Annotated in this window: 50 protein-coding genes and 1 pseudogene; 20 read left to right on the top strand and 31 right to left on the bottom strand. The window is 70.1% G+C overall.

The annotated features are described in order from the left end of the window. Positions 1-395: 395 nt before the first annotated feature. The 7 genes from SPR02S_RS47415 to SPR02S_RS47380 all read right to left on the bottom strand — a co-directional run bounded on the left by SPR02S_RS47415 (position 396) and on the right by SPR02S_RS47380 (position 10652). Positions 396-1973, bottom strand: coding sequence for an amidohydrolase (locus SPR02S_RS47415; RefSeq protein WP_019064091.1), 1578 nt, complete (start codon positions 1971-1973; stop codon positions 396-398). A gap of 404 nt (positions 1974-2377) precedes the next feature. Next, on the bottom strand, positions 2378-3142 hold the full coding sequence (locus tag SPR02S_RS59680; RefSeq protein ID WP_019064090.1) for an antibiotic biosynthesis monooxygenase: 765 nt from the start codon (positions 3140-3142) through the stop codon (positions 2378-2380). A 2-nt stretch (positions 3143-3144) separates the two neighbouring features. After that, entirely contained in the window at positions 3145-4392 is a 1248-nt protein-coding gene (locus SPR02S_RS47405) for an amidohydrolase family protein (RefSeq protein WP_019064089.1), read from the bottom strand. Positions 4393-4417: 25 nt separating this feature from the next. After that, a complete protein-coding gene (locus SPR02S_RS58030) occupies positions 4418-5875 on the bottom strand; it encodes an FAD-dependent monooxygenase (RefSeq protein ID WP_019064088.1) in 1458 nt (485 codons plus the stop codon). Positions 5876-6879: 1004 nt separating this feature from the next. Then, positions 6880-7536: a TetR/AcrR family transcriptional regulator gene (locus tag SPR02S_RS58025; RefSeq protein ID WP_019064086.1), complete on the bottom strand. Its 657-nt coding sequence runs from the start codon at positions 7534-7536 to the stop codon at positions 6880-6882. Positions 7537-7959: 423 nt separating this feature from the next. Continuing rightward, positions 7960-9369, bottom strand: a complete 1410-nt coding sequence (locus tag SPR02S_RS47385; RefSeq protein ID WP_019064085.1) for an amidohydrolase family protein — start codon at positions 9367-9369, stop codon at positions 7960-7962. After that, complete coding sequence (locus tag SPR02S_RS47380) at positions 9366-10652, bottom strand: CoA transferase (protein WP_019064084.1); 1287 nt, start codon at positions 10650-10652, stop codon at positions 9366-9368. The genes SPR02S_RS47385 and SPR02S_RS47380 overlap by 4 nt, the downstream gene beginning before the upstream one ends. A 19-nt stretch (positions 10653-10671) precedes the next feature. Here SPR02S_RS47380 and SPR02S_RS47375 point away from each other — a divergent pair, with 19 nt between their 5' ends. Continuing rightward, the gene (locus tag SPR02S_RS47375) at positions 10672-11742 is read left to right on the top strand and encodes an enoyl-CoA hydratase/isomerase family protein (RefSeq protein ID WP_019064083.1); all 1071 of its coding nucleotides are present in this window, start codon (positions 10672-10674) and stop codon (positions 11740-11742) included. A gap of 467 nt (positions 11743-12209) precedes the next feature. On the opposite strand, the gene SPR02S_RS47370 is transcribed toward SPR02S_RS47375, so the two are convergent. The 5 genes from SPR02S_RS47370 to SPR02S_RS47350 form a co-directional block, all read right to left on the bottom strand. Beyond that, the gene (locus tag SPR02S_RS47370) at positions 12210-13145 is read right to left on the bottom strand and encodes a VOC family protein (protein ID WP_019064082.1); all 936 of its coding nucleotides are present in this window, start codon (positions 13143-13145) and stop codon (positions 12210-12212) included. Between the two features lie 111 nt (positions 13146-13256). After that, positions 13257-14687 (bottom strand): carboxyl transferase domain-containing protein, encoded by a 1431-nt coding sequence (locus SPR02S_RS58020; protein ID WP_019064081.1) that lies wholly within the window; start codon positions 14685-14687, stop codon positions 13257-13259. After that, positions 14677-15531, bottom strand: coding sequence for a 3-hydroxyacyl-CoA dehydrogenase family protein (locus SPR02S_RS47360; protein WP_019064080.1), 855 nt, complete (start codon positions 15529-15531; stop codon positions 14677-14679). Before SPR02S_RS47360 ends, SPR02S_RS58020 begins: the two co-directional genes overlap by 11 nt. A 225-nt stretch (positions 15532-15756) precedes the next feature. Continuing rightward, complete coding sequence (locus tag SPR02S_RS47355; RefSeq protein ID WP_019064079.1) at positions 15757-16899, bottom strand: amidohydrolase family protein; 1143 nt, start codon at positions 16897-16899, stop codon at positions 15757-15759. Between the two features lie 195 nt (positions 16900-17094). After that, positions 17095-18267: a thiolase family protein gene (locus SPR02S_RS47350; RefSeq protein ID WP_019064078.1), complete on the bottom strand. Its 1173-nt coding sequence runs from the start codon at positions 18265-18267 to the stop codon at positions 17095-17097. 177 nt (positions 18268-18444) lie between these two features. On the opposite strand from SPR02S_RS47350, the gene SPR02S_RS47345 reads away from it, so the two are divergent. Next, positions 18445-19215, top strand: a complete 771-nt coding sequence (locus SPR02S_RS47345) for an SDR family NAD(P)-dependent oxidoreductase (protein ID WP_019064077.1) — start codon at positions 18445-18447, stop codon at positions 19213-19215. An 80-nt stretch (positions 19216-19295) separates the two neighbouring features. On the opposite strand, the gene SPR02S_RS47340 is transcribed toward SPR02S_RS47345, so the two are convergent. From SPR02S_RS47340 to SPR02S_RS47320, 5 genes are all read right to left on the bottom strand, one after another. Beyond that, positions 19296-20114 carry a crotonase/enoyl-CoA hydratase family protein gene (locus tag SPR02S_RS47340; protein ID WP_019064076.1) on the bottom strand — a complete coding sequence of 273 codons (819 nt, stop codon included), beginning with the start codon at positions 20112-20114 and terminating at the stop codon, positions 19296-19298. Between the two features lie 128 nt (positions 20115-20242). Then, on the bottom strand, positions 20243-20665 hold the full coding sequence (locus SPR02S_RS47335) for a MaoC/PaaZ C-terminal domain-containing protein (protein ID WP_019064075.1): 423 nt from the start codon (positions 20663-20665) through the stop codon (positions 20243-20245). A 14-nt stretch (positions 20666-20679) separates the two neighbouring features. After that, positions 20680-21204, bottom strand: a complete 525-nt coding sequence (locus SPR02S_RS47330) for an FAS1-like dehydratase domain-containing protein (protein WP_019064074.1) — start codon at positions 21202-21204, stop codon at positions 20680-20682. A gap of 60 nt (positions 21205-21264) precedes the next feature. Further along, the gene (locus SPR02S_RS47325; RefSeq protein ID WP_086021721.1) at positions 21265-22761 is read right to left on the bottom strand and encodes a VWA domain-containing protein; all 1497 of its coding nucleotides are present in this window, start codon (positions 22759-22761) and stop codon (positions 21265-21267) included. Continuing rightward, positions 22758-23660 (bottom strand): AAA family ATPase, encoded by a 903-nt coding sequence (locus tag SPR02S_RS47320; RefSeq protein ID WP_019064072.1) that lies wholly within the window; start codon positions 23658-23660, stop codon positions 22758-22760. The genes SPR02S_RS47325 and SPR02S_RS47320 overlap by 4 nt, the downstream gene beginning before the upstream one ends. Positions 23661-24019: 359 nt before the next feature. Here SPR02S_RS47320 and SPR02S_RS47315 point away from each other — a divergent pair, with 359 nt between their 5' ends. After that, on the top strand, positions 24020-25165 hold the full coding sequence (locus SPR02S_RS47315; protein WP_019064071.1) for an acyl-CoA dehydrogenase family protein: 1146 nt from the start codon (positions 24020-24022) through the stop codon (positions 25163-25165). Further along, positions 25162-26394: an acyl-CoA dehydrogenase family protein gene (locus SPR02S_RS47310; RefSeq protein ID WP_019064070.1), complete on the top strand. Its 1233-nt coding sequence runs from the start codon at positions 25162-25164 to the stop codon at positions 26392-26394. The genes SPR02S_RS47315 and SPR02S_RS47310 overlap by 4 nt, the downstream gene beginning before the upstream one ends. A gap of 133 nt (positions 26395-26527) precedes the next feature. On the opposite strand, the gene SPR02S_RS47305 is transcribed toward SPR02S_RS47310, so the two are convergent. The 4 genes from SPR02S_RS47305 to SPR02S_RS47290 form a co-directional block, all read right to left on the bottom strand. Next, on the bottom strand, positions 26528-27310 hold the full coding sequence (locus tag SPR02S_RS47305) for a TetR/AcrR family transcriptional regulator (protein WP_158697994.1): 783 nt from the start codon (positions 27308-27310) through the stop codon (positions 26528-26530). Positions 27311-27440: 130 nt separating this feature from the next. Continuing rightward, entirely contained in the window at positions 27441-28937 is a 1497-nt protein-coding gene (locus SPR02S_RS47300) for a class I adenylate-forming enzyme family protein (protein WP_019064068.1), read from the bottom strand. 12 nt (positions 28938-28949) lie between these two features. Beyond that, complete coding sequence (locus SPR02S_RS47295; protein ID WP_019064067.1) at positions 28950-29249, bottom strand: hypothetical protein; 300 nt, start codon at positions 29247-29249, stop codon at positions 28950-28952. 231 nt (positions 29250-29480) lie between these two features. Further along, positions 29481-30701, bottom strand: a complete 1221-nt coding sequence (locus SPR02S_RS47290) for a CaiB/BaiF CoA transferase family protein (protein ID WP_019064066.1) — start codon at positions 30699-30701, stop codon at positions 29481-29483. A gap of 281 nt (positions 30702-30982) precedes the next feature. On the opposite strand from SPR02S_RS47290, the gene SPR02S_RS47285 reads away from it, so the two are divergent. The 6 genes from SPR02S_RS47285 to SPR02S_RS47260 are packed head-to-tail and all read left to right on the top strand — an operon-like array spanning position 30983 to position 36482. Further along, positions 30983-31402 carry a Zn-ribbon domain-containing OB-fold protein gene (locus SPR02S_RS47285; RefSeq protein WP_043258999.1) on the top strand — a complete coding sequence of 140 codons (420 nt, stop codon included), beginning with the start codon at positions 30983-30985 and terminating at the stop codon, positions 31400-31402. Between the two features lie 3 nt (positions 31403-31405). Beyond that, on the top strand, positions 31406-32554 hold the full coding sequence (locus SPR02S_RS47280) for a thiolase family protein (protein ID WP_019064064.1): 1149 nt from the start codon (positions 31406-31408) through the stop codon (positions 32552-32554). Between the two features lie 29 nt (positions 32555-32583). Beyond that, positions 32584-33624: a DUF2889 domain-containing protein gene (locus SPR02S_RS47275; protein WP_019064063.1), complete on the top strand. Its 1041-nt coding sequence runs from the start codon at positions 32584-32586 to the stop codon at positions 33622-33624. A 16-nt stretch (positions 33625-33640) separates the two neighbouring features. After that, positions 33641-34750 (top strand): acyl-CoA dehydrogenase family protein, encoded by a 1110-nt coding sequence (locus tag SPR02S_RS47270; RefSeq protein WP_019064062.1) that lies wholly within the window; start codon positions 33641-33643, stop codon positions 34748-34750. A 44-nt stretch (positions 34751-34794) separates the two neighbouring features. Further along, positions 34795-35973 carry an acyl-CoA dehydrogenase family protein gene (locus SPR02S_RS58015; protein ID WP_019064061.1) on the top strand — a complete coding sequence of 393 codons (1179 nt, stop codon included), beginning with the start codon at positions 34795-34797 and terminating at the stop codon, positions 35971-35973. 2 nt (positions 35974-35975) lie between these two features. Next, on the top strand, positions 35976-36482 hold the full coding sequence (locus SPR02S_RS47260) for a DoxX family protein (protein ID WP_043258992.1): 507 nt from the start codon (positions 35976-35978) through the stop codon (positions 36480-36482). A gap of 79 nt (positions 36483-36561) precedes the next feature. Here the strand turns inward: SPR02S_RS47260 and SPR02S_RS47255 are convergent, their stop codons facing one another. Continuing rightward, entirely contained in the window at positions 36562-38022 is a 1461-nt protein-coding gene (locus SPR02S_RS47255; RefSeq protein WP_019064059.1) for an NAD-dependent succinate-semialdehyde dehydrogenase, read from the bottom strand. Positions 38023-38184: 162 nt separating this feature from the next. On the opposite strand from SPR02S_RS47255, the gene SPR02S_RS58010 reads away from it, so the two are divergent. Further along, a complete protein-coding gene (locus SPR02S_RS58010) occupies positions 38185-38583 on the top strand; it encodes an ArsR/SmtB family transcription factor (protein ID WP_019064058.1) in 399 nt (132 codons plus the stop codon). Positions 38584-38618: 35 nt separating this feature from the next. On the opposite strand, the gene SPR02S_RS47245 is transcribed toward SPR02S_RS58010, so the two are convergent. Next, entirely contained in the window at positions 38619-39701 is a 1083-nt protein-coding gene (locus SPR02S_RS47245; RefSeq protein WP_019064057.1) for an MBL fold metallo-hydrolase, read from the bottom strand. 206 nt (positions 39702-39907) lie between these two features. Then, positions 39908-41374, bottom strand: a complete 1467-nt coding sequence (locus SPR02S_RS47240; RefSeq protein WP_019064056.1) for an MFS transporter — start codon at positions 41372-41374, stop codon at positions 39908-39910. A 423-nt stretch (positions 41375-41797) separates the two neighbouring features. On the opposite strand from SPR02S_RS47240, the gene SPR02S_RS58005 reads away from it, so the two are divergent. Beyond that, on the top strand, positions 41798-42739 hold the full coding sequence (locus tag SPR02S_RS58005; RefSeq protein WP_019064055.1) for an acyl-CoA thioesterase: 942 nt from the start codon (positions 41798-41800) through the stop codon (positions 42737-42739). A 37-nt stretch (positions 42740-42776) separates the two neighbouring features. Here SPR02S_RS58005 and SPR02S_RS47230 read toward each other — a convergent pair whose 3' ends face one another. The 5 genes from SPR02S_RS47230 to SPR02S_RS47210 form a co-directional block, all read right to left on the bottom strand. Beyond that, positions 42777-43568, bottom strand: a complete 792-nt coding sequence (locus tag SPR02S_RS47230) for an enoyl-CoA hydratase/isomerase family protein (RefSeq protein WP_019064054.1) — start codon at positions 43566-43568, stop codon at positions 42777-42779. A gap of 92 nt (positions 43569-43660) precedes the next feature. Further along, on the bottom strand, positions 43661-43990 hold the full coding sequence (locus SPR02S_RS58000; RefSeq protein WP_019064053.1) for a DUF4286 family protein: 330 nt from the start codon (positions 43988-43990) through the stop codon (positions 43661-43663). A 152-nt stretch (positions 43991-44142) separates the two neighbouring features. Continuing rightward, complete coding sequence (locus tag SPR02S_RS47220) at positions 44143-45192, bottom strand: phosphotransferase family protein (protein WP_019064052.1); 1050 nt, start codon at positions 45190-45192, stop codon at positions 44143-44145. Beyond that, entirely contained in the window at positions 45189-46388 is a 1200-nt protein-coding gene (locus SPR02S_RS47215) for an acyl-CoA dehydrogenase family protein (protein ID WP_019064051.1), read from the bottom strand. The genes SPR02S_RS47220 and SPR02S_RS47215 overlap by 4 nt, the downstream gene beginning before the upstream one ends. Before the next feature lie 71 nt (positions 46389-46459). Continuing rightward, positions 46460-47200 carry an SDR family NAD(P)-dependent oxidoreductase gene (locus SPR02S_RS47210; protein ID WP_019064050.1) on the bottom strand — a complete coding sequence of 247 codons (741 nt, stop codon included), beginning with the start codon at positions 47198-47200 and terminating at the stop codon, positions 46460-46462. Between the two features lie 125 nt (positions 47201-47325). Here SPR02S_RS47210 and SPR02S_RS47205 point away from each other — a divergent pair, with 125 nt between their 5' ends. After that, positions 47326-48000: a TetR/AcrR family transcriptional regulator gene (locus SPR02S_RS47205; protein ID WP_019064049.1), complete on the top strand. Its 675-nt coding sequence runs from the start codon at positions 47326-47328 to the stop codon at positions 47998-48000. Between the two features lie 48 nt (positions 48001-48048). On the opposite strand, the gene SPR02S_RS47200 is transcribed toward SPR02S_RS47205, so the two are convergent. After that, a complete protein-coding gene (locus tag SPR02S_RS47200) occupies positions 48049-49512 on the bottom strand; it encodes an APC family permease (RefSeq protein WP_026151528.1) in 1464 nt (487 codons plus the stop codon). A 352-nt stretch (positions 49513-49864) separates the two neighbouring features. Here SPR02S_RS47200 and SPR02S_RS47195 point away from each other — a divergent pair, with 352 nt between their 5' ends. The 6 genes and pseudogenes from SPR02S_RS47195 to SPR02S_RS65390 all read left to right on the top strand — a co-directional run bounded on the left by SPR02S_RS47195 (position 49865) and on the right by SPR02S_RS65390 (position 54652). Beyond that, positions 49865-51106: a serine hydrolase domain-containing protein gene (locus SPR02S_RS47195; protein WP_019064047.1), complete on the top strand. Its 1242-nt coding sequence runs from the start codon at positions 49865-49867 to the stop codon at positions 51104-51106. Between the two features lie 345 nt (positions 51107-51451). After that, positions 51452-52948 carry a flavin-containing monooxygenase gene (locus SPR02S_RS47190; RefSeq protein ID WP_019064046.1) on the top strand — a complete coding sequence of 499 codons (1497 nt, stop codon included), beginning with the start codon at positions 51452-51454 and terminating at the stop codon, positions 52946-52948. Between the two features lie 113 nt (positions 52949-53061). Then, complete coding sequence (locus SPR02S_RS47185) at positions 53062-53649, top strand: adenylate kinase (protein ID WP_019064045.1); 588 nt, start codon at positions 53062-53064, stop codon at positions 53647-53649. Between the two features lie 119 nt (positions 53650-53768). Continuing rightward, positions 53769-53924 (top strand): hypothetical protein, encoded by a 156-nt coding sequence (locus SPR02S_RS65400; protein WP_019064044.1) that lies wholly within the window; start codon positions 53769-53771, stop codon positions 53922-53924. A gap of 136 nt (positions 53925-54060) precedes the next feature. Continuing rightward, positions 54061-54309 (top strand): annotated as a pseudogene (locus tag SPR02S_RS65395) (phytanoyl-CoA dioxygenase family protein); the annotation flags it as partial. 172 nt (positions 54310-54481) lie between these two features. Further along, on the top strand, positions 54482-54652 hold the full coding sequence (locus SPR02S_RS65390) for a hypothetical protein (RefSeq protein ID WP_019064042.1): 171 nt from the start codon (positions 54482-54484) through the stop codon (positions 54650-54652). Between the two features lie 128 nt (positions 54653-54780). Here the strand turns inward: SPR02S_RS65390 and SPR02S_RS47165 are convergent, their stop codons facing one another. Continuing rightward, the gene (locus SPR02S_RS47165) at positions 54781-56412 is read right to left on the bottom strand and encodes a long-chain-fatty-acid--CoA ligase (RefSeq protein WP_019064041.1); all 1632 of its coding nucleotides are present in this window, start codon (positions 56410-56412) and stop codon (positions 54781-54783) included. Positions 56413-56637: 225 nt separating this feature from the next. On the opposite strand from SPR02S_RS47165, the gene SPR02S_RS47160 reads away from it, so the two are divergent. Further along, positions 56638-57246 (top strand): TetR/AcrR family transcriptional regulator, encoded by a 609-nt coding sequence (locus tag SPR02S_RS47160; RefSeq protein WP_026151526.1) that lies wholly within the window; start codon positions 56638-56640, stop codon positions 57244-57246. The last annotated feature ends 153 nt before the right edge of the window (positions 57247-57399 follow it).

Genomic DNA, 57399 nt, shown 5'->3' with positions numbered 1-57399 from the left:
TGAGGATGGACGGGGCACGGCGTCTTTGGGCTCGGTGCGGGTGAACGCGTGCGCCCCCGGGCGAGACGGTGTCCCTGATCGTCGTCCGAGCCCTGCGAACGATCAACCTTTGGCGTCGCTTCTCCAGCCGGCAACTCCCCGCCCAGGCTGCTTGGAATCTCGCACTCGCAGCCAGGGGCCCTCCCGGCGGGCTCCGAAGAACAGCCTGCCGTCGCCGCGTGACCACCCCGACCGCCACCCCGACGGGCTGCGCTCCGATCAGGAGAATCCGCGGTCGACCCAGTCCCGGGAAGTCCAGATCCGGACCGATCTCAGCCTCTTGAACCGCGTCACGACCGATCCGCACGCACCCGTTCTCTCCGTAGGCCAGGACAATCCCGGGGGCGGCCCCGTGCTCAGCCGGGGGTTGAACCGTCGTGGACGAGGCGGCCGTTGAACCAGGTCTGCCGGACCCGAGTGGTGTGGATGTCCTCGACGGGCATGTCGAAGAGGTCGCGGTCCAGAACGATGAAGTCGGCGGACATGCCCACTGAGAGCTGCCCGGTCTCCTGGGCCAGGCCCATGGCTTGGGCCGCGTTGACGGTATGGGCCCGGATGGCCGTGTCGAGGTCCAGGGCCTGGTCCGCTGCCAGCGAGCCGGGGAAGACGGGGTCGGGGCTGCGGCGGGTGACCACGGTCTGGATACTCAGCCACGGATTGGGAACCGGCATGGCCACGGGCCAGTCGGATCCGGCCGCTACGAGCGTGCCGACGTCGTGCAGGTCCCGCAAGGGCCAGATGCGGTCCATGTAGTGGTCCTGGACCTGCTGGGCGATGATGTCGTTCATCGGGTTGGGGAACCACAGCACCGGTGAGGCGTCCGCCACGATTCCCAGTTCGGCGAAGCGGCTCACATCGTCGGGGTGGACGAACTCCGGATGCGCGATGTGGAATACAGGATCTTCGCCGTGCCGCTCACGCATGACGGCCACGGCATCGAGAACCTGGCGCACCGTGGCGTCCGCAGTGGCGTGCAACTTGGCGTGCAGTCCGCGGGAGAGAGCGTCCTCCAGCAGTTGGAGAAGCTCCTCATCGGTGAACAACCCCTCGCCGTGGAACGGGCAGACGTGTCCGCCGGGGGCGCCGACAGGGGCGAAGGGATCGGACTTGTACGGATCCAGGAACTTCGAAGTCCGGGTCATCGGCACACCGTCAAGGACACCCTTAACGAAGTCCGGCCGCACATGCGCCGAGCGGCGACCCGGAGACGTGTCGAACAGGTCCGTGCCCACCGGACCCGACTCGATGAACTCCCTGGCCGGCATCGATCCCACGATCCACGCGTTCAGCTCACCCGCCCGGTCGAGTTCGGTGAACACGTCCAGCCAGGCCCCCATCGTCGCCGCGTCCTGTGTCGCGGTGACCCCCACCGAGTTGAAGATCGACACAGCCGTACGGGCCGAGTGCAGATCCCGCTCGTGCCCGCCCCCGAAGCTCCGCCGCGCCGCCAGTTCGGCATCCGTGGAGGGCTGGCCCAGCAGGAGCCCGACCGGGCGCCCTGCGGCGTCGCGCACGTAACTCCCGCCGGCCGGATCTTGCGATACCGCGTCGATGCCGAGGATTTCCAGGGCACGCGAGTTGACCCACCGGTTGTGCAGCGAGTCGTCGCGCAGCATCACCGGCCTGCCCAGACTCGCTTTGTCCAGTGCGGCCAGCATCTCCGGGTTGCCCATCGCGTGGAACACCGGACTGATGACGATCCCGCCGACCACCCACTCGTCCGGACCCAGACTCCGGGCCCGGTCCCGTACCGCCCCGAGGATCTCCTCCACACCGAACATCGGCGACAGGCCAAGTTCCCACGCAGCCGCCTGGCCACCGAACCCGACGTGGGAATGCACGTCGATCAGGCCCGGCATGACCATGCCGTCCCCGGCGTGGACGACCTGGGTCCGTGGACCGGTCACCTCCGTGACATCGGCTTCGTCACCCACCGTCACGATCCTTCCGTCGCGGACCGCGAAAGCCTCCGCTCGGGGCTGGGCGGCGTCGAGGGTGTAAACGGCAGAACCACGGACAACGAGATCGGCGGGCCGAACTTCTCGAAGAGACATGTATCGCTGACTTTCCCGGCCTCACCCCCAAGGGCGGAGCCGCACACCTAGGAACTGGCTTGTTGAGTACGGCGTTCAGATCAGGAACAGCAAGGGACCGGTCACAGCCGCGGCGCCGTCCGCGACTACGTATCTCCACCGCGCGGACATGCGCCTCGAAGCCGCCCGGGGAACGCGGCGGACAGATGACGACCTGCCCGCCGCTGCCTTCCGGAAGCCGATTTCCCTCGTGGCACCCTGAGCGGCTCGACGCAGACCGACCTGCTGCCTCGGCGGGTGTGTGTTCAGGCCTCCGGGATGAGCAGTTCGATCTGCGGTGGCCACTCGACCAGCGAGGAGGCGGACTTCTTGAACAGGTCCATGTGCGCGGAGCGGTGGTGGGCGGCCATGGCGTCGGGGCCGGCCCAGGACTCGTAGACGACGATCGCGTGCGGGTTTTCCTTGGCGCGGTGCAGTTGGTAGGCCAGGCAGCCGTCCTCCTGCCGGGTGGCGTCGGCGACGGTGTGCATCAGGTCGAGCACCTCCTCCTCGTGGCCGGGAAGCACGGTCATCCGGCCGATGGCGGACACGATGTCGTGGCGGTCGGGTTCGGCGGTGACGCCGGCGCCGAGCCAGGGGGAGTCGAACTCGACGGCGGAGGCGGCGAGGCCGTGCGGTTCGCTGGTGTAGAAGCGGAGGCGGAGATTGTCGGGGTCGGGGACGACGAGCAGCCAGCCGACCAGGGCCACGATCAGCGGCGAGTGGTGGACGCCGAGGGAGTCCAGGCGGGTGACCCAGGAATCCATGGCGGACTTGTCGGCGACGGCGAGGGTGAGGAAGTCGTAGCCGCTCACGGACTTGGCAGTAGCGGGGTCCAGCCGGAGCTCGACCCGTCCAGCGATGCCGGGGACGTCGAGGATCACCGCGAACAGAGTGCCGTCGGGCCTGCGGTGGTCGAGCCGGGTGAGACGGCGGGCGCCGAGCACGGTGGTGTACCACTCGGTGCTGCGCTCCAGATCGGTGACCGGCAACTTGATGTGGTGGATTCCGTCATGGCGGGGGGTGTTCATGATCAGACCAACTCCTCTACGGGGATCTGGGCGGAACGGTCGACGCGGATGCCGCGGCGCCAGATGGCGGTGATGTCACGCAGCGCGGTGATGTCGGCGAGTGGGCTGCCGTTGACGAGCACGAGGTCGGCGCGCAGGCCGGGGGCGACACGGCCGCGGTCGTCGAGACCGAAGGTGTCGGCGGGGGCGGCGGTCGCGGCGGTCAGCGCCTCGGCCGGGGTGAGGCCGGCGTGGACGAGCAGGTCGAGTTCGCCGTGGTAGCTGATGCCGTGGGTGGTCGGGTGGTCTCCGCCGGTTCCGTCCGTGCCGGCCAGCAGTGGCACCCCGATGCGGAACATCCGTACGGCGGCATCGGCGGCGTCGGAAGTGCGGACCCCCAGCGGTCCCATCCGCTTGCCGGGCTCGATGGCGTGGATGCGGTCGAGGCCGGCCAACCACTCGGGGTCGGCGTAGGGCCGAAGCCTGGGGTCCTGCGCCAGTTCGAACTCGGGGGACGCGTTGCTCATTCCGGCCAGGGGCGGCAGTGTCGCGACCACGATGGCGCCCGCGGCGGCCACCGCCTCGATCAGGTCCTGGTCGGAGGGTCCGTCCGACGGCGGGTGGGCCAGGATGTCGACGCCGCAGGCGATGGCCTGCCGCACGGCGCTACGGGTCCATGTGTGGGCCGCGGTGCGCAGCCCGTGCTCGTGTGCCGCGGCCACCAGCGCGACCACTGTCTCGTCGGACATGGTGGGCATGGGCCTGCCGGCCACGGTGCCGTCCTCGATGAAGATCTTGAGGTGGTCGGCGCCGTCGGCGACCCGGTCGGCCACGAACGCGTCGGCGTGCTCCGGGCCGGCGACGGTGGGGAAGGGCTTGAGCATGCCGATCTCGACCAGTTGATTGGGGTGGCCGTGGGGTGCGGTGGCCCCGACGGTGGCGATGCGCAGGTCCGCGAGGTCGTCACGGCTGCGGGCGAGGGCCCGGAGCCGGCGGGAGGTCTCGGGTTCGCCGCCCATGCAGAGTTCTGTGGTGACGCCGAAGACCAGTGACTGCCGCAGTTGGCCGGCGTGTGTGGTGTGGGTGTGCGAGTCGATCAGCCCCGGCAGCAGGGTCTGTCCGGCGCCGTCGACGACGGTCGCGCCGGGCGGCACGGCCAGCGCGGGGGCGACGGCGGTGATCGTCCCGTCGTCGATCAGGACGTCCTGTGCCGGGAGCAGTCGGGTGCCGTCGAACACGGCGGCCTGGCGGATGAATGTGGCTGTGGACATGTCTGGTTTCCGATCGCCAGAGGTGTCATCGAGTGGGCAGGTAGTCCCGCAGGCGGTGGAGCACGTCGCCGGCGGTGGTGGGCACGGAGTGTCCAGCGAGGTAGCCGTCGGGGCGTACCAGCAGCGATGTGGGGAGGCGGCGGACGTGGCGTACCGCGAGGGCGGCGTGGTCGTGCGGGTCGCCGTCGCCGGGAACGGCGAGTGTCCAGCGCAGTCCGGCCGGCGGGACGGTGCCCGGCGGGACCCGTTGCCCGACGCGGGGCGCGCCGAGGTCCGGCTCCTGGGTGTAGCCGAGGTCCAGCTGGGAGAGCTTGGTGGTGATCCAGTCGGTGAAGCGCGGGGTGGACGCCGCTGCGGCGAGCACGTTGTCGCGCAGCAGCGCGCCCGCGGGGTCGCGCAGGGTCGCCAGCTTGGCGAACTGGCTGGTGAAGCTGACGAGGTCGGCGGCGACGGGGTGCCGTTCGTGGTGGTACGTGTCGAGCAGTGCGGCCGGCGCGAGTCCGGTGAGCACGGCTTGCAGCTTCCAGGCCAGGTTTCCGGCGTCCTGGATGCCGGTGTTCATGCCCTGGCCGCCGGCCGGGCTGTGGGTGTGGGCGGCGTCGCCGGCCAGGAAGACCGGGCCTTCGCGGAACCGCTCGGCCACGCGTTCCTGGACACGGTAGGTGGACGCGGACACCACTTCCATCACGCGGACGTCGTCGGTCCGCGGTCCGCGGTCGACGAGCAGCTGCTCGATGTCGGCCGCGGTGGGCTTGGCTGTGCCCGGCGCCGGGGCGACGATCCGGTGCTGGCCACCGGCGAGCGGGGACACCAGGAGCATTCCGTCGGGGGACAGGAAGAACGTGGTGTCCTCCTTGGCGATGGCGTCGCCCCCGCCCGGGTTGAGACGTACGTCGGCGATGGCGACCAGTTGCTGGGGCGCGTCGCCGGGGAAGCCGATGCCGGTGGCGGTCCGCACGCCGCTGTGGACGCCGTCGCAGCCGACGAGGTAGCGGGCCGACACGGCGCGCAGCGTGCCGTCGGGGCCGGCGATCGTGGCCGTGACGCCGGGGAAGTCGGGGGAGTGGCCGAGGAACCTGTGGCCCCTGTGGACGGTGCCGCCCAGCTCGTGCAGACGCAGCAGGAGGTGCTCCTCGGTGGTCTGCTGGGAGACGAGCAGGACGTAGGGGTAGGGCGTGTCGAGGTTGTCGTAGGAGGCGCTCAACAGGGTCCGTTCGCGGTCGTGCAGTCGAAAGCCGCGTCCGCGGTCGCCGACCTGGATCAGCCGATCAGCGGCCCCGATCCGTTCGAGGTACTCCAACGCTCGCGGCTGCACGGCGGCGGCTTTGCTACCGGGCTGCACCCCGGTGTTGCGGTCGATCAGGACGTGGTCGACGCCGAGCTGGGCCAGGCTGGCCGCCAGGGTCAGCCCGGCCGGGCCCGCGCCGACGATCAACACGTCTGTCTGGGTGGGAAAGGCCGGGACGGTGGGTGACGTCGTCATGGCGTCCTCCTCGTCGTTCGGGGGACCAGTAACGGAAACGGTCGTTTTCGTTTACGTGACAGACGCTAGCACTGGCAGGCGGCCAAGCGCAAACGATCGTTTCTGTTTGGGGGTGCGTCATCTGTCCCGTGCCGCCTGTCCGGGTGTGGGCGTCAGGGGTCGGCCGTCAGCGGGGTCGCCGACGGTGAGGCGTGCGGACCTTCCGCCGCTCGGACGGGGTCTGTTGGTCTCTCACGAGGCGCCGGCCTTGTGACGTCGTGTTCACGATCGGGCGGTGAGTCTGGCCGTCACCCTGGCCGTTCGCCGGTCGGAGAGCTTCATGCCGTGTTCGGGCGGAGCTCGTGCTGTTGGTCGCCCGCGAACGCCTGTCGACGTAGCCCTGCTTCGGGCTCGCCGGAGGCTTCCTGACTGGCAAGTACCGTTTTCAAGGACGACTCCGGCAAAGAGCCCACTGGCCGAGGGCTGTTATGACGTGCTCTCCGGCGCGTACCTCGACGTCAACGACGATCGCGCCGTGCTCGCCGCCCAGCGGACATCCGGTTGCTCACCGACACGGGTTCTGCGCGTGGTCGATCCGCCCGCGGACTGGCATGCCAAGCCACGCGCCTCATGGTGAGTCGCCGCGGACGCCGCCGATTCTTGACGTTCGGCCTTCGGGCGAGACATTGACAGTGTGGGCCGCGGTGCCGAGGTCAAGGGCCTGGCCGACGGCGAGAGGTACGGGCGTGACCGGGGCCGGGCTGCGGATGCCGACGGCGGCTTCGAGACCCAGCCACGGATCGGGCATGGGCATGGCGGTGGGCAATTCGGAACCGGCGGGGCTCCAGCCTCTGTGCGTGAGGCCCTGATCCAGGGGAGTGCGGGCGGCGGCGAACAGATCCGGCGTCCCCTCGGCGTTGATCAGGAAACCCGGGTGGAGGCGTTAGAGGTAGGACATATGGCAGTGCCCGAGGTCTTCGGGCTCTTGGGTGGGACGGCGAGCGAGACCTGTCGCCGACGGTTCGTCAACTGGCTTCCGCCGATGTCGTATCGCTCCGGCCCGAGAGGACCGCCCGGATCCGCTGTGCCGCTTCGGTGTCGGCCGCCGGCGGTTGCGGCTCGTCCGCGGGCTCCGCCGGGATCAGCGTGTCGACGAGGCCGTCGGCCAGGGGCTCCACGGGTTCTTGTGCCTGTGCGGTACTCGACAGGGTGTGCTGCAGCGCGATGAAGCCGTGCAGTCCCGCCCACAGTGTCTGCGCGGCCTGCTCGTCGGGCATCGGCAGCGGGTAGCCGGCCTCCCGGCATCGGGCGAACGCCTCGCGCAGGGAGAGCGAGACATGCCGAGACGGGTGCAGGTGGAGGCGAGCCGTCGGGACGGGCGGCTGACGCACCTCGTACATCAGCCGGTAGTGACCGGGATATTCACGGGCGAAGAGGCAGTAGGCGTGCCCCTGGGCGCGTAGCCGCTCCCGGGCGTTGGCTCCGCCGTCGGCCGCTTCCGCGTCGGCTGCGCGCATGCGAGTCGGGAGGTCCTCGTACTTGTCGGCCAGTGCCGCCCAGACGAGTTCCGCCTTGTCGGAGAAATGCAGATAGATGCTGGGGGCCGCCACGCCCACCTCGCGCGCCACGGCTCGCATGGTGAGCTTGTCCACGCCGCCCCACTCGTCGAGAAGCCGCCCCACCGCGCGCAAGATCTCCCTGCGCAGTTGTTCGCCCTGACCACGAGGGCTTCATGCCCGCCCACTGGCTGCCGACTGCGTGCTCATACGGTCCTCTCCCTTGCGTGTGAGCTTAATGAACGGCTGCGCTCGCGGCTCCAGGGGTCGCGGTCCGACAAGTCGTGCCGGTTCCCTGACGTCTGCCCTCAGCGGACTACGGCGTCTGGCTGCCTGCCCTGTATCCCGACGCGTCAACCAAAGCTCCCTGTGCTGTGACCTGTATCACTCGGGGTGATTCGTCGGCGTCCTGAGTGCGCAGTGCAGTCATAACTGAACTTAGTTAGGTGATTAGGGCAGCATGCCCGGGGTTGTGGCGGCCGGTTTCCCCGCCTGCCCGGGGGCGACCGGGCGACTGCGGTCTTCGCGGGCGGGCGCCGCGCCGGCGCGTCACGCCACCCGATGCCCGCCGACGAGGGTCAGCCGGACGATCCGGGTGTCCAGGCGGTCGAGTGCCGCGCCCAACGGGGTGTGCAGCAGCACCAGATCCGCCCGGGCTCCCACGTGGACGCGGCGCGGGGCATCGCCGGGCCGTTGCCCGGGGGAGAGATAGCCGTCCAGCGCCTGCGCGGCGGTGAGCCGTTCCCCGGGGCCGACGACCGTGCCCGAGCGGGTGCGTCGCCGTACCGCCGCCCGCATCACCGCCCACGGATCGACCGGCCCGTACGGGGCGTCGCTGGACAGCCCCAGCGGAACACCGGCCGCGCGCAGCGAGGCGCAGCGGTACAGCTCGTCGTGCTCGGATGCGGGAGTGCCGCGCAGGAAGTCGTCGCCGCGGTCCGCGAGGAATCCCGGCTGGGTCACCACCCGCAGGCCGAGTCGGCGGATGCCGGGAATGACGTCGGCCGGTACGAGGGAGGCGTGTTCAAGGCGGTCGCCGGGCAGGCTGCCGGCCTCCTTGAGCGCGATCAGGAACAGCAGCAGCGACTCCCGGGTCACGCAGTGCGCGGCGACCGGCCGACCGGCCCGGTGCGCGGCGGCGACGGCTTCGGTCAACTCGTCGAGGGCGGGCAGACCGGAGTCCGCGAGCACGATCTTCCAGGGGCCGGCTTCCGGAAGGTTCCGGCCAGGGGCGGAGCCCGGGGTGCTGCTGAGCGGCGCGCCCAGCAGCAGCACTCGCTGGCGCAGTTCGCCGCTCGCCGTCGCCGCCGAGATCGCCTCGACCGTGCCGGTGTCCAGTTCCGGGCTCGCATCGGTGACGGCCGTGATGCCGTACCCGGCCAGCAACAGGCTCAGCCCGGCCAACGAGGGCGGTTCGCCGCGCGGCAGCCTCGCGCGCAGCCAGTCGTCGGCCCGCCACAGGCGCCCGGTCGGGTGCCCCCCGGCGTCCCGCTCGATACCGGGGTGGTCCCCGCTGCCGAGTCCGACGGCCTCGGCGGCACGGGAGTTGAGCACCCACAGGGCGCCGCTGCGGTGTTGCAGCCGGACCGGAACATCGTCGCGCAGCTCGTCGAGACCGGCCGTGTCCAGATCTCCGGCCGTGGACTCGTGGTAGCGCACGCCTCTGATCCAGCCGTGCCCGTCCGGCCTCGCACGCCGCAACACCTGGGCGAGTCCGGCCCGGTCGGGCGTGGTGGCGGGGTCGCAGGAGGCGGACGCCAGATCGGCGGCGGTGGCGAACAGATGGATGTGATGATCCGTCAGCCCGGGGAGCAGCGTGCCGCCGTGCGCCTCCACCAGCTCCTCGGCCCGGTCCGCACGCGGCAACGACCACCCCAGCTCCACCACCCGGCCGCGCCCGATCCGGACGTCGAGCAGTTCCCCGTTCACCTCCGCACCGCGGATCAGCAGGCCGTTCACGGTGCGGCGATCCCGAGCCGTCGCAGTACCGCGCCGGTGTCGGCGCCCAGTTCGGGCGCGCCGGCTCGTGGGGTCCTGGCGACCGGCGCGAGGACTGGAACCCGTTCCTGCCCGGTGTCCACCGTCCAGCCGGTCCCGGCCCGTCGCACCCGCGTCCCTGGGCCGGTCCCCCCTCCTTCGAGGGTCGCTGCCACGACGTCCGCCATCGCCACGTCCCACAGCACCCCGCCGCCGCCCTCGGGCTCGGACAGGGCCAGCGTGGCGGCGGTCAGACCCGTGAGCGGATCGGCGATCGCGTCCCCGCAGAAGACCGGCAGACCTCGCTCGTCGCACGCCAGCAGTCCGCTCGCGGCGGCCACGTCGTCGCCGAAGCCGACCTTGTCCGAGGCCCGGCCGCGGGCGGTGATCGACACCCAGGTGCAGCCGCGCTCCACCTCGGCCAGGGCGTCCAGTCCGAACCCGGCCAGCGCGCGGGGGCGGGACGCCTCGACGACGATGTCCGCCCTGCGCACCAGCGCGTGCAGGGCGGCGCGCCCGGCGGGGTCCGCCGGGTCGAGTGCGACTGAGCGGTGGCCGCCGTGCAGCAGGTCGTAGAAGGGCCGGTTGCCCTGGCGGGCGCCGTCCGGGCGGGAAGGGACCTCGACCTTCACCACGTCCGCGCCCGCGAGACCGAGCAGGTGCGCGCACAGCGGGCCGGCCCACAGTGCGCTGAAGTCCACCACCAGCAGCCGCTCCACCGAGCGCGGCCTGCCCGGCTGCGGCGGCTCGGCGCGACGGCCCACGCCACCCTCGCCGTCCCCCTGCCGTCCGGGTGCCCCGACCGATCCAGCGGCCAGGCTCAACAGCGTTGCCCGCTCGTCCAGTTGGGCACCGCTGTGCTCGGCCAGCCAGGCGGCCAGCCGCTGCGGCAACCGCTCGTCGAGGTCGTGGCCGATCAGCGCGCTCCACAACAGCGGGTCGTCCGGGCGGGCGGACGACACCGCCGCCCAGCCGTCCAGCGTCGGCAGCAGCCGGCAACTGCCGCCGACGGACAGCCGCCCCCGGCGGATCCCTCCGGTGAGCGCCGCACGCTCGGACAGCAGCCGCGGTCCGTCGATCCGGACCGGGTGGCGGGAGCCCCTGGTGGCCAGCTCGACGCGGTCGGCCATCCGATCCGCCCAGGAGGCGGCGGCGCCCGCGGGTACGATCGGCGGGCCGGTACTGTGGCCGGTCAGCGGCAGGACCCCGCTCCGCGCCCAGTCGCGCGCGGTCTCGGCGGAGGATCCCGGGGACCAAGTGACCATGTCAGGATGCTAGGCCAGGATGATGTTGACTCGCAGTGCGATCTCCGTGGCGGACCTGGCCGCAGGCGCGGCCCACGCAGACCTGCTCGCCGAGGGCGGCGCCGTGGTCGACCCGTTGCTGCTGGTCGACCTGGACCGCCCCTTCGGCAGTACGGCCGTCCTCCGACGCGCCGTGGAGCGGGCCCAGGAGTGCGACCGCCTGCTCGTCGGCGTCACCCGCGCCGCCGCGCCCCCGGCCGCGCTGACCGAGGCGCTGGACCTGACGCTGGTAACCGCCGACGGCGGGGATCGCCGCCTGGTCGCCGTCGAGGATCCTGACGCCGAGGCCCGGGTGCTGCACGGCCACGCGCTCGGCAACCCCGAGGCGGCCGTCGTCCTTGGCCAGGTCCTGCGGGTCGGCGAGCATCTCGCCGTGCACCAGGCGCTGGACGCGGAGTCGCTCGCCTACTCCACCCTGCTCGCCGGTGGCGGCTTCGCGCGCTGGCTGGCGGCCCGGGGCGACCGGCCGGTGCCCCCGCCCGCGAGAGCCGAGACCGTGCTGGTCCGCCGTGACGGCGACACCCTTCACCTCACGCTGAACCGGCCCGAGCGGCGCAACGCCTACGGCCGGGAGCTACGGGACGCGCTCGTCGCGGCCCTGGACGTCGCCCGGCTCGACGCGACGGTGGCCGAGGTCGTCCTGGACGGGAACGGCCCCTCCTTCTGCTCGGGCGGTGACCTCGGCGAGTTCGGGGTCGCCGCCGATCTGTCGACGGCGCACCTGGTGCGCACCCGTGGTGGCGCGGCCCGCTCGGTGCACGAACTCCGGGACCGGATCACCGTGCGGATGCACGGCGCCTGCGTAGGCGCCGGGATCGAGCTGCCCGCCTTCGCCTCCCGGATCGTCGCCGACCCCGGGACGGTCTTCCGGCTGCCGGAGCTGGGCATGGGGCTGATCCCGGGCGCGGGCGGCACGGTGAGCATCCCTCGCCGTATCGGCCGCTGGCGCACGCTGTACCTGGTGCTCAGCGGGTGCCCGCTCGACGCCGGGCAGGCACTGCGCTGGGGTCTGGTCGACGAGGTGGAGCCGGTCCGTCCTCCGGTCGCCTGAGCGCCGGCCCGGGCCGCCGCCTTTCCCGTGCCGTTGCCGAGCCGCCGAGCCGACAGGCAGCTGACCTCGGCAGCGGTGATCCCGGCGGACGTATCACAGCGGCGGACGCCGTCAGCATGGACGCACAGAAGAGCGGGCCGGAGTCCCCGGCGGCGGCGCGGAAACAGGCGCAGGCAGCCGCCGATGTCGCCGGAGACGCGCGGCACGGGCGGGACTCCGGCAAGGCCGGCCACGTGGGCCGTGGCGCGGGAGACGCGCTGAAGTCCCCGGCGGCGGCCGGGAGTTCGGCATCCCAGGGATGCCGAAGCCGGGCATGCCGACAGCCGCCTCGGCCACTTCGTGCGCACGCATTCGGGGACAAGGCGGGCCCGCGCTGTCGTACTCCTCGATGTGCCGCGCTCGCCGTGTGACCCGCGCCCGGTGCCGGTCAGATCGGCACCGGGCGCGGGCCGCGCGCCGCGTTGCGGTCAGGAGGCGAAGGGGTCGCCCGGGATCTCCTCGGTGGTGAAGAAGATCGGGGCCCCGTACGAGTCCTCGACGTCGGTGACCACGAGGTCCTCACGGAGCCTCTCGGTGCGGATGTTCTTGCGCTTCAGCCAGCTTTCGACCGAGTCGAGGTCCGTCACCTTGAACCGGAGGCTGTAGATCATGTTGCCCCACTTCGCCACATGGCGGCCCAGGTCGGAGTGCTCCTCCAGCGGCTGTGCCAACTGGAGCAGGCAGTCGCCGAGTTGGACCGTCTGGAAACGAGCCCGCAGGGCGTCGTCGATCCCTTGCTGGACCGGAACGGCCTCCATCACGTCGACGTAGGTGCTGACCGCCGACTCCAGGTCGCGCACGCCGAGAGTGACGTAGGAGAAACGCTCGATCGTGAGCGGGTGGGACCGCCACATCTTCACCTGGGACGACCAGGTCTCCAGGTCGCGGGGGTCGTTGGGCATGTCGATCCGGCACATCTCGACCATCAGACCGGCGGTGTCACGCGGGCTCGGGTAGAAGTACTGCGTCTCCGGGTCGAGCTTCTCGATCTTCCCGCCGCCCGGCGCGCCGATGTACACCCCCTTGGCCAGCAGCCGCTCCGCGAGCCCCGGCAGATCGTCGACCTTGTAGCCGACGGAGTGCAGGTGCTCGCCGAACTTGTTGTAGAACTTGCCGACCGGCTTGGTTCCGTCGGCCGGCAGCGCGGGCGCCATGGTCTCGATGCACACGTCACCGACCATGAACAGGCCGGCGTACCTGTCCTCGATCGGCAGATAGTTGGGCTCGTCGACGCCGAGGAAGTGGAGCCCGCCGAACACGTCCTCGTAGAAGCGGTTCAGCTTCTCCACGTCGTCCGACATGTGGATGACGTGGATCATCTGACCGATGCCGTGGCTACCGGTCGTCTTGGCGATCTTCTGCATGGAGAGACTCCTCTTCCGAATCGGTTGGTATCACTTGCCGGTGCCTCGTCCGGCGGGTCGCCGCCCCGACACCGGCGTCCTCTGCTGCTGCCGTCGATGGCCGGTGTCCGGTCAACCGGCCAGGAGAGCGCGGGCGGTCGCCTTGTCGGCTCGGCTGTCGCGTTCGCCGGGCGTGGCGGACGCCAGAGCGTCGAGCAGCGCTCCGCGCACGGCGTCCACGTTCTCGGGCACGACGTGGTCGACGACTCCCCGGCGCAGCAGCTCGGCGGACGTCATCTTCAGGGCGCGGGTCAGCTCGGGCGCCCGCCCGGCGTCGCGGTAGAGGATCACCGCGCCCGCCTCCGGGCCGATGACCGAGAAGACCGAGCCCTGGAGCAGGATGAAACGGTCGGTGTGGGCAAGCGCCATGGCACCGCCGCTGCCGCCCTCTCCGACACACAGGCACACGCTCACGGACGCCAGCTCCGCCATCGCCAGGAAGGTGCGGGCGATCTCGCCCGCGACACCCGCGGCCTCCGACTCCGGAGACGGGTCCGCCCCCGGGGTGTCGACGAGGGTGACGACCGGCAGCCGCAGCCGGTCGGCGAGCAGGATCGCGCGCTGCGCGAGACGGAATGCCCCCGGTCCTGGCAGCGCCGGGCGACCGGCCCCGGCGAATCTGTCCATCGCGACGACGACGGCACGCGAACCGGCGATCGTCGCGAGGCCGGCGCGCAGGGCCGGGTCGGAGCCGCGCAGTTCCACCCAGGAGTCGGTCAGCCAGCTCGCCCATTCCAGGCCGGACGGGCGTCGTGCGCCACGGGACCGCTGGAGGAGGAGGTACGGGTCCGCCGGGACCGGCGTCGGGTCGGGCCCCTCGGGCCGGCCCTGCGGCAGCGTCAGCGGCGGGCCCGGGCGGGCACCGACCGCGGCGGCGAGCCAGCCCCACTGCTCGCCGTTCGGTGTGAGGGCGTCGACCAGTCCGTGCCGGTGGGCCGACTCGGCGGTGTGTGACGTCGGCGGTGGGAACGCGCCGGTCACCTGGGCGACGACGCGCGGCCCGCCGAACCCGATGGTCGCGCCCGGCTCGGCGGCCCGCAGGTCGGCCAGCGAGGCCCACGAAGCGTAGACGCCGCCGGTGGTGGGGGAGCGGAGGACGGCGGCGGTCAGCTGACCGGCGGCCGCGTGCCGGGCCGCCGCGGACGACGTCCGTGCCATCTGGAGCAGGGAGAGCATGCCCTCCTGGAGGCGCGCACCGCCGCTGGCGACCGTCTCGACGACCGGCAGTCGGCGCTCGGCGGCGCGGTTGAACGCGCGCACGATCCGCTCACCCGCGACCGCGCCCATCGTCCCGGTCTGGCGGCTCGCGTCGCACTCGATCCAGACGGCCTCGGCCCCGCCGAAGGAGACCACGCCGGTGCGGACCGACTCGTCCTCGGACGCCGGTACGGCGTACCCCGCGAACCGGAGCGGATCCACCGAGCGCAGGTGCGTGTCCCACTGCTCGACGAGCGCCGGCGGGTCGGTCGTCCGGCTGCGGTCGGCCGTCGCCTCAGTCGTCATAGCGGTAGAACCCCCGGCCGGTCTTGCGACCCAGCCATCCGAGCCGGACGTACTGCTTGAGCAGCGGCGGCGGGAAATACCGCGGGTCCTTGTACTCCTCGTACATCGACGCGGCCATGTCGTGGACGATGTCGAGGCCGATCAGGTCGCTGAGCCTGAACGGGCCCATGGGGTGGTTGAACCCGAGGCGGATGACGCTGTCGATCGACTCCATGTCGGCCACGCCGCGCTCGAAGGCCCGTACCGCGTCGAGCAGGTAGGGGACGATGAGCAGATTGCCCACGAAGCCGGGCACGTCGTTCACGACGACCGGGTTCTTGCCCATGGCCACGGCGAGATCGACCATGGTCCGCACGTGTTCGGCGGACGTCACCGGTGTCTTGATCACCTCCACCAGCTTCATCGCCGGGACCGGGTTGAAGAAGTGCAGCCCGACGACCCGATCGGGGCGGCTGGTCGCGGCGGCCAGGATCACCAGAGGAATCGTCGAGGTGTTCGACGCGATGAACGTGTCGGGCCCGACCAGGCCGTCGATCTCCTTGAGGACGCCCTTCTTGAGCTCGACGTCCTCGAACACGGCCTCGACCACCAGGTCCGCGTCGGCCACCCGGGCGAGCTCGGTGGTCACGGTGAAGCGGGAGGCGGCCTCGCGCGCCTGCTCGGGGGTGATCCTGCCCCGGGAGGCGGTGGCCTCAAGCCCGGCTTCGATGCGCAGCCGGGCGGCCTCGGCATCCGGCTCGGTGCGTTCGACCCCGACGACTTCGATGCCGGTCTGGGCGGCCACCTGGATGATGCCGGCACCCATGGTGCCGCAGCCGACCACCGCGATCTGCTTGATCTGCACTGATTCTGCCTCCTGGTTCCCGCCGGCCGAACCGCGGCGAACGGCTCCGGGTCCGCACTGGCCGGGAGCTTGTACGGTAGATGCAACAGTAAGTACTACGGTATCTCTGATCAGGGATAGGCGTCGAGTGCTGCCGCATGTGACCGAGCACATGTTCATCGGCCCCGCCCGACGGGTCGTCGGGCGGGGCCGATGCGGATCCGGGTACGAACGTGCGGGGTCGGCTCAGCTGCTTCGCGGGAAGTCGTAGAACGTCCGGGCGTTGTCCTCCAGCAGCTTGTGCACCTCGTCCTCGGGGATGCCGCGCATCGACTCGGCGAGGATCTTCCTGGTGTTCGGCCAGTTGCTGTCCGAGTGCGGGTAGTCGCTCTCGAACATGATGTGGTCGACGCCGATCCGGTGGCGGGCCTCCAGTCCGGCGTCGTCGGAGATGAAGCAGCCGCCGAGGTGGCCGCGCGCGAACAGCTCACCCGGGCTGACCTCGCGGTTGACGTCGTTGTACCAGCGATGGCGCTCCCAGGTGTAGTCCAGGCGCTCCAGCAGATACGGCATCCAGCCGATACCGCCCTCGGAGAGCGCCATCCGCAGGTTCGGGAACTTGTGGAACACGGGCGACAGCAGCAGTTCGGCCATCGTCGTCACGGAGTTGAGCGCGAAGAGCGAGATCCCGACGACGAAGTTCGTGCTCATGCCCTCCGGTGACACCGTCGGCGATCCGCCCGAGCCGAAGTGCAGCGACAGCGGGATACCCGACTCGTTGGACAGGGCGAGGATGGGATCCCAGTGGTCGGTGTGCCAGGAGGGCAGGCCGATGCGGTCCGGCAGCTCGGGGAAGGTGTAGGACTTGGCGCCCAGCGGGGCCGTGCGGTTGAACTCCCTGACCGACGCCTCGACGTCCCAGTACGGAAGTGTGAGCAGCGGTATCTGCCGCGCGGGGTCGTACGCGCACCACTCGTCCAGGATGAAGTCGTTGTAGGCGCTCACGCAGGCGGCGGCCAGTTCGAGGTCCTTGGACTTGGCGAACGTGCTGCCGGCGAAGCCGCCGAAGTTGGGGAAACACAGCTGGGCCCACACGCCCTCGGTGTCCATGTCCTTGATCCGCTGGGACACGTCGTAGCACCCGGGCAGCATGTCGTCGTAGGAGCGCGGGTCCATGCCGAAGTCCTTGGGATCCTTGCCGGCGACGGCGTTCAGGGCGAAGTTGCCGGCCTTCGCGCCCTCGTAGATCCACCAGTCGTTGCCGTCGTCGGCGCGCTCGATGCGGGGAGCGACGTCGGCGTACTTGCTCGGCACCCGGTCCGTCCAGACGGTGGGATGTTCGATGACGTGGTCGTCGACGGAGATGATCTGAAGGTCCTCGGGCAGCATGGCGCCTCCTTGCGCTTGCGATCGAAATGCTTCTCGCAATGCATACGGTATAGCCATCTATCCGGTAGGTCGACACCTGGGCGCAATGTCTTGGCAACGTGCGCGAGGGGCCGCGGGCGGCACCGCCGTCCGTGCGGTCGCGGTGCCGATGGCGCCGCGACCGCACGTCAGGGCATGTGCGCGGGTGCGCCCGGTTCAGCGGACCTCGATGACGACCGCTCCGGCCTGGCCGCCGCCGGCACACATGGCGGCGACGCCGATGCCGCCGCCGCGCCTGCGGAGTTCGTGCGTCAGCGTGGTCAGCATGCGGGCGCCCGATGCCGCGACCGGGTGTCCCAGGCTGCATCCGCTGCCGAAGATGTTGACGAGCTCCTCGTCGAGGCCGAGCAGTTTGCACGCCGCGGCCGGGACCGAGGCGAAAGCCTCGTTGATCTCCCACAGCGCCACGTCGCCGATCGACAGGCCGGCCCGCTGGAGCACCTTCGGAATCACCTCGACGGCGCCCATGCCGGTACGGCGCGGCGCGACACCCGTGGCGGCCCAGGCCCGCACGGTCGCCAGGGGGGTCAGCCCCCGCGTCCGGGCAAGCTCGTCGCTGACCACCGCGAGTGCGGCCGCGGCGTCGTTCACCCCGGCCGCGTTCCCGGCGGTGATGGAGAAGCCCTCGATCTCCGGGTGCAGGGGCTTCAGCGTGGCGAGCTTCTCCAGAGTGGAACTGCGGCGGGGGTGCTCGTCGATCGCGAAGTCGACGACCGAGCCGTCCCGGCGGGTGACCTTGATCGAGGCGATCTCGTCGACGAAGACGTCGGCGTCGATGGCTGCGACCGCACGCGCGTGCGACCGGAAGGCCCACGCGTCCAGCTGCTCACGGGTGAGCCCGGCCTCCAGAGCGACGTTCCAGCCGGTGCTCAGGGTGACGTCGTCGGTCGCGTCCGCCGTATACGGGAACGTCGGCGCCATGCGCTCCTCGAACCGGTCGACCGTACCGGGTACGCGCCACACGGTCTTCGGGGCGAGCGACGAGGACTGCGCCCCGCCGGCGATGACGGCCTGGTCCATACCGGCCCGGACCGACCCGGCGGCGATGCCGACGGCGGTCAGGCTGCCCGCGCAGTGGCGGTTCACCGCCTGGCCGGCGACCTCGGTCATGCCCAGGGAGACGGCGGCGTGGCGAGCGAGGTCGCCGCCGCCGTACATGGATTCGGCGAGGACGACGTCGTCGAAGCTCTCCGGTGCGAGACCGGACCGCTCGACCGCCTCCGCGACCACGTGACGTGCGAGATCCTCGGCGCTCGTCTCGCTCAGCGAGCCCTTGTAAGCGGTTCCGATGGCGGTGCGGACAGCACTGACGATCACGGCTTCGGGCATGGCCCACCTCACAGCGACAGATCTGGGACTTCCTGCCTCGGCGGCTCCGCGATGCGGCGGGCGAGGCTGAAGTATGGTGCTCGTAATGCTAACTGTATAACCTACGATAACCAATATGAGAGGGCGTGCTTTCCCCTCTCACCGGCCCCCGGGACGGGCCCGACCAAGGAGGAACTCATGGAACTTGCGGGTGCATCCGCGATTGTCACCGGTGGCGCGGGCGGCTTCGGCGAGGCGACGGTGCGACGTCTCGTGGCCGCGGGCGCCAAGGTGGTCATCGCCGACATGGCGGAGGACCGCGCCAAGCAACTGGCCGACGACCTCGGCGAGAACGCCCGGTTCGTGCACACGGACGTGACCGACGAGGCGTCCGTGCTCGCGGCGATCGACGCCGCCAAGGAACTCGGCCCGCTGCGCGCGGCCGTCGTGGTCCACGGCGGCCCGGCCGCCGGCGCCCGGATCGTCAACCGCGAAGGGCGGCCCTACCCGGTCGACACCTTCCGGCGCACGGTCGAGATCTTCCTCACCGGCACCTTCACGGTGCTGAGCCGGGCGGCGGCGGCCATGGCCGAGAACGAGCCGCTCGACTCCGGCCAGCGCGGCGTCGTGATCACCACCGCCAGCATCGCCGGCTACGAGGGGCAGGTCGGGCAGTCCGACTACTCCGCCGCCAAGGGAGGGGTGATCGGCCTCAACCTCACCGCCGCCCGCGACCTGGCCCCGCTGGGCATCCGCGTGATGAGCATCGCGCCGGGCACCTTCTTCACCCCGGCGTACGGCATGCCCGAGGCGGAGGCCCAGGCCAAGTGGGGCCCCGGGGTGCCGAACCCGAAGCGGATGGGCCACGCGGACGAGTACGCCCGGCTCGCGCTGCACATCGTCGACAACGACTACCTCAACGGCGAGGTCATCCGGATCGACGCGGCCCAGCGGTTCAACATCAAGTGACATCGAGAGCAAGGGCCGGCCGACGAGTTCTTCGTCGGCCGGCCCTTGCTCGTGCGCGCGAACCGTCCGGTGCCCGGAACTCAGCGCCCCTGCCAGACCGGGGCCCGCTTCTCGGCGAAGGCGCGCGGGCCCTCCACCGCGTCGGCCGAGCCGCTCACGCGGGCCAGTTCCTTCGTGGTCAGCTCCCACAGCGGAGCATCCGCGGGCCGCTGGGAACCCTGGTATCCCAGCGCGATCCGCTTGGTGGCCTGGACGGACAGCGGCGCGTTCGCGGCGATCCGCCCGGCCAGTTCGACCGCGGTCTCCAACACGTCCGCGGCCGGCACCACGCGGTTCACCAGATGCAGTTCGAGCGCCCGTTGCGCGCTGATCGGGTCACCGGTCAGCAGCATCTCCAGGCCGACACGCTGGGGTAGCTGGGCCGCGAGCCGGAAGGCGCCGCCGGCCCCGGCCACGAGCCCGCGCTTGACCTCGGGGAGACCGAACGACGCCGTGTCCGCGGCCACCACGAGGTCACTGGCCAGGGCCAGTTCGGTCCCCCCGCCGATCGCCGCGCCGTTCACCGCGGCGATGGTCGGCTTGCCGATGTAGTGACCGACGTATCCGGCCAGCCCCCACAGCTCGCGGCCCTCGGGGATGATCCGCTCTCCGCGCAGGATGGCCTTCAGGTCCGCCCCGGCGCAGAACGCCTTGTCGCCCGCGCCGGTCAGCACGACCGCGCGGACGTTGTCGTCGTGGTCCGCCTCTTCGAGGGCGTCGCCCACGCCGAGGCAGACCGCTTCGTTGACCGCGTTGCGGGCGTCGGGGCGGTTGATGGTGATGACCATCACGTGCCCAAGCCGCTCGACGAGAACGGGGTGCTCGGCGGACGCCTGCCCAGTGGTGCTCGGCTCGCTCACGAATCCTCCTCCTGGTCGCGATCGCCCCGACGGGCCGTGCGGCTGCCCGGGGCGTATAGAAAGTCTTACGGTAACCATAACGGCAATCTCGGTGGTAGCGCTGGTGGTCGTGCTGGTGCCGGTGCGGCTCAACCGAACCGCACGACCGCCTTGCCGGGGGCGAGCCTGGATCCGTCCGCCGCCTCGGTCCACACGTCCACCGTCGCGGTGACGGCGCCGTCGGCCTTCTCGACGCCGGTCACCACACCGCGGGCGGTGACGGTCATGCCCTTTGTGTTGGCCCCGCGGAACTGGCACGAGAGGCTGACGATCCGTCCGCTGTCGCCCATCCACGCCCGCAGCGCGTTGTGCAGGTAGGACCACTGGAGGTTGCCCATCCCGAAAGCGGTCGGGTACCCGGCCGCACGGCCGGCCTCGTCGTCCATGTGGATCGGCACGAACTCGTAGTTGACAGCCGCATAGCGGTTCCAGTTCGCGAAACCGGTCTCTCTGGTGAACGGCCCGATCTCGTCGCCGATCCCGACCTTGTCGCCGGACGTCGCAGTCTGCACGTCGGTTCGTCCCTTCAGTAGCGAATGAGCGTCGACACGGTCCGCTTGACGAGCCGGCCGCTCTGGTTGGTCCAGGTCTCCTCGGCGGTGCTGAAGAGCATCAGGCCCAGCCGTCCCTCGCGCTCGGTGTAGGGCCCGAGGCACCGGCTGCCGGTGATCACGTCGCCGGGGCGCATCCGGTCGCCGTACTCCACCGACATGCCGCCGTTGAGCTGGAACGTCAGTCCGGGCCCGGGTACGCCGGCCTGGATCTCGGTGTTGTCGGGGTCGTTGGGATCGGAGACCGCTTCGGGATTCCGGGTCCAGGTCTCGGCGCACGACCAGGCGAACGGGTTGAACTCCTCGGGCGCGACGATGCCCCGGTGGACGGTTCGGCGGGCGTACTCCTCGCTGACGAAGAGCTGCGGAGCGGGCTCGGGCCAGTACACCGCGAGGGCCCATCGGCGGATGTCGGACGCGCTCACGGGGTGGCTCACCTGCCGGGCGAGCTCGACGCCCACAGCGGCCCGCATGGCCGCCGAGATGCTGCTGTCAGTCATGGTGCTCCCTGCGAACCGGACGGAAGGAACGGCCCGGGGGCCGTGGCGGGTGGCGGGTACTCACGCCAACCGCTCGATGAACTGCCTGAGTTGGCGGATGTTGCGGCACTCGACGACGTCGTCGCAGTGGGGCGCGTACTGGTCCATGACCGAATCGCCGCTGCCCCACGCCGCGCGCGGCTCCGGGTTGAGCCAGTACACCCGACCGGCGCGCTGCCGGAGCTCCGACAGCGACTCCACCGACGGCGAGCGGTAGTTGGTCCGCGCGTCGCCCAGGACGACGACGATGCTCCGGCTGCCGACCTGTGTACCCCACCGGTCCCAGAAGCCCCGGAGGGCGTTGCCGTAGTCCGACCGCCCGTCGAGCCGGACCCCGCTGCCGGACTCGTCGATCCGGCGCGCCGCCTCGACGGCGCCGTCCGAACCGGCGAGCAGATCGGTCACCTCGTCCGTGCCGTCGACGAAGACGAAGCTGCGTACCACCCGGAACTGCGTGCGCAACGCCTGCGCGAGGTGCAGGGTGAACCCGGCGAACGTGGCGACGGATCCGGAGATGTCGGCGAGCAGGACCAGCTCCGGCTTGGCCGGGCGAGGAGGCCGGAACGCCAGCCGCACCGGCACCCCTCCGGCCGAGAGCGAGGCGCGTACCGTACGGCGGAAATCGAGCGGGCCCCGCCGGGCGCGTCGGCGCGTTGCGCTCAGCCTGCCCGCCAACTGGGCGGGCAGCGGTGCCAACGCGGCCCGCAGGGCGGCCAGTTCGGCCGTCGACGCGGTCAGGAAGTCCAGGTCCTCCGGCAGCGCACTCCGCAGGGAACGCGCCACGGCGGCGGCCCCCCGGTCCTCGACGAGGCGTCGGCGCACCTCGGTCTCGATCTCCTGCCGGAGCCGTTCCACGCGCCGGTCCGCCTCCTCGGCCGCCAGCCGGACCCGCAGGCCGGACACCGGGGAGCCGTCGGCCCCGCCACTGAGCCCGGCCAGTCGCTCACGCAGGTCATCCGGCTCGACGGCACGGAACGTGCGCTGCACGGCGAGCGTGCCGGCCACCGGTTGACCGGGCCGGATCCGGGCGTGCCGGTCGACCAGTTCGGCGGTCACGGCGCGCAGGCCCAGATCGTCCCGCTGGTCGAGAACCCGCACGAGCAGGTCGCGCAGCTCTGTGTCACCGGCCCCGGCGAGCCGTGCGGCCAGCCGGCCGCGGACCGGCGTGCCGTCGGCGTCCGGTGCCGGACCTCCGTCCTGACTGGGGCGCGGCCCGGGGGAGAAGAACAGGTCGAAGACCGTGTCGAAGGCGCGCCCGTGCCGGTGGCTCTTGACCAGCGCGGCCGCCAGGGCGGCTCTGAGCTGGTCCGGCTGGAGCGGGTCCGTGTACTCCAGGCTCCGGACCGCGTCGATGCTCTCGCTCGTCGACACCGGCACACCGATCTGCCGCAGTTCGCCGATCAGTTCTTCGACCGCGGCCAGCACCGCTTCGGCTGCCTCCTGAGGCGCTCTCGGGAGTCGGCCGGGCCCGTCCGGGCCCGGCCGCGGCGGCCCCGAGCGCGCTGTCGCGACGGTCATGACGGAACCCGGCCGAGTTCGCGCGTCGCGAGTTCGATGTCGCTCTGGTGCTTGAGCAGGACCGGGAGGGCCGCGACCACGTCGGCCGGGTCCAGTTCCGAGGACTCGAACAGGAGCAGTGTCCTGGCCCAGTCGATCGTCTCGGAGACGGACGGCTTCTTCTTGAGTTGCAGGCCGCGCAGCGAGAGCACCACCTGGGTGAGCTGTGTCGCGAGATGCTCGCTGATGCCCGGCACGGCGGAGCGGACGATCTCCCGTTCCCGCTCGGCGCCCGGATACCCGATGTGCAGGAAGAGGCACCGGCGCTTCAGCGCGTCGGACAGCTCACGGCTGTTGTTGGAGGTGAGCAGCACCAGGGGCCTGCGGCGGGCCGCCACGGTCCCGAGTTCGGGGATGGAGACCTGGAAGTCCGAGAGGACCTCCAGCAGCAGCGCCTCCGTCTCGATGTCCAGCCGGTCGACCTCGTCGATGAGCAGGACGACGTCGTCCTCGGATCGGATCGCTTCGAGCAGGGGGCGGGCCAGCAGGTACTCCTCGCTGAAGATGTCCCGCTCCAGCGCCTGCCACTGCTCCGCGGCGGCGTCGCGCGATGCGTGGATCCGCAGCAGTTGCTTGCGGTAGTCCCACTCGTAGAGGGCCTTCGACTCGTCCAGGCCCTCGTAGCACTGCAACCGGATCAACCGCGCCCCAGTGACCCGGCTGAGCGCCTTCGCGAGCTCGGTCTTGCCGGTGCCCGCGGGACCCTCCGCGAGCAACGGTTTGCCGAGTCGCCCGGCCAGGAAGACCGCGCCGCTGATCCGCGGGTCCGCGATGTATCCGACGGCGGCGAGGCTGTCGGCCACCTCCAGGGGCGTCGTGAAGCGGTGGCCGGCGCCGTCGTACTCGTCTGCTGCGGGCATGCCTGTCTCTCCCCAGGGGCCGCTCGCGGTGGTTCCCGGGAGCCCGTTCCCGTGGCTCCCGAGCGTTCCACCGACGGCTCGGTTGGTTCTACCGTATGTCTTCCAGTAGGGATTCAAGTTAGCCTTACGGTAATTCGTTTGACAAGGCTCTTCGGCCGGTGGTCGACTGGCCCCGGACAAGCGTCGGGCGGTGCGTGGACGCGCACCGCTTCCGAGGCCGTGCCGCCAGGGCAGCCTCCGCCGGAGCCGGCGGCCGCGGCCGGTGGGTTTCACGCGTCCCCGTGGCCCCGACCGCCCGGCACCGTCGGCCGCGAAGGTATGAGCGCCGCGAGGCGCTGTGAAACGACAAGGGAGTCCGCATGGATCTAGTGCTCTCGGCAGACCAGAAACTCTTTCGGGCCACCGTGAAGGGCTTCCTGGAGAAGGAGGCCCCGCTCACGAGGGTGCGGGAACTCGCGGACACGTCCACCGGATTCGACCGCGACTGGTGGAGCCGAGCCGCCGAGCTCGGCTGGACGGCGATGCTCGTCTCCGAGGAGCTCGGGGGCGGCAGCGTCTCGGGGGACGGCCTGCTCGATCTCGCCATCGTCGCCGAGGAGTTCGGCCGCGGCGTCGGCCCCGGCCCGCTGCTGGCGACCAACATCGTGCTGGCCGGTCTGGCCGCGGCCACCGACGGCCCGGACCACTCGCACATCGTCGAAGCGCTCGTCTCCGGCGAGAGCGTCGCCACCTGGGCGGTCTACGAGCCCGGCGGGCAGTGGTCCCCGCTGACGCCCGGCCTGACGGCGAAGCCCGGGAGCGACGGCTTCGTACTCGACGGTGTCAAGGACCGGGTCGAGCTCGCCGAGCAGGCGGACCTGCTCCTGGTAACGGCGACGACCGAGCAGGGGCTCACCCAGTTCCTGGTGCCGGCGGACGCGGCCGGGGTCTCGGTCGAGGCGTCCCGGAGCCTGGACCTGGTCCGGCGCTTCGCGGAGGTCCGCTTCGCCGGTGTGGAGGTTCCCGGGTCCGCCGTCGTCGGCCTCGTGGGCCGCGCGGAGCCGCTCGTCGAGCGCCAGCTCCAGGTCGCGATCGTGCTGCAGAGCGCCGAGACCTGCGGGGCCCTTGAGCGGGTGTTCGAGTTCACCACGCAGTGGGCCTTCGACCGCTACTCCTTCGGACGTCCGCTGGCTTCCTACCAGGCGCTCAAACACCGGTTCGCCGATATGAAGACCTGGATCGAAGCGTGCCACGCGACCACCGGCGCCGCCGCCCGCGCGGTCCAGGACGGCGCCGAGGACGCGGCCGAGCTGGTGAGCGTCGCCAAGTCCTATGTCGGGAGCCGCTCCACGCAGATCCTCCAGGACTGCGTCCAGATGCACGGAGGCATCGGCGTCACCTGGGAGCACGACCTCCACCTGTATCTCCGGCGTGCGACGGTGAACCGGGCCCTCTACGGGACGCCCGAGGACCACCGCCTCCGCATCGCCGACATCATCGCGCCCTCAGAGAGGAAGACGTCATGACCGACAGCACTGTGGAGGCCGTCGAGTCGTTCCGCCTCAGGGCCCGTGCCTGGCTGGCCGAGAACATGCCGCGGGTCGACGTCGACGCCGTCCCGCCGCCGCCCGGGGACGACGACGCCGAGTGGGTCCGTACCCGTGAACTGCAGAAGAAGCTCTACGCGGGCGGGTTCGCGGGCATCTGCTTCCCTTCGGAGTACGGCGGCCTGGGTCTCACCCCGGAGCACCAGCGGGCGTTCACCGAGGAGTCCGAGGGCTACGAGATGCCGCTGCTGCTGAACGTCCCCACGTTCAGCATCTGCGCGCCCACGATCATGGACATGGGCTCGGAGCAGCAGAAGCGCGAGCGTATCTCCGCCGCGATCCGCGGCGACGAGATCCTCGTGCAGTTCCTGTCGGAGCCCAGTGGCGGTTCGGACCTCGCCGGCCTGGTCACCCGCGCGGACCGCGACGGGGACACGTGGGTGCTCAACGGGGCCAAGACGTGGAGCACGTGCGCCTACGCCGCGGACTACGCCCTGTGCCTGGCGCGCACCGACTGGGACGCGCCCAAGCACCGGGGACTGACGATGTTCCTGGTGAAGGTCCACCAGCCCGGGATCACGATGCGCCGTATCACCCAGGTGAGCGGGTCGACCGAGTTCTGCGAGGAGTTCTTCGACGACCTCGTCCTGCCCGCGGACGCGGTGGTCGGCGAGGTCAACGGCGGATGGGCGGTGGCCTCCCGGCAGTTGTTCCACGAGCGGACGGCGGTGGGCGGCGGTTCGCCCTTCACCAGCGGCCGGGGCACCGGGCGGGTCAGCCAGCCCAAGCCGGACCTCGTCCAGATCGCCCGCGCGTCCGGCCGGGCCGCCGACCCCCGGGTGCGCGAGATGCTCGGTGAGGGGCACGCGCTGGAGAGGGTGCAGGAGCAGTTGATCCGTCGCGTCAGCATCGGCCTGGAGACCGGTCAGATGCCGTCCCCGGCAGCCTCGATCATGCGACTGGGCCACGCCGAGACCGACTGGCGCGTCGACGACCTGGCGCTGGAGATCGCCGGGGGCCTGGCCGTCAGCGGCGAGGGTCCCGGCCGGGTGGGCGACAACTTCCTGATGCGCCAGGGCGCCAGCCTCGGCGGGGGCAGCACCGAGATGTCGCGGAACATCATCAGCGAGCGCATCCTCGGGATGCCGCGCGAATACGCGGCCGACCGCGATGTGCCGTTCAGTCAGGTCAAGCGCGGCAGCAGCTGACGCGAGCCGCCGGAACGCAGCGGCGCACCGAGGAGCGTGTTCGCTCTTCTCGGTGCGCCGCTACTGGTTCCGCAGGCGGGCTCTCCTGGCCGGCGAGATCTCGACCGCCAGGGCCCCGGAGCGCGCCGCCCGCTCAGCTTTCGGTCTTCTGCTTCCGGGGAGCGGCACGCTTCCGGGCCGGCTTCGCGGGCTGCTTGAGCCTGCCCCGCAGCCCGTCGATGATGAATTCGAGCCCGGACTCGAAATCCGCGTCCGCCGCGAAGCTGACGCTCCAGTACTCCTGGGTCTGCTCCATGCCGGGGTACGTACGTTGCTCCTCCGGGCTCTGCGAGGCCCAGATGGGATCGGAGCCGTGCCACACGAACCGGTTCTCCTGCTCCCCGGTGCGCTCGAACAGGCGCGTCTTCTGCACGCACCCCTGCGTGTAGACGGACATGGCCATGTAGCCGCGCGCCGCCGTCTCGGGGGCGAAACCGGCGTCGAGCAGGATCGACACCTCGCGGTCGATCCGGTCGAGGAAGAGCGTCCGCGGGCGGACGGTGCTGAGCTGGTTCCGGAAGATGAGGAAGTCGCACAGCACGGGGTTGTCGTGGAAGATGCGCCGCATCTCCCCGAAGTAGGAGCGGCAGTGCTCGTCCCAGGGCAGCCCGGCGTAGTCGGGCAGTTGGCCGAGGAATCTGCCGGACGCCACGACCAGCATGGCGTCCAGGAGTTCTTCCTTGGAACGGTAGTACCAGTAGAGGCTGGTCACGCCGACGCCCAGACGGGACGCGACCTTCGGCATGCTCAGCGCGTCGAGGTTGTCCTCCTCGGCCAGTGCGAAGGCGGCCTCCAGGATGGCCTCGCTGCTGAGCGACCCCCGGGGCCGGCGGCCGGACTTCGTCGGGGCGTTCGCCTTGTTGGCGGCGTGTGGCATGCGGTGGCCCATCCCATACTGATATCGACGTCGGCTTTATAGTATGGCCTTCGTCTGGCGGGCGCTCCCGTTGCGTGCCGGTGTGTACGAGGTCCCGGCTCCGTCTCCGCCGGGCCGGGACGCGGCACTTCTAGCGGACGGCGAAGTCGGCGACCAGGTTCCGCCTCAGCACCTTGCCGGTCGCCGTGACGGGGAGCTCTTCGATGAACCTCACCAGGTCGGGCGTTTTGGATCCGCGCAGCCGGGTCCGGACGTGGGCCCGGATCTCTTCGACGGTGCACCGGTGTTCCGGCTTGACCACGACGAACGCCGCGATGCGCTGGCCCCATTCCTCGTCCGGGACGCCGACGACGGCGCAGTCGAGTACGGCCTCGTGTGTGGTCAGGGCCTCCTCGATCTCTGCGGGAGCGATGTTCTCGCCGCCGCGGATGATGGTGTCGTCGGCCCGGCCCTGGACGAACAGATAGCCGTCCTGGTCGAGGTAGCCGAGGTCGCGGGTGGGAAACCAGCCCCGTTCGTCGAGGCGGCTGCCGCCCTCCACGTACTCGCCGGCCACCTGCGCGCCCCGGACCACGATGTCGCCGACCACCCCAGGGGCACACGGCTCGCCGTGATCATCCTGGACCTCGATCGTGACGTGGGGCAGGGCGCGGCCGACGGACCCCAGTCTCAGCCGTACCTGAGGGTCGTCGCCGTCCAGCGCTTCGCGGTGGTCGTCGGGACCGAGGACGGCGATCGAGGAAGAGGTCTCCGTCAGCCCGTACGCGTTGACGAAGCCCGTCCCGGGGAACAGCCGCAGCGCGTCGGCGATGACCTTCGCGGACACCTTGGCTCCGCCGTACGACAGGGAGCGCAGGGAAGGCGGTGCGGTGGCCGCGGACTCCTGGAGTTCTCGCACGATGCGGCTGAGCATCGTCGGGACGACCATCGCGTGAGTGATCGCCTGGGCGCGGACCACCGCCAGCCACTCGGCGGCGGTGAAGTGGTCCAGATAGACGATTCTGCGCCCGGCGTACAGGTTCGACAGCAGATTCGCGACCGCGGCGATGTGGTAAGGGGGGACGCTGACGATGGTGGCGTCGGTCTCCTCGGCCGAGGCGAACTCCACCGAGCCCAGGATGTACGACGTCAGATGGCGGTGCCGAAGGACCGCGCTCTTGGGCGCCGCCGTGGTTCCGCTCGTCATCAGCAGCACCGCGACGGCTTCCTGGCCACCGCTGACCAGCGTCGCGTTCGGCACGGTGGAGGCGCAGCGGTCCAGGAACCCGTCCAGGTCGAGCACCGTCAGATGGGGAGCGAGGCGCTCCGCCCGCTCCGAGGTGTCGGTGACCACGACAGCGTCTTCCTGGCGTGCCAGGATCTCGCGCAACTGGTCGTCGCTCAGGCGGTAGTTCAGCGGCAGGAAGGGCACGTGCGCCGCCGCGGCGGAGAACAGTGCCACGGGGAAGGCGGGGCCGTTCCCCCCGAGGTAGACGACGGTTCGAGCACCCGTCCCGGCGAGGAGACGGCCGCCCGTCGCCGCGCGGTCGCGCAACTGCGCTCCGGTCAGGCCGTCCTTCCGTTCGCCGACGAGCACACGGTCGCCCATTCCGGTGGCGACCATTTCGAGCAGGGTCAACAGGTCCACGGGGTCCTCCGGTCAGTCGGATGCGGGCAGCGGCTTGGCGGACTTGAGCACGAGCTCCGCTCCGTTGAACGTGAGCGGCCCCGGGCCCGGCTTGACGCAGAGCAGTTCGAGCCCGGACGGCTGGTGCTCGTAGCGCTTGCCCAGCACGACCGCGGGGCCTTCGGTCGACCCGGTGGCGGGCCGGCCCGCGGCGACGCTCGTCATCTCCGCGTCGCCGCAGTACACCGTGCCTTCGAGGCCGGGCGCGCGGACCACCACGACCTCGCACGTCGAGGATGTACTGCGGAGTTGGCTGCCGACGGTCAGTGGCATGAGAAGTCCCCTTCGCCCGATAGGACCGGTGCCGTGACACAGAGGTGGCAACGGCGGATCGTTGTTTCTACGGTAACCTATACCGTAAGGAATACTATAGAGAGGTCGGCGTAACTTTCGACGGCCTGGGACGGCTGTGGCCGCGCCTTTGAGGAGGGCGCGGCCACAGCCGTGCTGCGTTCACGGGATCGGCCGGGGACCGGACCTGTTCCGGCACGGGCCGCCCGCCGCTCAGAGGATCGCCTTGAGCTCCTTCGCCTCGGCGATCTCGGCCCAGGTCACGCCGGCTTCGACCAGCAGCGCCTCGGTGTGTTCGCCGTACTCCGGGGCGCGTGCGGACTGCGGCCGGGTCTCGTCGAACTGCACGGGGTTGGACACCACGTGGTACTCGCGTCCGAGGCCGTCCTTGTTCGGTACGAGGTACTCGTTCGCGATCGCCTGCGGGTCGGCCAGGACCTCCTGCGGGCTGGCGATCACCGACCAGACGCCCTTCTCGTCGGCGAGCACCGTCGTCCAGTGTTCGAGGTCCTGCGCGGCGAACGTCTCCCGGAGCAGGCGCGCCGCCTCGTCGGCGTTCGCGATCAGGTTCTGCGAGGGGGTGAACCGCTCGTCGTCGGCCAGGTCCGCGCGTCCCACCCGGACGCAGAAGTCGTGCCAGAAGCGGTCCGGCTGGAGAAAGACCAACTGGATCCAGCGCCCGTCCTTGGTCCGGTACCGGTTCGTGACCGGATTCAGCGCGCTGCCGGGCGGCGGCACTGGGGTCCGGTCGACGCCGAAGAACTCGGCCGCGAGGATGTCCGGGGCCATGGTCCACATGGCCTGTGCGAGGAGCGAGACATCGACCACGCTCGGCTCGCCGGTGCGCTCGCGGTGGAACAGTGCGCCGGCGATCCCTCCCGCCAGGGACATGCCGCTGGGCAGGTCGCCGAACGCCGCCCCCTGGGAGAACGGGAACTCGGCCCCTGGGGGTGTCAGGGCGTAGGCCACGCCTCCGCGCGCGGTGAAACTGGAGGAGTCGTAGCCGCCCTTGTCGCTTTCGGGGCCGCGCGGGCCCTGGCCGGAACCGCGGGCGATGATGATCTTCGGGTTCATCGCGCGGATGTCCTCGACATCGAGCCGCGCCCGGGCCCGGGGGCCGGGGAGCCAGTTCGTCAGGAACACGTCGGCCGACGCGATCAACTGGGCGAACAGCTCCCGGCCCTTGTCCGACTTCAGGTCCAGGCCGATGCTCCGCTTGCCGCGGTTGGTGATCTCCATCATGTAGTCGGCGTCGACCGCGGCGTTCTCGCGCCGCAGGCCGCCGACCACCAGGCTGCGTGTGGAGTCGCCGCCGCGGGTGTCCTCGATCTTGACGACGTCGGCGCCCCAGTCGGCGAGGACCGCTCCCGCAGCTGGCACGAAGGCCCAGGAAGCGAGTTCGACGACCTTGATGCCATTGAGGATTCCCGTCATTGGAGTCCTTCCCTCTGCGATTGCTCGGTGGCCGGCCACTCGGCCGTTGGACCGGGGAGGCGGCGACCAGCCGCGTCCACGGCCTGGAGAAGGTATTACCATAAGCGTTACCGTAAGGGAATCGCCAGTGTGGCGGAGGTGGTGGGGTGCGGTCCGGACGGGGTGCCGGGCAGGGCTCCCGCATCACATCGAAAGCATTGCGGTAAGAGATACGGTATGTAAAACTTGCGGCCCTGCGCGCCGCGGTTCCGGTGGCCGCGGGTGTGATGTCGGAGGTGGCGATGACGGACAAGCAGGCTCCGGTCCCGGACCGGTACAGCGCGTTCTACTGGGAGAACGCGGCCCGAGGACGCCTGGCGGTCCAGGCGTGCGAGGAATGCGGCCAGGTGCAGTTCCCGCCCAACGCGGTCTGCGAGAGCTGCCAGTCGCAGTCCCTGACGGCGAGACCGGTCAGCGGCCGCGCCACCCTCTACGCGATGACCGTGATCCGCCAGGCCTTCCACCCCGCCTGGAAGGACTCCCTGCCCTACGTCATCGCCCAGGTCCAGCTCGACGACGCACCCGGCATCCGCATCCAGACCAACATCGTCCAGGCCGACCCCGCCGACCTCAAGGCCGGCGACCCCCTCGAAGTCGTCTACGAACAACGCGGGGACGTCACAGTGCCCCAGTTCCGCCCCACCCAGAAGAACGGAACCTGAACCGTGGCCTTCGCAACCCGTGCCACCGCCGTCGTCGGGGTCGGCTACTCCACCATCCACCGCGAGACGGGGGTCGACTCCCGGCCGCTCGCGGTGACAGCCGCCAAGCAGGCGATCGGGGACGCCGGGCTGACGACCGCCGACATCGACGGGATCTTCGAGTACCCGGGACAGGGCACCCAGATCGCCGTCGAGATGCAGCGGATGCTGGGTATCCGCGACCTCGCGGTGTTCGGCGACAACTCGCCCTCGGGACCCTCGGGCCTCGCGGCGGCGCAGAACGCGGTGATGGCCGTGGCGTCCGGTGCCTGCGAGACCGCCCTGGTGTTCAGGTCGGTGACCCGGGAGTGGGGCCAGCAGAGCGGCAAGTCGGAGTTTCCGCCGGCCGACGGCCCGGACCAGTTCCTGGCACCGTACGGCGACTACGGCGCGGTCATCCCGTCCATGGGCATGCGCAAGTACCGGCGCTTCGTCGACTTCGGCGGCAGCGAGGAGGACTACGGCCACATCGCTGTCAACGCCCGCCGCTGGTCCGCCCTCAACGACCGGGCCGTCCTGCGGACCCCGATCACCATGGACGACTACCTGTCCTCGCGCTACATCGCGGAGCCGCTGCGCCTGTTCGACTGCGACTACCCGGTGACCGGTGCCTGCGCCACGGTGATCACGTCGACCGAGCGAGCCGCGGACCTGCGCAGGAAGCCGGTCGTCGTCGACGCGATGGCCCAGGGAACCGGATCCCGCCCGAGCTGGAGCTTCGCCGACGACCTCGTCTTCGGCGGCACCATCGACTGCGGCAACCGGCTGTGGGAACGCTCGTCGGTGACACCCCAGGACGTCAAGGTGGCCGAGCTCTACGACGGCTTCACCCACATCACCATCTCCTGGGTGGAGGCCCTGGGCCTCTGCGGCATCGGCGAGTTCGGGGACTGGGTGGACGGCGGCCGGACCATCGGTCCGGGCGGCCGACTGCCGCTCAACACCAACGGCGGCCAGTTGGCCGAGGGCCGGCTGCACGGACTCAGCTTCCTCAACGAAGCGGTCCTCCAACTGCGTGAGGAATGCGGCGACCGCCAGGTCGCCGGTGCCGACGTGGCGGTCGTCGCCAACGCGCACGGACCGCAGTGCGGGGCCATGGTTCTCACCTCCTGACGGTGACCGACGAAGAAGGAGGCCGAGTCATGCCGTTCGGTTCGGAAACGGGCAGGCGGACGCAGGGCTCCGCGGGCGCGCCCGACGGCCGTTCCGCGCCGGGGAGTCCGGTGCCGATCAGTCGCGGCTCGATCCGTCGCACCACCACCGTCGACGCGCGCCCCGACGGCACCTGGCGCGCGGGGACACTGGTCGACGCACGGGGCAGGGACCTCATCGCCGACGGCGGGGGACACATCCGCGAACACGCCACCCACCGGTTCCGTGCCCGGGTGGACAAGGACGGGACGTTGCGGGACGCCGACGACGCCACCGGCGGCGGCCGACTGCCGGCCGAGCTGGTCGGGATCGACTCCCGTCGCGGGTTCCGCCGCGCGCTCACCGCGCACTTCGGCCCGGTCGGCGGCGCCGGCCTCCAGGCCGCCCTGCTCGACGACCTGCCGGGTATGCGGATCATCTCCGGCTACGCCCAGCTGCAGCAACGAGCACCCGCGCGGCCCGCCGACCGGCGGCCCTCCCCGGTCATCGGGGTGTGCGCGGGCTGGGCCGCCGACGGCACCGCGGCCACCTCCGGCGAGGCGCTTCCCGGCATGCTCACGTCGCGTCCGCCCGCCCCCGACCTCGGCGGCGGGGACGAACGGGTCTGGCACGCCGACCCCCCTCCGCCCCGGGCGGGGATGCGGCGGCGGCGCCTCATCGAGGTGACCCCCGACACCGTCACCGGTGTGTACGGATACTTCCGCGACACGTACTGCCGCCCGGACGGCATCGAGGTCGTCGTCCACGAGTACGAGATCACGGCGACCGTCGCGGCCGGGGTCGGCGACCTCCCGGTGGTGCGGGAACTGACGGCACGTCCCGGCGCGCTGCCGTTCCCGGAATGCCCGGCAGCCGCCGCAACGGCCGTGAGCCTGCACGGAGTTCCGCTCGCCGAGATCGAGCCGGAGGTCCGCCGGCGGCTCGTCGGCCCGCACGGCTGCACCCATCTCAACGACCTGCTGAGGACACTCCGCCTGGTCGAGCCGATGACCGCCCTCTTCCGTGCCACGCGCGGGGAACCGAACCAGTGACCGAAGGAGCCGCGCCGTGACCGCGACAGACGAACTGCGCCACTACCTCGACGCCCACCTGCCCGCCTTCCGCGGACAGTGGGGCGAGCAACCGGAGTTCGAGGGGAAGCTGGCCTGGCAGCGCATACTGCAGAAGGGCCGCTGGGTGGCACCCCAGTGGGCCGAGGAGTTCGGCGGCCGGGGCCTGGACGTCGTGGAGGCCCTGGCCTGCAGCGAAGTCCTGGCGGAGTACGGGGCCCCCGGCACCGCCGGCATCTACGGAGTGGCCAACGTCGGCCCCACCATCGCCCAGTGGGGAACCGAGGAGCAGCGCCGCCACCTGCCCGCCATCCTCGACGGCAGCGAGATCTGGTGCCAGGGGTTCAGCGAACCCGGCACCGGATCCGACCTGGCCGGCCTCCGGACCAGGGCTGTCCTCGACGGCGACGAGTTCGTCATCGACGGCCAGAAGATCTGGACCTCGGACGGTGTGCGCGCCTCGCACATGCAGCTTCTGGTGCGCACCGACCCGGACGCGCCGAAGCACAAGGGCATCTCCGCGCTGCTGATCCCGCTCGACACCCCTGGCGTCGAGCGCAATCCGATCCGGCAGATCACCGGGGAGTCCGAGTTCGCGGAGGTGTACTTCACCGGGGCGCGAGTCCCCGTCAGCAGCCTGCTCGGGCCGCTCAACCAGGGCTGGGGCGTCACCATGACCACGCTCGGCCACGAGCGCAGCGGCGTCGTGACGTACGCCTCCCAGGTCCAGCGGCAGGTGGAGGCCGTAGTGGACTCGCTGCGCTTCGACCGGACCGGACGGGAGCTCTCCCCGCTGCTGCGCGACGAACTGGTGCGGCGCTGGGTGGAGGGCCGGGTCGTGGGCGTCCTGGGGCAGCGGTCCCTGGCGTCGATCCGGGCCACCGGCCAGCCGGGACCGGAGCAGTCGATCATCAAGCTGGAGTGGAGTCAGTTCGGACAGCGGCTCGCGCAGACCCAGCTCGCCCTGGGTGGTCTCGGCGCCGTCGCCGGCCCGGACGACGCACTGATGACGGACTATCTGCGCGCCCGCGCCTCCACGATCGCCGGGGGCACCACCGAGGTGATGAAGAACATCCTCGCCCAGCGCGTCCTCGGTCTGCCGTCCTGACCGCGCCCGGCCTCGCCGACCGACCCACACCTTACGGAGAACCGATGGATCATGAACTCGCCCCCGAAGTGAGCGAGCTGCGCCGCACCGTGCGGGCGTTCCTCGAACGCAAGGCGCCCGAGAGTGCCGTACGCCGGGTCGTCGACGAGGGTCTCGGCCGCGATGCGGAGGTCTGGGACCAGCTCGCGCAACAACTCGGCCTGCACGGCCTCCTCGTCCCCGAGGCGCTCGGCGGCCAGGGCACCTCGTTCGTCGAAATGGGCGTCGTGCTGGAGGAGATGGGCCGGAGCCTGCTGCCCGGCCCCTTCTTCTCCAACGCCGTCCTCGCCGTCGGCGCGCTGACGGCGTCCGGTGCCGACGAGCTCGCCGCCGAGCTGCTTGTGGCCGTCGCCGAAGGCAGGACGATCGCGACCGTCGCGTTCTCCGAAGGGCTGACCGGGCGGCCCGGCGAGTCGACGGCCGCCGCCCGGCTCGCCGAAGGGAGATGGCGGCTGAACGGTCAGGTCGAGGCGGTGCTCGACGGCCGGACCGCCGACGTCCTCCTCGTCGTCGCCCCGGCCGGTGCCGAGCTCGGGCTGTTCGCCGTGCCGGCGGACAGCTCCGGGCTGGAGCGCACGCCGTTGGCCGGGCTCGACCTGACGCGCGAGTTCGCCAGGGTCTGCCTCACGGACGTCGAGGCGCGCCGGATCGGGGGCGACTTCACCTCGGGGCAGCGCCATGTGCTGGCGCTCGGGACGGTCGGCATCGCCGCCGAACTCGCCGGAGCGACGCAGAAGATCCTGGAGATGGCCGTCGACTACGCCAAGCTCCGTGAGCAGTTCGGGAAGCCGATCGGGTCGTTCCAGGCCGTCAAGCACCTGTGCGCCGACATCTTCGTCACCGCCGAGTCCGCCCTCGCGGTCGCCCGGTACGCGGCCCGCGTGGCCGCGGAGGACTCGGAGGGGCTGGTGGAGGCGGCCGCGCTGGCCAAGGCGTACTCCAGCGAGGCGTGCACTCTGGCGGCGGAGCGGAACATCCAGGTCCACGGCGGCATCGGGTTCACCTGGGAACATCCGGCCCACCTGTACCTGCGCCGGATCAAGTCGGGAGAGCTGCTGTTCGGCGACTCGGCCCACCACCGGGAGGAACTCGCCGGGCTGCTCGGCCTCACCGCGGGATCCGCGGTCGGCCCCGTCGCACGGCCCGCGGTCCGGGCCGCGTCGGCCGAGCCCGTGCGGGTGTGACCATGGACGCCCAGGAAGTGGCGCTCGTCGCGGTCCGGCTGGTGCTGGGCGTCATCATGATCGCCCATGGGTACAACCACTGGCGTGGTGGCGGCCGTATCGCCGGTACCGCGCGCTGGTTCGAAGGCCTGGGACTGCGGCACGGAACGCTCCAGGCGTGGGCCAGCGTCGTCACCGAGATCGGAGCAGGCGCAGCCATCGCGGCGGGATTCCTCACCCCGTTCGCCTGCGCCGCCGTCATCAGCGTGATGGCGATCGCCGGCCTCCTCGCGCACCGGGCGAACGGCTTCTTCGTGTTCAAGGAGGGGTACGAATACGTCCTGCTGATCGCGGTGGTGGCAGTCGCGCTGGCGGCACTGGGACCGGGCACCGCGTCGGTGGACCACCTGGCCGGCACGGAACTGACCGGTTGGGGCGGCGGCGGCGTCGCCGTGCTGCTGGGAGCCTTCGGCACCGCGACGCTGCTCGCGCTGACCTGGAGGCCCGGCCGGGGCGGCGACATACGCTGACTCACCACCACGGCGCCGCCCCTCAGGGGCGGCGCCGACGTGTGTCCCGCTGTCCCGGCCGACCGGCGCGGGAAGCCGGTCAGAACGAGATGCCGACCAGCTTGGTGTCGAGGTACTCGTCGAGTCCCTGCGGACCGCCCTCGCGGCCCAGGCCGCTCTCCTTGATCCCGCCGAACGGCGCCGCGGCACCTGTCGGGTTGATGTCGTTGATGCCCACGATCCCGAACCGCAGCGCCTCCGAGACCCGCAGGGCGCGCGACAGGTCGTTGGTGTACACGTAGGCGGCGAGGCCGTACGCGGTGTCGTTCGCCATCGCGACCACCTCGTCCTCGTCGTCGAACGGGATCACCGGGGCGATCGGGCCGAACGTTTCCTCGTAGTAGACATCCATGTCGGGCGAGACCCCGGTGAGCACGGTGGGGGCGAAGAACTGCCCGCCGGCCAAGCCCTCGTCGAGCAGGCGCTCGCCGCCGGCGAGAACCTTGGCGCCCTTGTCCAGTGCGTCGGAGACCTGGCGCTGCATCTTCGCCATCGCGGCGGCGTCGATCAGCGGTCCGACGGTGACGCCGTCGGCCAGCCCGCTGCCCGCTCGCATCGTCCGCACCCGCTCCACCAGTACGTCGAGGAAGGCGTCGAGCAGTGGACGGTGGACGAAGACGCGGTTCGGGCAGATGCATGCCTGCCCGGTGTTGAGGAACTTGACCAGGCTCAGCCCCTTCGCGGCCCGTGCGGGATCCGCGTCGCCGAACACGATGAACGGCGCGTGGCCGCCCAGTTCCAGCGAGACCCGCTTCACCGTTCGAGCTGCCTTGGCGTTGAGCATCTTGCCGACGTCGGTGGACCCGGTGAACGTCAGCTTGCGCACTTCCGGGGCTGCCAGCAGGGTGTCGGCCACGGGACCCGGGTCGCTCGTGGTGACCAGATTGACCACACCCGCCGGAACGCCGGCCTCGTGCAGCAGGCCGACGACCGCGGCGGCGCACAGCGGGGTCTGCTCGGCGGGCTTGAGTACGACCGTGCAGCCTGCGGCCAACGCCGGCGCGACCTTGCGGGTGATCATCGACATCGGGTAGTTCCACGGTGTGATCGCGGCGACCACGCCGACCGGCTGGCGCATCGTCAGGAACCGGTGACCGGCGCGGGACGAGGGGATCGTGGTGCCGTAGACCCGCTTCGCCTCCTCCGCGTACCAGCTCAGGAAATCCGCGGCGTAGCGCACCTCGTTGCGGGCCGCCCGGATCGGCTTGCCCTGTTCCCGGGTCATCAGCCGGGCCAGCCGCTCGGAGTCGTCGGTCATCGCGCGGTGCGCGCGCTCCAGGACGGCTGCCCGCTCGTAGGCGGTCGCCGTCGACCAGGACGGGAACGCACGGCTCGCCGCCTCGATCGCCCGGCGGGTCTCGGCGGCACCGGCGTCGGCGGCGTGCCCGAGCGTGGTGCCGTCGGCGGGGTTCGTCACCGCGAACTCCTCGCCCGAGTCGGCGGCACTCCATGTGCCGTCGAGATAGAGAGTGCCGGCTGAGGGCACGGCGTCGTCGGGCATCTGGAGGACCTCCGCGAGGAATGACGTGTCCGGCCGGATCAGCCGGACAGAATGATTCGATACTTCTATGTCTGCCGGGCCGTGCGGTCCGGCACGAGTGGGAGCGGCGGCCACCGGCGCTAGGATGAGCCGCGGAAACGACGGAAGGGAAGGTCGGCACCCATGGCCAGGATCGCCGGAACCAGCCGGTTGCGGCAGGCCGCTGCGTCGCCGGAACTCCGCCCCGCGGACGTCTTCAAGGCCCTGGGAGATCCGGTGCGTTGGAGCATCGTCTCGCAGGCGGCCGAGGTCGACGAACTCGCCGCGAGCACCCTGGAGGACACCCTGGAGGTGTCCAAGCCCACGATCTCCTACCACACGAAGATCCTGGTGCAGGCGGGTCTGCTCGCCGTCCGCAAGGAGGGCCGGAACTTCTACTACACCCTGCGGGACGACGTGCTGCACGCCCTCATCGACGACATGCGGGCGCTGACTTCCGGACCCGGCGACGGCGCCGGACAGGTTCCCGGTGCGGCCGAGTCCGCCGGCCACGAGTCCGACGGAGCGCTCCCGACCTGGTAGCGCGGCTACGAGCGGCGCCGCGGCCCCGGGGCGGCTCAGTCGAGTTCCGGCGGCGTGTCGCGGATCAGGTGCCAGGCGTCGACATCGACCCCCTTGTTCACGATGGCTCCCGTGTGAGCCAGGTGGACGAGGTGCGCGTAGGCCTCGCCTACCGCGAAGCGGCGGGCCGTGCCCAGCATCTGCGGCCAGGGCCGGCTCCACCGTAGTCCCGCCGTGACGGCTGCCGTGTCCGCGCCGGGCTCCGCGCGGACCACTTCGATCACCTCGGCCAGGCGGTCGCCGTGGTGGCGCCTCAGGTCGTGCACGCGCTGTTTCAGACCGGCGAACCGGTACTCGTGCGCCGGCAGGACCTCGGCGTCGTCGTAGTCGGTCAGCAGGAGCAGCGAGGACAGGTAGTCGCCCAGCACGTCGTCCTCGACGCCCGGCAGCGGGCTGATGTTCGGGGTGATCCTCGGCAGGACGTGGTCCCCGGTGAGCATCACGTTCCGCTCCGCGTCGAAGAAGCAGACGTGCCCCGGTGTGTGGCCGGGGGTCCAGATCGCCGAGAGCGAGGATCCCGCACCCAGCGGCCGGTCGCCGTCCTGGATCAGCCGGTCGGGCACCACGTCGAACCGCTCGAACATCTCCGGACGCGGTTGTTCGGCGCTCGCCGGTTCGTCGCGGGGCACGCCGCGGCGGGCGAGCCAGGTGGTGTGGGCCTGGTCGTAGGCGTCGGGGCCGGTCTCGGCGAACTTCCGCTGCGGACGCGCGTCCGCCTCGTGCATCGCGATCCACGCTCCGCTGGCCTCGCGGACCCGGCGGGCCAGGCCGAAATGGTCGGCGTGCCCGTGGGTGACCAGTACGGCCCGGACGTCGCTGATGTCCCAGCCGGCCTCGCGGAGGCCGGCCACCAGTCCGTCCCAGGCGTCCTCGCACGGCCATCCGGTGTCGACGAGCGCGACTCCGCCGGCGTGGCCGACCGCGTAACTCAGCACGTAGCGCAGCGGGTTGTTCGGAAACACCGTCGGGATCGACCACAGGCCCGGCCTGACCTGCTCCACGGGGGGCAGAACGCGGTCCAGCCAAGCCTGGCGCTGGGCTTTCCCGGTGACAGTGACGCTGTCCGGCTCGTGCGGCACGCGTGGTCCCTTCGCTCGGTACGCCGGACTTCAGCTCCACGGAACTCGGCTGGAAGCACGCCGCACTGTTTCCTATCAACATACTTACCGTAAGGCTTTCCGTCCATGTTGTCCGAGCGTGCCTGGCCTGTCTGTTGGGTCACAGCCTTCGCCGCCGTCCCGGCTGTCGGACCGGGACGGCAGCGAAGGAGCCGGGCGGGGATGCGTCAGTCGGTCACCGCCGCGCCGCCCGTCGCCTGCGCGCGGCCATGCCGCATGAACAGGCTCAGCACGACGGCGATCACGCCGAACACCGCCGCACCCAGGAAGACGTAGGTGTAGCCCTTCCCGGCGTAGGCGGAGCCGGCACCCCCCACCACGTAGAGCGCGAGCACCACGGTGGCCAGCACCGGCGCGGCGCCGGAGGTGAGCGCGGAAGTCGTCGCCTGGAGCCCGCCGCTCACACCGGTCAGGCGCGGCGGAACGGCTTCGATGACCAGGTTCACCGTTCCCGCGTAGTAGAAGCCCGACGCGACCCCGAACAGCATCATGCTGATCGCGTACTGCCACAGGTGGTCGTGCGCCAACGCGACGACCACCGAGGCGACGGCCCCGATCACGGAACACATCAGGACGACCAGCCGTGGCGAGTGGCGGCGGCACAGGTAGCCGCCGAGCGGTCCGCAGATCATCGTCACGACACCTGTGAACAGCCCGAACAGTCCGGCGTGGAAGGACGACATGCCCATTCCGTACGACACTCCGCCGCCGGCGTGGCTCTCCAGCATCTGCGGGATCAGGAACCCGGAGGACGACGCGGGGACCGACGCGAACAGCGCGATCAGCAGCGAGGTCCGCAGCGCCGGACTGGACAGCAGCTTCATGTCGATCAGCGGTTCGGGCAGGCCGTTCTCCAGGATGACGAACCCGACGAACGACAGCACCGCGATCGCGAAGGGCACCAGCGTGCCGGCCGACGTCCACCCCTTGCTCGAACTCTGGGTGAAGCCGAACAGCAGCATGCCGATGCCGAGGGTGAGCAGGAACGCGCCGCCGACATCGATCCTGCGCTTGCTCCGGCGCCCTATGTCGGGCACGCCGAAGTACAGGACGGGTGCGAGGGCGAGCATGTAGAGGAAGCAGAACCAGAAGACGGAGTGGTAGCTGAACGAGCCCACCAGGGCACCGCTGATGATCGGCCCTATGGCGACGGCCACGCCGATTCCCGTCGCGCTCAGGCCGATCACGATGGGGACCATCCGCTTGGGCAGGTACTCGCGGAAGAACGCGTAGTTGACGCCGGGCATCGCGATGACGGAAGCCTGGAGGACCCGTGCCACCATCATCATCGGGAACGAGGACGTCAGCGCCCCGAGGAGCGAGCCGGCGAGGAAGAGCACCGCCGCCGCCAGGAACAGTCTCTTGTAGCCGAACACGTCGGAGAGCTTTCCGGCGAGCGGTTGGAGAGCGCTGCCGACCAGGAAGGTGATGGTCACGATCCACGGCAGTTGGCCGGGGGTGAACGGCGGGATCATGTTGTGCAGGATGTTGGTGAACATGACGGCGGAGAAGACCGTCGCCTCCATCATCAGCATCACCGCGACCGTGACCAGCACATAGTGCGCTGTGGATCGCTGCTTCGGCTGAGGGGAATCTTCCACGTCGGGGTGGGTCAGTCTGCCGACATCGGTCATGGCCTCTCCTTTGAGTACATGCGGTGCGGACGGGAACCGGCAGGCCGAGCCCCGGACGGGCAAGGAGGATCGGCCGCGGGGTGTTCGGAGCGGGGTGTGCTGCGGTGCGACGGCCCGGCAGGGGAGGACGCGCGCCCGGAGGGCGAGGACGAGCTCGTCCGGCGCCGCGTGTTCGGTGAGATCACCGGCTCCGTGCAGGGATGCGGCACAGAGAGGGATCGGGCATCCCTACATCATTTCGATACTTCGATGCATTTGCGTCGGTGGGCACAGTATTAGCCCACGGAAGCCGCGCACGCTAGTGTCGTGCGCATTACCGCAAGGCGTCCGATAACTCCGACGAATCAGCGGGTCCCGGCTCGCGGTCTGCCGGAGGGCCAGTCGGTGCGGCCGTGGCGTACGGACGACCGGAGAGGAGTTCCTGTGAAGGAGACCGGATCCGCCGCACAGTCGGCGGGGATGGACCACGCCCCGTCAGATCGCCGGGCGGAACAGGCCGAGGGTCACCCGCCCGACCTGGACGGCCTGTTCGACCTGCACCGATGGTCGCCGTCCGGCTTCCGCACCGTCGGCGCGAACATCGGCACAGCGCGGCTGTTCGGCGGCCAGGCCGTGGCACAGGCACTCTGCGCGGCGGGACGAACGGTCCCGGAGGGGTTCAGGGCGAACAGTCTGCATGCCCACTTCCTGCGCTCCGGAGAGACCTCGGGCGCGGTCGAATACCGGGTGGAGATCGTGCGGAACGGCACCACGTTCGCCACCCGCCGGGTTGCCGCCGTCCAGCAGGGGACGGAACTGCTCCAGCTCACCGCCTCGTTCCACCGGCCGGAGCCAGGGCTCACCCACCAGACGGCGGTGCTCGACGTACCCGACCCGGAGTCGCTGCCCACTCCGGAGGAGTCACTCCCGGACGCGCGGGGGCGGGAGTGGTACCGAGGTGTCCGAGCCCGGTTCCCGTTCGACATGCGTTTCGTCGGCGCCCCGCCGGGAGTGGCCGCCGGTACCACCGCTCCGCCACGCCACGGCGTGTGGTTCCGGGCACGCGAACCCCTGGGTGCCGACCCCCTCCTGCACGCCTGCACCCTCGCCCTGGTGTCGGACCTGTTCCTCCTCGCCGCGGCCCTGCCTCCGCACGGTCTGCGGATGGGTACGCCGGGGATGCTGGCGGTGAGCCTGGACCACGCCGTGTGGTTCCACGACCGCGCCTTCCGCGGCGACGACTGGTTCTTCTGCGCGCAGGAGGGGTCATGGGCCGGCGGCGGCCGGGCACTGTGCCGCAGTACGGTGTTCGACCGCCGTGGCACCCTTGTCGCGACGGTCGCGCAGGAAGGGCTGATCCGCGTCGGTCCACAGTCGGCGCGGTAGGCCCCGGCCCGCGTCCCGGGCGGCCGGAGCGGGCACCTCAGTCGCCCATGAACAGCGGACTGCGGTGCTCCCTCTTGGCCCGGATCCCCTCGTGGATGTCCGAGGTCGCCATCGTCACCGGCTGGGCCAGCGCCTCCCACTGAAGCGACGCGGCAAGCCCGTTGGCCGACTGCTCAAGCCCGGCCTTCGTCAGCCGGGTCGCGATCGGCGCGGCGCTCGCGATACGCCGGGCCACCTCAAGAGAGCGGTCCAGGGCGTCGCCCGCCACTTCGGTCACCAGCCCCCATGCGGCGGCCTCGTCGGCCCGCAATTCGCGCCCCGTGTAGAGGAGGTCCCGTGCGCGTGGCACGCCGACCGCCTCCTGGAGCAGCCAGGTCGCGGCCATACCGCCATGGGTTCCCAGGTAGACGAACGGAGTGCTGAACCTGGCGGAGGTACTCGCGTACCGCAGGTCGCACGCCAGGGCCAGGCACAGCCCCGCCCCGACGACGGGTCCGTTGACCGCGGCGATCACGGGGAAGGGCAGCTCCCTGGGCGCGAGCCAGGTCCGGTAGAACGGCAGCATCCGCTGCCTCATCCGGTCCGGCGTGTTGTCCCGCGCCGATCCCTGGTCGAGCCAGGAGAGGTCGGCGCCCGAGCAGAACGAACTCCCGGCCCCGGTGACCACGAGCACCCGCACGTCATCGTCCTCGGTGACCACGGCCAGCGCGTCCGACCAGGCGGCGGTCACCTCGGCGGTCATGGCGTTGCGCACGTCCGGGCGGTTGAGCGTGATCAGCCGTACACCCGGCGCCGGCTCTTCCAGAAGCACGGCGTCGTCCGAGCTCATCTCGACTCTTCTTTCTCGCGGTTGCCCCGCAGGTGGACGCTTTGCCGACCCGGGGCGGCGGGCCGACCGGCCCGGATCGGTGCCGCCCCCGCTCAGGCGCTCCGCGCCGGCTCGTACAAGGTCATCACCGGAGGTCGGCTGTCCATCGCCGGCGACATGTCGAGCTTACCGGCCGCCGCCGCCTCCCCGATGGCGCCCAGCACCGCGCCCGGGTCCTCGGCCTCGATCTCGTACAGGGCCAGGTGACGGTACTCGGCGGGCGGACCGGCCGGGGACGCCGTGAAGCGGGTGGCGCTCACAATGCCGGGTACGCGTTCCAGCAACTGCGGGATGTGCACCTGCTCATACCAGATATCGAACGCGGCCTCGTGTTCGGGGCCGGCGGCGTTGGTGTGGACGAGGAGGATGGCTTTGCGTGTCATCGTCGCATCCTTTGATGGACATCAATGTATCGACGCAAATCTAGGTGGGGGCTTGCTGTCGCGTCAATGAACCCCTGATGGGACAGTGCTCAGAAGTGTCGTGTCGCGGGCAGACGCGTCCTGAAGCTCCTGCCCCGCAGCCGTAGCGCCGCCTACGCCCGTCCCAGCACGCGGAGTTCGCGGAGAGCCTTCGAAACCAAGACCGGGACCGCCGCACCGGCACCTTCGTAGCCGTCGCTCACTGTCTGGCCGCCGAGGTACCGGGCGTGGACGCCTTCGAGGATCACGGCGAGCTTCATGGCGGAGAAGGCCATGTAGAACGGCAGGAGGCTCAGGTCCCGGCCGGTCAACCAGGCGTACTTCTCGGCCACTTCATAGCTGGCGGGGAAGCCCTGCTGCGTGGTGACACCCACCGCGACGGGAATCAGCTCGCGGTCCTTGTCGTCCTGGTCGTGCCAGTACGTCAGCGTCATGGCCAGATCGGCCAACGGGTCGCCCAGCGTGGAGAGTTCCCAGTCGAGGACACCGGCGATCCGGGGCGGCCCATCGAGGTCGACGATGGTGTTGTCGAGGCGGTAGTCGCCGTGCACGATCGAGGCGTCGGAGTTCTCCGGTACATGGTCGGCGAGTCGGTTCAGGAGTACGTCCATGTCCGGGAGCCTGCGCGTGTGCGAGCGGCGCCACTGCTCGCCCCACCGGGACACCTGGCGTGCGCAGTAGCCGTGTGGCCGTCCGAAGTCCGCCAGACCGACGCTCTCTGGGGCGATGCTGTGCAGGTCTGCGAGGGTGTTCACCAGACCGTCGGTCAGCGCCGAGCGTGCCTCGGGGCTGAGCCCGACGGAGTCCTCTGCCGTGCGTATGACCAAGCCGGGTACCTCGGCCATGACGTAGAAGGGGCAGCCGAGGACATCGGGGTCCGTGCAGAGCGCGAGTGTCCGGGGCACGGGCACGTCGGTTCCCGCGAGCGCGGTCTGGACGCGGTACTCACGCTTCATGTCGTGCGCACTCGGGAGCACTTCACCGAGGGGCGGTCGTCGGAGGATGACGGTTCCGTGCGGGAGCCGCAGCCGGTAGGTGATGTTCGACAGCCCGCCGGAAATCAGCTCGGCCTGCCAAGGACCCTCGTCCAGCAGATCGGGCAGCGTTTCCCGCAGCCACTTCTCGATGTCCACGGCCGGCAGACCGGGCAGATCGGTGCTCATGACTGAACTCCGCTTTCCTGTACGGCGGTTGTGCCGGCACGGCGTGCGGCCCGCTTGGCGATCGACATTCGGTGTGCCTCCGAGGCTCCGTCGTAGATACGGAAGGCGCGGATGTCGGCGTAGATACGCCCGATGACCAGGTCCTCGCTGGTGCCCAGTCCTCCGGCCAGTTGCACCGAGCGGTCGACGACCCTTCCGACGGCCTCGCTGATGAAGACCTTGGCGCGCGACGACGACTCGGTGCCCTTACCGCCCTCGGCTACCTCCCAACAGGCCTGCCACAGCAGCGCCCGGGCAGCGACCAGGTCGATCTCGTTGTCGGCGATCATCTGCTGTGCCATCCCGAGATCGGCAAGCCGCTGCCCGAACAACTCCCGGTCGACCGCACGCGAAAGAGCGATCTCGTGGGCGCGCCGGGCGGCGCCGAGCCACCGCATGCAGTGGGTGAGACGGGCGGGCGCCAGCCTGACCTGTACGTACCGGAAGCCCAGCCCGGCTTCGCCGAGCACGGCGTCGTCCGGCACGAACACGTCCTCGAACAGCACCCGGCAGTGGCCGCCGACCATGGTCGAGTCGATGGTGCGGGCGTGTTCCTTCACTGCGAAACCGGGAGTGTCGGTGTCGACCAGCAGCATGGTGGCTCCGCCGCTCTCGCCGTCGCGCGCCATGACGATCGTGAACGCGGCCCCCTCGGCTCCCGTGATCAGGTGTTTCTCACCCGAGATACTCCAGCCGCCGGGGACCTTCGTCGCCAAGGTGCGTACGGCGGACGGGTCGGAGCCCGCTCCGGGCGGCGGCTCGGTCATCGCGAAGCAGGAGCGGATGTCACCGTTGACGAGGGGGACGAGGTACTTCTCCCGCTGAGCGGGTGTGGCCACCACATCGAGCAGGTGGATGTTGCCCTCGTCCGGGGCCGCGCAGTTGAGGGCCAGCGGGCCGAGCAGACTGGTGCCGGCCTCCTCCAGGAGGACCGCCGCCTCGTCGAAGCGGAAGCCGCCACCGCCGAGGTCCGCCGGTGCCTGCGGCGCCCAGATCCCGGCGGTCTTCGCCGCCTGCTGCAACTCGCGGCGCAGACCGTCGTCAAGGCCGTTCGCGAACGCCTCCTGCTCGCGCGGGACGACCACGTCCGTCACGAACTCGGCGATCCTGTCGCGCCACTCCACCACTCTGGGCGCAAGAGAGAAATCGAAGGACATCTACGGTGACTCCGTCCGGCTCGTCATGTCGTTGCCCGGGCCGTGTCCGGCCCCGGTTCCCCCGGCGGCGGTCATGCACGCCACAGTGTTTCTCCAGGCCGGGTGACCACGATGTTGGGCACCGCGGCATACCGCGACAGGCGGCACAGCGCCACGGTGAGTTCCGCGATGTCCGAGACCTGGATCATCGTGGCGGGGTCGACGCGGTCGTGCACCCAGGCCGCCATGTCGGTGTCGACGTATCCAGGTGACAGGGCCGTCGCGTTCACGCCCCGGGCACCCTCGGCGGTCGTGATCGATTCGCAGAGGGAGATCAGGGCCGCCTTGGTGGCGCCGTACGCCGCAAGGCCCGGCTCGCTCACGACTCCCGTGATGGACGCGATGGCAATGATCTTCGCCCCCGGCCCGGACGGCGCGGCACCGGCCGTACGAAGCGCGGGCAGGAGCCGCTGGGTGAGCTGGAAGGTACTCCTGAGGTTCACGGCCATCATGGTGTCGAGCTTGTGGAGGGGGTAGGCGGCCAGTTCCCCGCCCGTTCCCATACCCGCGGCCAGCACCAAGACGTCGATGCCGCCGTGCAGTTGGAGATGCGTGTCGGCCAGAGCCTCGACCTGCTCCGGGTCCGCCATGTCCGCGGACGCGGTCTCCACCCGGCCCCCATGGACGCGCAGTTGGTCGGCGGTGTCCTTGAGCGGCCCGTCGGCGCGCGCGGACAGGGTGAGATCGAATCCCTCTTCCGCGAGCCGCTCCGCGATGGCTCTGCCGATTCCGCGGGATGCGCCGGTGACGAGCGCGGTACGCCGGACTGCCATGGCCCTCCTTCTAAGCTAATGGTCGTCAGCTCGGATCCTGATCGTTTGATCAGGAAGCTGTCAAGGGGCCTGAGTGATAAGCCACACCACGGGAGCTAACGATCAGTAGCGGATACCCTCGACTCATGACTGAGGCGCTGCATGACGAAGACGGGTCGCGCTGGGCGGGACGGGATGCCGGCCAGCCGGAGAGGCAACAGACCGTCGACGCGCGGACGATCTCCGCGGCGGCGCTGAAACTGTTCGCCGAGCGGGGCTACCGTGCCACGACGATGTCCGACATCGGCGCGGCGATCGGTATCCGCGGGCCGAGCCTGTACCGCCACGTGACCTCGAAGCAGGTACTGCTCGGGGGGATCATGGTCGACACGATGCGGGCACTGATCGCCGATCAACAGGCGGCGCTCGACGCCGGTGGCGACGTGCCCCTGCAGCTGCGACGGATCGTCGAGGCGCATGTCCGCTATCACGCGGCACATCGCGAGCAGGCGTTCGTGGGCAACCGTGAGATCGAGAACCTGGAACAGCCCTACCGCGACCAGGTGCTGAGGCTGCGCCGGACCTATGAGCGGGGACTGCGCACCGTCATCGAACGGGGGTGTGCCGAAGGCGACTTCACCGTCGCGGAACCCCGGCTCGCCTCGTACGCGATTCTCGACATGGGTATGGGGGTCTCGGCCTGGTTCCGTCCGGACGGGCCTCATGGCGCCGAGCGGATCGCGTACGCGTACGCCGACTACGCGATCCGCATGCTCACCGGCTGGTCGTCGTCGGACGGTGCGACGACCGCCGACGCGTGACGGTGTGTGTGCCGCTGTCGTCGGCACACACACCGTCCTTGTCCATGCCTACTGCCGGCCGATGCGGGCGTACACCTCGGGCTTCGTCTTCCGGTAGACGAGCGCCAGGACGATGCCCGCGACGAAGATTCCATATATGACCGCGAACATCGTGTTGGCGAGTGTCTGCGAGCCGCTGATCAGCAGGTTGAAGTTCTGGGTCGCCAGGACCACGGAGACGGCGAGGCCGGCGAGCGCGAGAGCGGGAGCGATGACCGAGTTCCAGGGATTCGCCCCGGCCACCCGGTTCCGCCTGAGGTAGACGGGAACGGCGACGCCGGTGACCAGGAGCAGGACGATGAGCGCGTAGCCGAAGATCCCGACCAGTACGGCGTACAGCTTCGAGGGGTCGGTACCGAGGGCGACGAAGGGGGCCAGCCCGAGCAGCGACAGGGCCGTCATGGTGAGGGACGCGCGGTGCGGGGAACCGTGCCGGCTGTGCACCCGGCTGAGGGAGCGGTGCAGGATGCGGTCGGCGCTGAGGTTGTACATGTAGCGCGACGTGATGTTGTGGGCCGACAACAGTGCGGCGAAGATGCTCGTGTTGAGGAGCACGGTCACGAGGTCCACGGTGACGCGGCCGCTGTATGTCTGAAGGCTTGAGATGAACGATCCGGTGGGGTCGGTGGCCGTGGCGGCCACGACCTTGTCGGCGCCCACGGCCTGGATCATCACCCACGCGCCTCCCGCGTACAGGACGGTGACGAGGCCGATGACGAGATACGTCGCTCGGGGAACGGTGCGGTCGGGATTTCGCACTTCGTCGCGGAAGATGGTGGTCGCCTCGAATCCGCCGAAGCATGTGATGCCGTAAAGGAGGGCGATGCCGACCGAGCCGGAGAATATGGCGTGCGGGGTGAACGACGAGGCGCCGAGACCGGAAGCGCCTCCCTGGAACACGACACAGGCGTCGTACACAAGGACAACGACGATCTCACAGACCAGAAGTGCGGAAAGAATCTTCGCCGAGAGATCGAGCTTGAGGTATCCCAGCATTCCGACGATTGCCGTCAACAGGAGAACCCACACCCACCACTTGATATCGGGTCCGTGATAGGTGTCGTGCACGAGTGATTCCAGTACGAGGCCGCCGTACGCGTAGCTGCCGATGACCATGAAGTAGTAGCAGAGCAGCGCGACGAACGAGGACCCCAGACCCACGACCCGTCCGAGACCTGCCGTGATGTAGGCGTAGAAGCCCCCGGGGTTCGGCAAGTGCCGGGCCATGGTGGTGAATCCGGCGGCGAAAAGGGCGATGATCGCCCCGGCGGCGACGAACGCCATGGGTGCGCCGAGGCCGTTTCCGTAGCCGATGACCACCGGGAGAAAGCCGACGACGACAGCGAGCGGAGCGTTGAAGGCGAGCACCGTGAAGAGCAGATGGGCGGTGCCGAGGTTTCCTCGCAGTTGCGATTCCTGCGGTGATGACGCCGTGGGAGTTTTCGGCTCATTCGCCGCTGACACAGAACTCATGTGCACCCTCTCTGATGATGGCCCCGACCCCCTGCTGGGGCATTGGCGAATCTTGTCGGCCCAGTAATGGGTTACTGAAGCGGCCTGTCAAGGTTTTCGGGAAAATTCACGAATTCTGGGGACCGGAATGGAGAGTGCGGGTCTGCTTCCGGGGGTGGGTTGACAGCCTGGTGAGGCAGTCCCACAGTGGACCACTAGTTGGTCATCTGATCAGGTCGTTAGATTACGATGGCGTTCGCCGCTCCGCAAGAGGTCTGTGCATCCTGTCTCCGCCGATGCCGTGGGTGTCGAGCACGTCGGCTCAGGCCTGCGGCCCGGATCGGTGGGCGCCCGAGTCGCCGCGAGGAGCGTCATGTCGATTCAGCCGCAGACCATGTACTCGGAGGGGTTCGTCGCACCGGGTTTCGAGCCGCTACGGGAGGCGTTCGACCGGAACTTCGCGCAGCTCGGGGAGGTGGGGGCGTCCTGCGCGGTCTATGTGGACGGCGAGCTGAAGGCCGACCTGTGGGGCGGACGCGCCGACATCGTCACCGGGGGGCGATGGCGGGCGGACACGGTCGGGCTGGCGTACTCGGTGACGAAGGGCGCCACGGCGATCCTCTGTTGCCTGCTGGCCGACCGGGGGGAACTCGACCTCGACGCTCCCGTCGCCCGCTACTGGCCGGCCTTCGCGAGCCGCGGGAAGGACGGTGTCACGGTCCGGATGATCCTCGCGCACCAGGCCGGACTGCCGGTTCTCGACGGCCGGTTCACTCGCGCGGAGGTCCTCGCGTACGGCGTCGCGGCGCGAGCGCTCGCCGAACAGAAGCCTCTATGGGTGCCGGGCACCGACTTCGGCTACCACGCCCTGACGTACGGCTGGCTTCTCGACGAGGTGGTTCGACGTGCCACCGGCCGGACGATCCAGGACCTGTTCGCCAGTGAGATCGCCGGCCCGCTGGGCCTCGACTTCTTCATCGGTCTGCCCGACGGTGTGGAACGCCGGGTCGCCGCGCTGGTCGACGACCCGCTGTCCGGTCGCCCCGCTGCCTCGCCCGACTCCTCGCTCGCGGAGCGGATTCCCGATCCGGAGCTGAGGCGGGCGATCGGCGCCGACCGGAGAGTTCCGGCGGACCTGTCGTCACTGCTGGTCCGAGCGATGACCGCCAACGGTGCGCTGAGGACGCCCGATGCCGACGAGTGGAACACCCCGAGCGTCCGCAGAGCCTCCCTTCCCGCGGCGAACGGCATCACCAACGCCCGCTCCGTGGCGCGGCTTTATGCCTCCTGCGTCGGCGCGGTGGACGGGCGGAGGCTGCTGGGCGAGGACGTGATCACGGCCGCGACCGCCGAGCGAAGTGCGGGGCGTGACCGGGTGACCGGACTGGAGGCGAGGTTCGGCAGCGGGTTCATGCTGCCCAGCGCGGGGGTGCCGATGCTGTCCGGGAGTTCCTTCGGGCACGAGGGTGTCGGTGGGGCACTCGGGTTCGCCGACCGTGATGCCCGGGTCGGCTTCGGATATGTGCAGAACCTGCTGAAGACGGAGATGACCGGAGGCCCGGATCCGCGCGTCGCGGGACTGCTAGCGGCGCTGCGCGATGCGCTGGACGGCTGAGCGCTCCGCTGGCTGTGTCGATGTGCAGCTCCATCGCGGGGGCGCTGTGCCGTCGATCGTCCGCGGTGCCGTCGTGGCTGGTCGCGCCCATCGGCGGAGCCGCGTATGGATACGGCCGCGCACGCCTTCAGGGCGCTGCCGAACCGCAGCGGACTTCGCTCGAGCCGCTGGGACCGGGTCGGCCGTCGGCGCCTTCGGTGTTCTCCGGGCATTGACACGCGGAAGTGCGGCACGCATTCTGATCGTACGATCAGGTCATTTGATCAGAAGTCCTCGCCGTCGACCCCATTGGAGGTCGCGGCTCGGAGGACACCATCCCTGGCCCTCAGTCGACAGAGGACGGTCATGACTCATCTTCAAGGCGGCGATCCCACGGTCGTCATCGTGGGCTCGGGTTTCTCCGGGCTCTGTGCCGCCATCAAGCTCAAGGAAGCCGGGATCGACGACTTCGTCATTCTGGAGAAGGACTCCGATGTCGGCGGCACCTGGCGGGACAACACCTACCCGGGCGCGGCCTGCGACGTACCGAGCGTGCTGTACTCCTACTCCTTCCGCCAGAACCCGGACTGGACACGGCACTTCCCGTCCTGGGACGAACTCCACGCCTACCTGCGGCAAGTCGTCGACGTCTACGAACTCGGCCCGCACCTCAGGTTCGGCGTCGAGGTGGAGGAGATGCGCTTCGACGACACGACCGATACCTGGACCGTGGTCACAGGGGCGGGTGAGTCGATCCGGGGCAGGTTCGTCGTGAACGCGACCGGGGTGCTGAGCAAGCCGGTGGTGCCCGAGATCTCCGGCCTGGAGAGCTTCGACGGAACTGCGTTCCACTCCGCCCGGTGGGATCACGACCACGACTTCGCCGGGCGCCATGTCGCGGTGATCGGAACGGGTGCGAGTGCGGTTCAGTTCGTTCCCCACCTGGCCGAACAGGCCGAGAAGCTCTATGTGTTCCAGCGGTCACCGCACTGGGTGACGCCTCGTGGCGACGCGGAGATCCCCACGCGCCGGCGCCGTCTCTACGGTCGGCTGCCCCTCGCGCAGCGGCTGCGACGCTGGGCGACGTACTGGGAGTTCGAGACGCTGGCCCGGGGTTTCCTCGGACACCCCAAGGTCGTCGAGCGCTACCGGCAGCGAGCGCTGGACTTTCTCAAGGAGTCCGTGCCCGACGAGGCGATGAGGGCCGCACTGACCCCCGACTACGCCCCCGGGTGCAAGCGCCGCCTGGTGTCCGACGACTGGTTCCCCGCGCTTCAGCGGAGCAACGTCGAACTGATCACGACGGGCCTGCGCGAGATCACGGCGGACGCGGTCGTCGCAGCGGACGGCTCGCCGCGCCGGGTCGACACCATCGTCTTCGGCACCGGGTTCGCCGCTACCGACTTCCTCGCCCCGATGAAGGTGTTCGGGCGGGACGGTGTCGAGATATCGGACGCCTGGAGGGACGGAGCCGCCACGAAGCTGGGCATCTCGGCCTCGGCGTTCCCGAACTTCTTCATGATGCTGGGCCCGAACACCGCACTCGGGCACAACTCGATGGTGTTCATGATCGAGGCGCAGACCCGCTACATAGTCGGCGCCATCAAGCACGCGCGCGTGAAGGGGATACGGGCTCTCGAACTCCGCCCGGAGGTACAGGCGAGCGCCTACTGGAGGACTCAGCGGCTGATGAAGAAGACCGTCTGGGTGTCCGGCGGTTGCCGCAGTTGGTACCAGTCGGCGGACGGCCGCATCGACACGCTGTGGCCGGGTACGACTGTCTCCTACTGGTGGCAGACGAAGCGGTTCAAGCCCCGTGACTATCGGTCGGGGCAGGGAGCGACGGCTAGCGGGACCGCTTAGACGCTTACCGGCCGGGCCTGTTGACGGAACCTGCTCGGCTGGTCATGAGTGACGGAGTGACGCCGTACCGGCATGTCATGGATGCGGCTCGATCGGAAGGTATCCCTACCCAGATGCGACTTGTGCTCATCGGCCCTCCTGGCGCAGGCAAGGGCACCCAGGCAGCCATCCTCCGCGACGATCTAGGCGTCCCGCACATCTCAACCGGTGATCTGTTCCGTGATCACGTCAGCCGTCGGACAGCTCTGGGGCAGGATGCCCAGCGGTATCTCGACACGGGTGAGCTGGTCCCCGACCACATCACGGGCGAGATGATCCGCCGACGGCTGGTGGAACCGGACACGCGGCGGGGTTTCCTCCTCGACGGCTTCCCGCGAACTGTGCGACAGGCGGAGGCACTTGGGTCGATGCTCCCCGGCGCGGACGGCGGGATCGACGCCGTCCTGGAGTTCACCGCTCCCGAAGACGTCGTAGTGGGAAGGCTGTTGGGCCGTGGCCGTGCGGACGACACCGAGCAGGTCATCCGGCACCGGCAACAGATCTACCGCAGTCAGACCGCTCCGCTCCTCGCCCACTACGCGGACAGGCTGCTGACGATCCAGGCCGTCGGCTCGGCCGAGCAGATCGGCGAACGGGTGCGGACGGCACTGCGGCAACGGGGCCTTGCGGCGAGTGAGGACGAGAGCGCGGCGCGGCCTTGAACCACATCCTGTCGGCCGTGTGATCCGCCGGTCGCGGCACCGGGCCGGCTGACTCTCTCGCCTCGATCCACCCGCCGGGCGACGGCGAACACCATCGTTGAACTTGTGAGGGCAACACCATGGGTCTGACCACACTCGAACCGACCGCGTCCGTGGATGACGTCTGCGACGTGATCGCGCGCGACGGCGGCGTGATCGTGAAGGATTTCATCGACAGCGAGCTCTTCGACGCGATCAAGGCCGACCTCCTGCCGGAGCTGGAGCGGGTCGGCTGAGGTCAGGACGAGTTCGCCGGAGCCAAGACGCGTCGACTCGGCGCCCTGTTCAAGCAAAGTCCTCGCATGACCGACCTCATCACCCCCCCCGCTGTTCTACGGTGCCGCGGAGCGCTACCTCCAGCTCCCGACCCCGGTGTGGTTCGGCGATGAGCGCGCGGAGCTGGTTCCGAACATCCAGATCGGCGTGACGCAGCTCATCGGCATCCACCCCGGCGAGGGCTCCCAGCCGCTGCACCGGGACGACGCGGTCTGGCAGTGGCGCCACCCGGAGGGCGGTCGCCAGGCCCGGGTGCAGATCATGCTGGCCGTCACCGACTTCACCGCCGACATCGGCGGGACACTGGTGATCCCCGGCAGTCACCTGTGGGACGACGAGCGCGGTCCCCGCCAGGAGGAGACGGTCCCGACCGGGATGACGGCGGGATCCGCGCTGATCTGGCTGGGGGGCGACCTACCACGCCGGCGGAACCAACAACACCGACATCTCCCGGACCGGGCTGACCCTGACCCTCGACCTGGCCCACCTCCGGCAGGAGGAGAACCAGTACCTCTCCGTGCCCCTCGACGTCGTCAAGCAGTTGCCGGACCGTGTCCAGCGCCTCCTCGGCTACGAGGCGAGTCCGCCGTTCATGGGCTGGATCGAGGTCGACGGTGTGATGACCGACCCGCACCACGTGCTGGAGGACGACCCGTCCTCTGCCCGGACCGCGGTGACATACGAGTAACCGATGGCCCATGGCGGAATGCCCGGGGGCTTGTCCGCTCGATGAGGGTCGAGCGGACAAGCCCCCGTCCACGTTCTTGGCGGCCGAACTGCTGGGCGGAACAGGGACGTTCGGGCTCCTGCCCCGGATCAGCCGTGCACGCGATGAGTGCGGCCGGCCCACTCCGGCTCGCGCAGGGCGAACTTCTGGATCTTCCCGGTCGAGGTCTTCGGCAGTTCGGCCACGAGGTCGATGTTCCGGGGCGCCTTGTATCGGGCGATCTTGGTCCGGACGTGCTCGATCAGCTCCGCCTCGGTGGCCTGCTTCCCCGCTTTGAGGACGACGAAGGCCTTCGGCCGCTCTCCCCATTTCTCGTCCGGCACCCCGACCACGGCGACTTCGAGGACCGCCTCATGGCTCATCAGTGCCTGCTCCACCTCGATGGTGGAGATGTTCTCGCCGCCGGAGATCACCACGTCCTTGGCACGGTCACGCAGCTCCACATAACCGTCGGGGTGCATGACGCCGAGGTCGCCGCTGTGGAACCATCCGCCGGCGAAGGCCTTGGCGGTGCCCTCCGGGTCGCGGTAGTAGCCCGCCGTCACGTTGTTGCCCCGCATCACGATCTCGCCCATGGAACTGCCGTCGGCCGGTACGTCGACCATGTCCTCGTCCACCACGCGCAGGCCCTCGGTCTGGATCATGCCGACGCCCTGACGGGCCTGGACCACTGCCCTTTCGTCGGATGGGAGGGCGGACCAGTGCGGTTGGGCCTGGGAGACGGAGTACGGGCCGTAGGTCTCGGTCAGGCCGTAGACGTGCACGATCCCGAAGCCCATGCGTTCCATCTGCAGGATCGTCGTGGGGCTCGGCGGCGCACCCGCGGTGGTGATCACCAGCGGGTGGTCGAGGGGGCCGGCCTGCGCCGCGTTCAGGATCGTGGTGACCACGGTCGGTGCCCCGTTGAGGTGGGTGACCCGGTGCTCACGGATCTGCTGCCAGATCGCTTCGCCGCGCACCTCGCGCAGACATACGTGCGTCCCGCCGATGCCGGTCACCGCCCACGGCGTGCACCAGCCGTTGCAGTGGAACATCGGCAGGGTCCACAGATAGACGCTGTCCTGATGGTGAGAGGAGTGGACGATCTCCCCGAACGAGTTCAGGTAGGCGCCTCGGTGGGTGTACACAACGCCCTTCGGGCGACCTGTCGTCCCCGAGGTGTAGTTGATGGAGATCGGCGTGAGCTCCTCCTCGACCGACCAGTTCAGCTGCTCGTCCGAACCACGGGCCGTGAAGTCGGCGTAGCTCACCAGCCGCGATCCGATCGCCGCGGCTGCCGCGGGATCCACGCTCCCGCCCGCCTCGGTGTCCTCGAACACGATGACTTCGGTGACCGTCGTGACGTCCTGGACGGCGGCTGCGACGGTGGGGAGGAAGGCCGCATCGGTGACCAGAACCTTCGCGCCGGAGTGATCCAGAATGTAGGCGATCTCCTCGGCGGAGAGCCTGGTGTTGACGGCGACGAGCACGGCCTGGGCGAGCGGTACCGCGAAGTGCGCGACGAGCATCTCGGGCAGGTTCGGCATGAGATAGGCGACCCGGTCGCCGGCCTGGACACCGCTCGCTCGAAGCGCGTGGGCCACGCGGGTCGCCCGGGCAGCGACCTCGCCGTAGCTCAGGCTCCTTTTCCCGTAGATCACTCCCGGCTTGTCGGGCCATACGCGGGCGGTTCTCTCGAGGAAGGACAGTGGAGTCAACGGGGTGTGGGAGACGGCGTTCATGAAAGGTCCTCCTGGCAGCAGCGACAAGAGTTGGCGGTGGCTCGGCCACGGTATTCAGCACACATGCCCAGGTCAAGTGACTTGATCAAATGATCAGGTTCTTTGCCGGCGGAGAGGGGTCCGTCTGGATCCGGACCAGAGGCCTGCTCGCCGCCGCCGGTGGACGTCTAGACTGCGAAGTGACTTGTTCATATGACTCAGACAAAGGATCAGGGAGGTTCTCGAATGGCTCGCGTTCCGATGGATCAGCGCCGACAGGACTTCATCGAGGCGACGGTGCGTGTCATTGGCGAGCGTGGGACGAGGGGGGCGACAACCCGTCGTATCGCGGAGGCGGCCCAGGCGCCGCTGGCTACGCTGCACTACGTTTTTCATACCAAGGAGCAGCTGTTCTTCGCCGTTTTTGAACATGCTTCGGATCAGTTGCTCGAACGGATCAGTGCGAGCAAGGGTGGCTCCGGGCTGGGGAAAACCGCCGCGTCCCTCCTGGACACCACGATGAGCTGGTACATGGAGAACGACGATTACGCCCGTGCGCAGTTCGATCTGTACATGTGGGCGCTGCGGCAGGAGGACGTGCATCCGGGACTGGCCAGCCGGGCCTACGACCTGTTCATCGACCGCTTCGCCGATGTGCTCCGGAAGCATCTCGCGGACGACGACGACCCAGAGCTCGTGGAGCCGCTGGCCCGGATTGTGGCGTCGCATCTTGATGGCCTCTGTCTGCAATGGCACGGATACCGTGACCGCGCCCGGCTGGACGCCGACGTCGCCCTGGCGGGGGAGGCGATCGAGCTGCTGGTGGAGTCGCGACGTGGCCGGAGGCGAGCATAGGGAACTGAGTTCCCTGCTTGGTGACACTCGGCGCCGAAAACCTTCTTGATTGTGGCACTCAGTGCCCCTAATGTAGGGTACTCAGTACCGTCCTGTCAGTTCTCTCGAAGGTTGTGCCCGTGGGCCGCGATGTCGACCTGTACCGCCCGTCGG

It is taken from the genome of Streptomyces prunicolor NBRC 13075 (assembly GCF_000367365.1).
In the GTDB taxonomy this organism is placed as follows: Bacteria; Actinomycetota; Actinomycetes; order Streptomycetales; family Streptomycetaceae; genus Streptomyces; species Streptomyces prunicolor.
Note: the sequence above shows the minus strand (reverse complement) of the source record. Positions and strands in the feature narration are given on the sequence as shown.

Bases quoted from the DNA above. Each gene is read 5' to 3' on its own strand.
- SPR02S_RS47240 (WP_019064056.1), bottom strand. From the start codon at position 41,374: ATGACCGATGTCGGCAGACTGACCCACCCCGACGTGGAAGATTCCCCT.
- SPR02S_RS47185 (WP_019064045.1), top strand. From the start codon at position 53,062: ATGCGACTTGTGCTCATCGGCCCTCCTGGCGCAGGCAAGGGCACCCAG.
- SPR02S_RS47275 (WP_019064063.1), top strand. From the start codon at position 32,584: ATGCCGTTCGGTTCGGAAACGGGCAGGCGGACGCAGGGCTCCGCGGGC.
- SPR02S_RS47305 (WP_158697994.1), bottom strand. From the start codon at position 27,310: ATGCCACACGCCGCCAACAAGGCGAACGCCCCGACGAAGTCCGGCCGC.
- SPR02S_RS47375 (WP_019064083.1), top strand. From the start codon at position 10,672: ATGATGTTGACTCGCAGTGCGATCTCCGTGGCGGACCTGGCCGCAGGC.
- SPR02S_RS47200 (WP_026151528.1), bottom strand. From the start codon at position 49,512: ATGAGTTCTGTGTCAGCGGCGAATGAGCCGAAAACTCCCACGGCGTCA.
- SPR02S_RS47325 (WP_086021721.1), bottom strand. From the start codon at position 22,761: ATGACCGTCGCGACAGCGCGCTCGGGGCCGCCGCGGCCGGGCCCGGAC.
- SPR02S_RS58030 (WP_019064088.1), bottom strand. From the start codon at position 5,875: ATGACGACGTCACCCACCGTCCCGGCCTTTCCCACCCAGACAGACGTG.
- SPR02S_RS47370 (WP_019064082.1), bottom strand. From the start codon at position 13,145: ATGCAGAAGATCGCCAAGACGACCGGTAGCCACGGCATCGGTCAGATG.
- SPR02S_RS59680 (WP_019064090.1), bottom strand. From the start codon at position 3,142: ATGAACACCCCCCGCCATGACGGAATCCACCACATCAAGTTGCCGGTC.
- SPR02S_RS58010 (WP_019064058.1), top strand. From the start codon at position 38,185: ATGGCCAGGATCGCCGGAACCAGCCGGTTGCGGCAGGCCGCTGCGTCG.
- SPR02S_RS47210 (WP_019064050.1), bottom strand. From the start codon at position 47,200: ATGGCAGTCCGGCGTACCGCGCTCGTCACCGGCGCATCCCGCGGAATC.
- SPR02S_RS47160 (WP_026151526.1), top strand. From the start codon at position 56,638: ATGGCTCGCGTTCCGATGGATCAGCGCCGACAGGACTTCATCGAGGCG.
- SPR02S_RS47405 (WP_019064089.1), bottom strand. From the start codon at position 4,392: ATGTCCACAGCCACATTCATCCGCCAGGCCGCCGTGTTCGACGGCACC.
- SPR02S_RS65400 (WP_019064044.1), top strand. From the start codon at position 53,769: ATGGGTCTGACCACACTCGAACCGACCGCGTCCGTGGATGACGTCTGC.
- SPR02S_RS47310 (WP_019064070.1), top strand. From the start codon at position 25,162: ATGACCGACAGCACTGTGGAGGCCGTCGAGTCGTTCCGCCTCAGGGCC.
- SPR02S_RS47215 (WP_019064051.1), bottom strand. From the start codon at position 46,388: ATGTCCTTCGATTTCTCTCTTGCGCCCAGAGTGGTGGAGTGGCGCGAC.
- SPR02S_RS47345 (WP_019064077.1), top strand. From the start codon at position 18,445: ATGGAACTTGCGGGTGCATCCGCGATTGTCACCGGTGGCGCGGGCGGC.
- SPR02S_RS58020 (WP_019064081.1), bottom strand. From the start codon at position 14,687: ATGACGACTGAGGCGACGGCCGACCGCAGCCGGACGACCGACCCGCCG.
- SPR02S_RS47195 (WP_019064047.1), top strand. From the start codon at position 49,865: ATGTCGATTCAGCCGCAGACCATGTACTCGGAGGGGTTCGTCGCACCG.
- SPR02S_RS47205 (WP_019064049.1), top strand. From the start codon at position 47,326: ATGACTGAGGCGCTGCATGACGAAGACGGGTCGCGCTGGGCGGGACGG.
- SPR02S_RS47380 (WP_019064084.1), bottom strand. From the start codon at position 10,652: ATGGTCACTTGGTCCCCGGGATCCTCCGCCGAGACCGCGCGCGACTGG.
- SPR02S_RS47260 (WP_043258992.1), top strand. From the start codon at position 35,976: ATGGACGCCCAGGAAGTGGCGCTCGTCGCGGTCCGGCTGGTGCTGGGC.
- SPR02S_RS47315 (WP_019064071.1), top strand. From the start codon at position 24,020: ATGGATCTAGTGCTCTCGGCAGACCAGAAACTCTTTCGGGCCACCGTG.
- SPR02S_RS47320 (WP_019064072.1), bottom strand. From the start codon at position 23,660: ATGCCCGCAGCAGACGAGTACGACGGCGCCGGCCACCGCTTCACGACG.
- SPR02S_RS47230 (WP_019064054.1), bottom strand. From the start codon at position 43,568: ATGAGCTCGGACGACGCCGTGCTTCTGGAAGAGCCGGCGCCGGGTGTA.
- SPR02S_RS47350 (WP_019064078.1), bottom strand. From the start codon at position 18,267: ATGCCCGAAGCCGTGATCGTCAGTGCTGTCCGCACCGCCATCGGAACC.
- SPR02S_RS47330 (WP_019064074.1), bottom strand. From the start codon at position 21,204: ATGACTGACAGCAGCATCTCGGCGGCCATGCGGGCCGCTGTGGGCGTC.
- SPR02S_RS58015 (WP_019064061.1), top strand. From the start codon at position 34,795: ATGGATCATGAACTCGCCCCCGAAGTGAGCGAGCTGCGCCGCACCGTG.
- SPR02S_RS47190 (WP_019064046.1), top strand. From the start codon at position 51,452: ATGACTCATCTTCAAGGCGGCGATCCCACGGTCGTCATCGTGGGCTCG.
- SPR02S_RS47355 (WP_019064079.1), bottom strand. From the start codon at position 16,899: ATGCTGCCCGAGGACCTTCAGATCATCTCCGTCGACGACCACGTCATC.
- SPR02S_RS47220 (WP_019064052.1), bottom strand. From the start codon at position 45,192: ATGAGCACCGATCTGCCCGGTCTGCCGGCCGTGGACATCGAGAAGTGG.
- SPR02S_RS47285 (WP_043258999.1), top strand. From the start codon at position 30,983: ATGACGGACAAGCAGGCTCCGGTCCCGGACCGGTACAGCGCGTTCTAC.
- SPR02S_RS47290 (WP_019064066.1), bottom strand. From the start codon at position 30,701: ATGACGGGAATCCTCAATGGCATCAAGGTCGTCGAACTCGCTTCCTGG.
- SPR02S_RS47255 (WP_019064059.1), bottom strand. From the start codon at position 38,022: ATGCCCGACGACGCCGTGCCCTCAGCCGGCACTCTCTATCTCGACGGC.
- SPR02S_RS58000 (WP_019064053.1), bottom strand. From the start codon at position 43,990: ATGACACGCAAAGCCATCCTCCTCGTCCACACCAACGCCGCCGGCCCC.
- SPR02S_RS47165 (WP_019064041.1), bottom strand. From the start codon at position 56,412: ATGAACGCCGTCTCCCACACCCCGTTGACTCCACTGTCCTTCCTCGAG.
- SPR02S_RS47295 (WP_019064067.1), bottom strand. From the start codon at position 29,249: ATGCCACTGACCGTCGGCAGCCAACTCCGCAGTACATCCTCGACGTGC.